Below are 56,091 nucleotides of genomic sequence, written 5' to 3'. Positions count from 1 at the left end.
GAGGATCCAGCCCAGCCAGGACAGGACGTACGTGGCGAGCGCGACCGGCACCGTCGACAGGAACGCCCAGCCCAGGTCGTGCTTCAGCACCGCCAGATGCGGCCGGTGGGCGCCCGCGACCCGGCGGGTGCCGACGTCCCACAGCACGGCCATCACACAGAAGGCCGCCATGATGTACAGGCCGTTCCACTTGGTGGCCGCGGCCAGGCCCAGCATGAGCCCCGCCGCCAGCCGCCAGGGGCGCCACCCGAGCCGGAACGTCTCGGCGATGTGCGCGTCCGGGCGGACCAGGCCGTCGTCGTCCACCGGCAGCGCGGCGGCCAGTTTCCCGCGGGACCGGTCGCGGTCGGCGACCAGGCAGCCGAAGGCCGCCAGCACGAAGAACATCAGCACGCTGTCCAGCAGCGCGGTGCGGCTCATCACGAAGTGCAGCCCGTCCACCGCCATCAGCGCGCCCGCCAGGCACCCCAGGAACGTGGAGCGGAACAGCCTGCGCCCGATCCGGCACAGCATCAGCACCGACAGCGTGCCGAGCAGCGCCGTCATGAACCGCCAGCCGAACGGGTCGAACCCGAACAGCAGTTCCCCAAGCCCGATGACGTACTTGCCGACCGGCGGATGCACGACGTACGCCGCGTCCGTCGGGATCGGGACGTCGCCGCCGGAGTTCAGGATCAGGTCATTGGCGTTCTTGTCCCAGTTGACCTCGAAACCGCGGTGGATCAGCGCCCAGGCGTCCTTGGCGTAGTACGTCTCGTCGAATATCACCGCCTTCGGGCTGCCCAGGTTCCAGAACCGCAGCACGCCCGCCAGCAACGCCACCAGCAGCGGCCCGCCCCACGCCGACCAGCGCACGATCCGGTCGGCCGGCGCCTTGGCCAGGCCCAGGAAGGCCCACAGGCGCGGACCGGGGCTCGTGTACGCCGGCACCAGCCGGTCGCGGACGTCGCCGGCCGCGGGCCCCGCCGTGTAGCCGAAGCGGCGCAGCCGCTGCTGCCAGGGGGGCCGCCGGTCGTGCGGGGCCTGGTCCTGCCGGGTGTCCGTGGAGGACGCGGTACTGGTCACCGCGCCATCGTAGGGAACCGTACTGTGCGCGTCCCGCGCATGGCCCTCACCGGTGGTCCGAACGCGTCCTCGCGGCAGGGCGCTCGCCCGTCCCTGGGAGGATGGGGGCGTGACTGGAACCCTTGTACTCGCGGGCACCCCCATCGGCGACGTCCGGGACGCCCCGCCGCGGCTCGCCGAGGAACTGGCCGGCGCGGACGTCGTCGCCGCCGAGGACACCCGGCGGCTGCGCCGGCTCACCCAGGCGCTCGGCGTCACGCCCAGGGGGCGTGTCGTGTCGTACTTCGAGGGCAACGAGTCGGCCCGCACGCCCGAGCTGGTCGAGGAGCTGGCGGGCGGCGCACGCGTGCTGCTCGTGACCGACGCCGGGATGCCGTCCGTGTCCGACCCCGGCTACCGGCTGGTCGCCGCCGCCGTCGAGCGGGACGTGCGGGTGACCGCCGTGCCCGGCCCGTCCGCCGTGCTCACCGCGCTCGCCCTGTCCGGGCTGCCGGTCGACCGGTTCTGCTTCGAGGGCTTCCTGCCGCGCAAGTCCGGCGAGCGGCTGACCCGGCTGCGTGAGGTGGCCGGGGAGCGCCGCACCCTCGTCTACTTCGAGTCCACGCACCGCGTCGACGACACCCTCGCCGCCATGGCCGAGGTCTTCGGCGCCGACCGGCGGGCCGCCGTCTGCCGGGAGCTGACCAAGACCTACGAGGAGGTCAGGCGCGGCGGGCTGGGCGAGCTGGCCGCGTGGGCCGCCGAGGGGGTGCGCGGTGAGATCACCGTCGTCGTCGAGGGCGCGCCGGAACAGGGGGCCGAGGAGTTCGGGGCTCAGGAGCTGGTGCGGCGGGTGCGGGTGCGCGAGGAGGCGGGGGAGCGGCGCAAGGAGGCGATCGCCGCGGTGGCCGCACAGGTGGGTGTGCCCAAGCGGGAAGTGTTCGACGCGGTGGTGGCGGCGAAGAACGCCGGGTCCTGACGGGTCCTGACGGGTCCTGACGGGTCCTGGCGGTCCTGGCGGTCCTGAGGGTCCTGATCCGGCCGCGCTTGACCCGCTCCTGACCAATCGGTCCTTGCGCCAAGGGCGGCCCAAATCGGCTCAAACACTCGGCAGATCCGGTGCTTTCCCGCTGGTGGAGGAGTCCACTGGAGGAAGGAGCGAAAAAGGATCGCCCAGCGAACCCAAGGAGCCGGGATGAACACGAGCGAGAGTGCGGCGCGGACCGGACTGCGCGCCGGGGCCACCTCCGTCGTCCACGAGTCGTACTCCTTCGCCTGCATGCGCTGCGGGCACGGCTGGGAGCAGTCGTTCGAGATCGAGCACCACAAGGACGTCGACGGCAACGACTTCGTGCTCTACGTCGCGGACGGCCGCGTCGTGCCCTCCCCGCTGACCCGGCCGACCTGCGACAACTGCGACAACCACCTCGTACGGATCATGCGGCCGGGGCGGGTCGCCTCGGTGCGCGGCGCCGCGCACGGCCTCCACCGGGTGCCGCCGGCCGGCCCCCTGGAGGTGCCGCAGGTGCCCGAGGCGCCGGGACCCGGGGCGCCGGGGCTCACCTCCGAGCGCCGGCACTGGCACCTGGCCGACCTCCTGAACGCCCTCCACCTCCACCGCGGGGCGAGCTGACGGCCGTTCCGGGCCCGGGGGGACCTTTCGTAGGATCTAAGGCATGCCTTCGAACGCCTCCGGCCGGTCCGACAAGAACGACGCGCCTCCGCTCCCCGAACCCCTCCGGGTACCGGTCGCCGACTCGCACACCCACCTCGACATGCAGTCGGGCACGGTGCAGGAGGCTCTCGCCGAGGCCGCGTCGGTCGGGGTCACCACGGTCGTCCAGGTCGGCTGCGACCTCGCCGGCTCCCGCTGGGCGGCCGAGACGGCGGCGGCGCACGACGCCGTCCACGCCACCGTCGCCCTGCACCCCAACGAGGCGCCGCGCATCGTGCACGGGGACCCCGAAGGCTGGTCGAGGCAGGGGGCGCGCGAGCCCGGCGGAGACGCGGCGCTCGACGACGCCCTCGCCGAGATCGACCGGCTGGCCGCGCTGCCCCAGGTGAAGGGCGTCGGTGAGACGGGACTGGACTACTTCCGCACCGGTCCCGAGGGCAAGGCGGCCCAGGAGCGGTCCTTCCGCGCCCACATCGAGATCGCCAAGCGGCACGGCAAGGCCCTGGTCATCCACGACCGCGACGCCCACGCCGACGTCCTGCGCGTCCTCAAGGAGGAGGGCGCCCCCGAGCGCACCGTCTTCCACTGCTACTCCGGCGACGCGGAGATGGCCGAGATCTGCGCGAGCGCCGGGTACTACATGTCCTTCGCCGGCAACGTCACCTTCAAGAACGCCCAGAACCTGCGCGACGCGCTCGCGGTCGCCCCGCCGGAACTGGTCCTGGTGGAGACCGACGCGCCGTTCCTGACACCGGTGCCCTACCGGGGCAGGCCCAACGCGCCCTACCTGGTACCGGTCACGGTGCGTGCCATGGCCGACGTGCGGGGCGTCGACGAGGACACGCTGGCGACGGCCCTCGCCGCGAACACGGCCCGCGCCTTCGGGTACTGACAGGGCACTGATCGGGCACGCCACGCTGCGTAGCCGCGTCGCTTTGGAGAGTGACGAACGCTCCGCTAGGTTCTGGGGGCCCGATCCGGACCCCTGGAGCTGTCGGCGTGAGCAGAACGCAGTTCGAGTTCGAAACCTTCGCGGCCTACGAGACGCACGCACCGTACGACGTGCACAGCGCACCCACCCTGGCGTACGGCGACACCTACCGGCCCGCCCACGAGGTGACCGGACCCGCGCTGCCCCGACAGGGCGCTCCGCGGACCGAGGCTCCCGCACCGGGCGACGGCCGGGCCGCGCGCCGGCGCCGGGAGCGGTGCGCCGGGCGCGCGGACGGCTCCCTGCGCCGGCTGCTGCCGCGTGCGCTGGTCGTGGCGTTCCTCGCGGGCGGCACCACCGCCTTCGTCGCCAAGGACAAGGCGGTCGAGCTGACCGTCGACGGCACCCCGCGCACGCTGCACACCTTCGCCGACGACGTGACCGAACTGCTCGCGCAGGAAGGCGTCGAGGTGGGCGCCCACGACGTGATCGTGCCCGCGCCCGGCACCCCTCTCACCAGCGGCGAGGAGGTCGCCGTCCGCTACGGACGGCCCGTGCTGCTCACCCTCGACGGCCACCGGCGCCAGGTGTGGACGACCGCGGAGACGGTGGAGGGGGCGCTGCGGCAGCTCGGCGTGCGGACGGAGGGCGCGTACCTGTCCACCGAGGGCTCCCGGCGCATCGGACGCGAGGGCCTCGCCCTGAACGTACGGACCGAGCGGGTGGTGACGGTCATGGCCGACGGCCGGGCCCGCACCGTCCGCACCAACGCCGCGACCGTGCGCGAGGCGGTCGAGGAGGCCGGGATCACCCTGCGCGGCCAGGACACCACCTCCGTCCCGGTGACCGGCTTCCCCCGCGACGGGCAGACCGTCACGGTGCTGCGGATCACCGGCTCCGAGGAGGTCCACGAGGACCCGATCCCGTTCGACGTGCGGCGGGCCGAGGACTCCGCCCTCTACCGGGGCACCGAGGTCGTCGAGCAGGCCGGCCGGCCCGGTCTGCGACGCACCACGTACGCGCTGCGCACCGTCAACGGCGTCCGCGAGAAGCCGCGCCGGCTGCACACCGAGGTGGTGCGCGAACCCAGCCCGCAGGTCGTGCGGGTCGGCACCCGCGCCCGGCCGACGTCCGTGCGGGGCGCCGACCACCTGAACTGGCAGGGCCTGGCCGCGTGCGAGTCGGGCGGCCGCCCGGACGCCGTCGACCCCTCGGGGACGTACGGGGGCCTCTACCAGTTCGACACCCGCACCTGGCAGAGCCTCGGCGGCGAGGGCCGCCCCCAGGACGCGCCGGCATCGGAGCAGACGTACCGCGCGAAGAAGCTGTACGTACGCAACGGCGCCGACGCCTGGCCGCACTGCGGCGCACGATTGCAGGGCTGACAAGGCGGGCCGCCGGGGGCGCAGTTTGGCATCCTGCGGTCCTGCGGTCCTGCGGTCCTGCGGTCCTGCGGTCCTGCGGTCCTGCGGTCCTGCGGCCCTGGCCGCCCCGGCCGCCCCGGCGGGCCTCCTGGGGCTCCCAGCCGCACGGGCGCGCTCTGTGTGCCCCGGATCCCCAGCGGCCCGGGGGCCGACAGCCCCCGACAGCACGCCCCGGTCCCAGCCGTCCGGGCACCGACTGTCCGCCCCGGCTTGGCAGCCGTCCGGGTGCCGACCGTCCGACCCGGCCTCCAGGCGCCGGGGTGTCCTGGCCGGAGCCCCGGGTGCTTGCGGCGCCCCCGCGTCCGGCGCCCCCGCGCCCCGGAACCCCCGCACACCGGCGCCCCCTGCGCGTCCTGCCGCACCCCACGCACGACCCCGCCGGCCCCGCTGCCGCCCCCGGCTACCCTTGCGGGGTGAGCAGCCCCACCCCCGACGCCCTCCTGGGTCCCGCCGACGTCCGTGAACTAGCGGCAGTCCTCGGCGTACGCCCCACCAAGCAGCGCGGCCAGAACTTCGTCATCGACGCGAACACGGTCCGCCGTATCGTCCGCACCGCCGAGGTACGCCCCGACGACGTGGTGGTCGAGGTGGGACCGGGTCTCGGCTCGCTCACCCTGGCCCTGCTGGAGGCCGCCGACCGGGTCACCGCCGTCGAGATCGACGACGTACTCGCCGGCGCCCTCCCCACCACCGTCGCCGCCCGCATGCCCGAGCGCGCCGACCGGTTCGCGCTCGTCCACTCCGACGCGATGCACGTCACCGACCTGCCGGGCCCCGCCCCGACCGCACTGGTCGCGAATCTCCCCTACAACGTGGCCGTACCCGTCCTCCTCCACATGCTCGACACCTTCCCGACCATCGAACGCACCCTCGTCATGGTGCAGGCCGAGGTCGCCGACCGGCTCGCCGCCGGACCCGGCAACAAGGTGTACGGCGTGCCGTCCGTGAAGGCGAACTGGTACGCCGAGGTCCGCAGGGCGGGTTCCATCGGCCGCAACGTCTTCTGGCCCGCGCCCAACGTCGACAGCGGGCTCGTGTCACTCGTCCGGCGGACCGAGCCGCTGAAGACCACCGCCGCCAAGCGCGAGGTCTTCGCCGTCGTCGATGCCGCCTTCGCCCAGCGCCGCAAGACCCTGCGGGCCGCCCTCGCGGGGTGGGCCGGTTCGGCGGCGGCCGCCGAGGCCGCCCTCGTCGCCGCGGGCGTGTCCCCGCAGGCGCGCGGAGAGGCGCTGACCGTGGAAGAGTTCGCGCGTATCGCTGAGCACAAGGCGCGCATCGCCGAACACAAGGAGTGACGAGCAAGTGAGCGTGACGGTCCGCGTCCCCGCCAAGGTCAACGTCCAGCTCGCGGTCGGCGCCGCCCGCCCCGACGGCTTCCACGACCTCGCCAACGTCTTCCTCGCCGTCTCCCTGTACGACGAGATCACCGCGACCCCGGCCGCCGACGGACTCCGCGTCACCTGCGAGGGCCCGGACGCCGACCAGGTCCCGCTGGACCGCACCAACCTCGCGGCACGGGCGGCCGAGGCGCTGGCCGCGCGGTACGGCCGCGAGCCCGACGTCCATCTCCACATCGCCAAGGACATCCCCGTCGCCGGCGGCATGGCGGGCGGCAGCGCGGACTGCGCCGGCGCGCTGGTCGCCTGCGACGCCCTGTGGGGCACCGGCGCCTCACGGGCGGAGCTGCTGGAGATCTGCGCCGAGCTGGGCAGCGACGTGCCGTTCAGCCTGGTCGGCGGGGCGGCGCTCGGCACCGGGCGCGGCGAGAAGCTGACGGAGCTGGAGGTCGGCGGCGACTTCCACTGGGTGTTCGCGCTGGCCGCGCGGGGGCTGTCCACGCCGGCCGTCTTCCGCGAGTTCGACCGGCTGGGGGAGGGCCTGGACATTCCGGAGCCGGTAGCCGACCAGGCGGTCCTCGACGCCCTCGCCAAGGGCGACCCGGCCGCGCTCGCCGTGGCCGTCTCCAACGGCCTCCAGCCCGCGGCGCTCTCCCTCTTCCCCGAGCTGTCCGACACCCTCGCGGCGGGGCGGGCGGCGGGTGCGCTGGCGGCCCTGGTCTCGGGCTCGGGTCCGACGACGGCCTTCCTCGCCATGGACGCCGGGTCCGCGTCGGACATCGCCGGGGTGCTGCGGGCCTCGGGGACGTGCCGGGACGTGCGTACGGCGGTGGGGGCGGTGGCGGGGGCGACGGTGGCTTGACGCGGTGCGCGTTACAGCTCGTTGATCGCGGTCAGGTCGACGTCGATGTCGTAGGGCACGTTGACCTTGACCCGGTCGTGGTAGATGCCGGTCAGGGCATAGGTGCCGGTGGCCTCGCCGCGTTCGTAGACCTGGACGACCGGGTGCTGGTCCTGGCCCGTCATGTCGACGAGCCAGAAATGGGGGATGCCCGCCGCCGCGTACTTGTGAGGCTTGTAGTCGCGGTCGCGCGCCTCGGAGTCCGGCGACACCACTTCGACGGCGAGCAGAACATCGGCCACTTTGTAGTACGTCTGTTCCCGATTCTTCACGGCTTCCGCGTGGACGACCGAAACGTCCGGCTCCGGGCCGTTGCGGCGGTCGATAACGACGGTCATCTCACGGCGGACCCGCAGTTCCCGGGGGGCGGTGCGGCGCAACTCGCTCACCAGCAGATCGATGACAACACTGTGGAAGTCCCGCTGGGCACTCACGAAAACCAGGCTCCCGTCGATCAACTCGGTGTGCGGCGGGAGATCCGGCAGGGTGAACAGGTCGTCCACGGTGTAACCGTCCATGGGCGGCACCGGCCAGTGATGACGGCGGTGCTCTGCGGACTCGGCGGTCATGGTTCCTCCCATGGGCGGGATCCTGCTGCCTGCTCCCCACCGTAGCCGGGTGGTCCGACATACGTCACCACAAAGAGTGACGACCCCCGTCCGCGTCACCCCACCCCCCGGAGGGCCTACGCTTGAAGGCTGATCGTCCCCCAGTCAGGAGAGAAATGGCCGTCAACCTGGTCAATGTCGAGAACGTCAGCAAGGTGTACGGCACCCGTGCACTTCTCGACGGCGTGTCCCTCGGCGTCTCCGAGGGGGACCGCATCGGTGTCGTCGGCCGTAACGGCGACGGCAAGACGACCATGATCCGGATGCTCGCCAAGCTGGAGGAGCCCGACACCGGCCGCGTCACCCAATCCGGTGGGCTGCGGCTGGGCGTGCTCACGCAGCACGACTCCCTCGACCCCGCCGCCACCGTCCGCCACGAAGTCATCGGCGACATGGCCGACCACGAGTGGGCCGGCAACGCCAAGGTCCGGGACGTGCTGACCGGGCTGTTCGGCGGGCTGGACATGCCGGGCTTCCCGCAGGGTCTTGACACCGTCATCGGGCCGCTCTCCGGTGGTGAGCGGCGCCGTATCGCGCTCGCCAAGCTGCTCATCGACGAACAGGACCTCGTCGTCCTCGACGAGCCCACCAACCACCTCGACGTCGAGGGCATCGCCTGGCTCGCGGGGCACCTGCGCGAGCGGCGCTCCGCGCTCGTCTGCGTCACCCACGACCGCTGGTTCCTCGACCAGGTCTGCACCCGCATGTGGGACGTGCAGCGCGGCGACGTCTTCGAGTACGAGGGCGGCTACTCCGACTACGTCTTCGCCCGCGCCGAGCGCGAACGCATCGCCGCCACCGAGGAGACCAAGCGGCAGAACCTCGTCCGCAAGGAGCTGGCCTGGCTGCGGCGCGGCGCCCCCGCGCGGACGTCCAAGCCGCGCTTCCGCGTCGAGGCCGCCAACGAGCTGATCGCGGACGTGCCGCCGCCCCGGGACAGCAGCGAGCTGATGAAGTTCGCGTCGTCCCGGCTCGGCAAGACCGTGTTCGACCTGGAGGACGTGACCGTCCAGGCCGGTCCCAAGGTGCTGCTCAAGCACGTCACCTGGCAGCTCGGCCCCGGCGACCGCATCGGCCTGGTCGGCGTCAACGGCGCCGGCAAGACCTCCCTGCTGCGGGACCTCGCGAACGCCGCGTACAGCGACGGGGAGCAGCAGCCCGCCGGTGGGCACGTCAAGGTCGGCAGGACCGTCAAGCTGGCGTACCTGTCCCAGGAGGTCGCCGAACTCGACCCCACCTGGCGGGTGCTGGAGGCCGTGCAGCACGTCCGCGAGCGCGTCGACCTCGGCAAGGGCCGGGAGATGACCGCCGGGCAGCTGTGCGAGACGTTCGGCTTCGGCAAGGAGAAGCAGTGGACGCCGGTCGGCGACCTGTCCGGCGGTGAGCGGCGCCGCCTCCAGCTGCTCCGGCTCCTCATGGACGAGCCCAACGTCCTCTTCCTCGACGAGCCCACCAACGACCTCGACATCGAGACCCTGACCCAGCTGGAGGACGTCCTCGACGGCTGGCCCGGCTCGATGATCGTCATCTCCCACGACCGGTTCTTCGTGGAGCGCACCACCGACCGGGTCTTCGCCCTGCTCGGCGACGGTGCGTTGAGGATGCTGCCGCGCGGCATCGACGAGTACCTGGAGCGGCGCCGGCGCATGGAGGAGGCGGCCGCGGCCACCGTACTCGCGGCAGCCGCGAAGCCGTCCGCGGACGTGCCCGAGAAGAGCGCCGCCGACGTGCGCGCCGCCAAGAAGGAGCTCCAGAAGATCGAACGGCAGCTGGACAAGGTCTCCGAGAAGGAGACCAAGCTGCACGCGCGGATCGCCGAGAACGCCACGGACTTCGCGAAGGTGGCCGAGCTGGACGCCGAGCTGCGCGAACTGGCCGGTCAGCGCGAGGAGCTGGAAATGCGCTGGCTGGAACTGGCCGAGGACGCCTGAGCCTGCCCTGCGCGCGGGGGGCGCGTACGGCGTGAAGAGGACGTGCTGTGCTCTCTGGGGGGATACCCCCCAGACCCCCCGCCCGTAACAGAGGCATCACGGGCGGGTCCTCCCTTGGGAACAGGGGCGGACGCGGCCCGGTGTGCCGTCCTGCCCGGGTGATAGAAAGGCCGTCCGAGAACTGTCTGAATGACTGCCGTCAAACGACTCCGAGGCCAGCGCGTACCTCGGGACGTGGCTAGAAATCAGTGAGTAATAAGGGGGAACGCGCTGATGAGCCAGCCGCCCAATCAGCCGCCGCAGGGTGGCTTCGGAGCACCGCAGGATCCACCACCGGGAGGCTTCGGGGCACCGACCCCGCCGCCCCCGCAGGGCCCGCCGCCCGGTCCGCCGCAGCAGCCGCAGCCGGGGTACGGCTACCCGCAGCAGCAGCCGGGACAGCCGGGGCAGCCGGGTCCCTACGGACAGCCGGGGCCGTACAACTCCGGCCCGTACGCCCAGCCCCAGCAGCCGGGTCCGTACGGCCAGCAGCCCGGCTACGGCTATCCGCAGCCGCAGTTCCCGGGCGCGCCCGGCACCCCGCCGCCCGGCGGCTCCGGGTCCCGCAACCCCTTCAAGGGCAAGCCCGCCCTGGTGATCGGCGCCGCTGTCGCGGCCCTGCTCGTCATCGGCGGCAGCGTGTGGGCGGTCACCGCGAGCGGCGGTGACGAGGAGAAGGACAAGAAGCCCGTCGCCGGCAAGAGCGACGACCCCAAGCCCTCCGGTTCCGGTGGCGCCCCGGTCAACCCCGGCGACGGCAGCGGAGACGGCGGCGAGGATCCCGAGGACCTCAACGAGGGCCGCCAGGCCGGTGAGTCCAAGGTGCTCTGGTACAAGGAGGCGCCCGACGCCCCCGGTTCCGGCGCCGACGCCCCGGGCATGTGGATCACCGGCGAGACCGCGGTGAAGGCGGCGTACAAGCAGGTCTTCGCCTACAACGTCGGCGACGGCAAGCCCAGCTGGGACCCGATCGCCTTCCCGGAGAAGATCTGCGCGGTCACCCCGGAGAAGACGGCCGGCGACAAGATCGTCGTCGCGTACATGAGCGGCTCCAGCGACCGCGCCAAGTGCAACCAGATGCAGGAGATCGACCTCGCCACCGGTGAGAAGGGCTGGAAGGAGGAGGTCGAGGACGGCGAGCTCTTCGACACCACCCTCTCCGTCGAGCTGAACGTCAGCGGCGACATCCTGATGGTCGGCCGCTCCCAGTCCGGCACCGCCTACGACGTCCGCAGCGGCAAGAAGCTGTACGACAAGAAGCGGTACGGCGACGCCTGCTTCCCCGCCGGCTTCGCCAGTGGACCGAAGACGATCGTCCAGGTCGCCTCCTGCGGTGCCGGCGGCAACAACGAGCACGACGAGGTCCAGGGTCTCGACCCGAAGACCGGCAAGGTCCTGTGGACCTACAAGTACGAGAAGGGCTGGCGGGTCGAGCGCGCCTACTCCGTCGACCCGCTCGTCGTCTACGCCACCAACGAGGACAAGAAGGTCTGGAACATCTCCACCTTCACCTCCAAGGGCAAGGTCCTCGAACAGGTCGGCGTCGACGAGGACTTCGCCCCCGAATGCGGCTGGGCCATCCTCGACCGCGACCTCCAGGGCTGTGCGGGTGTCGCCGTCGCCGACAACACGCTCTACCTGCCGACCGAGGCGACCAGCGGCGCCAACGAGGTCGTCGCGATCAACCTCACCACCGGCAAGGAGAAGTGGCGCGCGAAGTCCCCCGCGGACGAGTCGATGATGCCGCTGCGGGTCGAGGGCGACCAGCTCATCGCCTACGTGCAGCCGTCCTACGACGCCGGCGGCCAGGTCGTGTCGATCGCGACCGGCGGCAGCAGCCACAAGCCGGTCAAGCTGCTGCAGAACCCGCAGGGTGTCGCGGACATCGAGAACAGCTTCTACTCCAAGGACATCGACTGGGTCGACGGGCGGTTCTACATCTCCACCACCCGCCTGACCGGCAACGACGAGTCGAAGGAGAAGTTGATGCTCGCCTTCGGCAAGTGACCTTCTTCGCCCGTCCCGTGCGATCAGCCCGATCCGTGCGGTCAGCCCGGCCCGTGCGGTCAGCCCGGCCCGTGCGGTCCGTCCGGTCCGTCCGGTCCGTGCGGTCCGGCCGCCCAGGCCGGTTCGCCCGGCCGTCCCGGCAGCCTCTGCCGTCCCTGTCGTCTCCGCTCCCCGAGGTACTCACGTCATGACCCAGCCGCCGCCCCCGCCGCCCAACCAGCCCCCGCAGGGGGGAGGCTTCGGCCCGCCGCAGGGCCAGCCGCCCACCCCGCCGTCGGGCGGTGGGCCGAACCTCGGCAAGGCCCCCGAGCCGGGTTACGGCTACCCGCAGACGCCGCCGCAGGCGCCCGCGGCTCCGCCCACCCCGCCGACGGGTTCGCCGCAGCCGGGGTACGGGTACCCGCAGACTCCGCCGCAGCCCCAGCCCGGTTACGGCTACCCCGGTCAGCAGCCGGGCCAGCAGCCCGGTCAGCAGCCCGGCCCGTACGGGCAGCCGACGCCGCCGTACGGCCAGCCCGGTCAGCCCGGTTACCCCGGCTACGGCTATCCGCAGGCGACCGTGCCGATGCAGCCCCAGGCCGGCGGGCCGGGTGGCGGCAGACGCAAGATCAACGCGCAGATGGCGATCATCGTGGCGGCCGTCGTCGCCATCGCCCTGATCATCGGCGGCGGTGTCTGGTACGCCGGCTCCGACGACGACGGCGGCAAGGACGACACCGCGAGCTCCAGCGGGGGCACCGGTGGCAAGGGAGGCACGGACGAGAAGGGCGGTGAGGGCGGCAAGTCCTCCGGCGGCGAGGAGAAGGTGCCGTCCGACCCCGCATCCAAGGTGCTCTTCCAGGTTCCCGCGCCCGCGGTGAGCAAGGAGGACAACAGCGTCGTCGTCTCCGGCTCGTGGCTCACCGACAAGGTGTACGCCAAGAGCGGCATCGCCGAGATCGTCGGCTACGACCCCGCCAAGGGCAGCGAGAAGTGGACGATCAAGCTGGACGGCCCCGTATGCACGGCCAGCAAGCACGTCACCGACGACAACAAGACGGTCATCGTCCACCAGCCCGACATGCCCACCAAGGCGGAGCCCTCGCACGGCTGCACCCAGGTCGCGGTCATCGACCTGGACGCGGGCAAGAAGCTGTGGACGAAGACCGCCGGTGACCAGCCGATGTCCTTCGACAACGTCACGATCAGCGGCGACACCGTCGCGGCCGGCAGCACCGACGGCGGTGTGGCCTTCGACATCGCCAAGGGCGACATCCTCTGGTCCCCGAAGACCACCGACACCTGCTACGACGCCGGCTACGGCGGCGGCGAGAAGCTGGTCGCGGTGCGCAAGTGCGGTTCGTACGACGCGCGGCAGCTGAACATCCAGACCATCGACCCGAAGAGCGGGAAGGTGATCTCCGAGTACAAGATGGCCAAGGGCATCGAGTACGCGGGCATCGTGTCGACGAACCCGCTGGTCGTGGCCGCCGACGTCGGCGACTCCGCCGGTGACGGCAGCGGCATCTCGGACTTCTTCTCCATCGACAACAAGACCGGCAAGCTGCTCACCCGTATCTCCGCGCCGGGCGAGCAGTTCGCGGCCCGCTGCGACACCATCACCAAGATCGAGCACTGCTCGGGGCTCGCGGTCGGCGACGACCGGCTCTACATCCCGACCGAGGAGCACGAGGGCAGCGGCGAGTCGTACAGCCGGACCAACGAGGTCGTCGCCTTCGACCTGGCCACCGGGAAGCAGACCGGTCAGCGCGCCGACGCCGGTGACGGCTACACGATCACCCCGCTGCGCATGGACGGCGGCAACGTGATCGCCTACAAGCGCCCGCCGTACGACAAGGGCGGCCAGATCGTGAGCATCGACGGCGGGTCGTTCAAGCAGACCACGCTGCTGGAGAACCCGGCGACGGAGGCGGTGCGGGACGTCGAGTCGAGCATGCTGCCGGAGTACTCCGAGATCCTCTACTCGCAGGGGCACCTGTACATGTCGCAGGTGTACGCCAGCGAGCCGTCCAGCGCGGACGAGAAGGAGTACCTGGCGATCGGATTCGGTACCAGCGGCTGACGCCGCTCGGCGTACCGCCGGCGACCCCACGGTCCTTCTCGCGGCCCCGTCCCTGTTCCTTCAGGGGCGGGGCCGTATTGCGGGGGATTTCGGCGAGCCGGGGCGGTTCTCGCCGGTAGGGGCAGCGCGACGTCGAGCCAGCGTGTAGCTTCCGGGGCATGAAGGGCGGGGTGGGGGCCGGGGCCGTGGGCGGGGGAGTCCGGGGGCCTTGCCGTCCGTGCCGGGGGACCGGGTGACTGGGGGGTTGCTCCATGGGAGTACGGCTCATGGTGGTCGACGACCACCGATTGCTCGCCGAGGCGCTGGCTTCGGCGCTGAAGCTGCGCGGGCACCGGGTGCTCGCCGCGGCGGCGCCGGCCGCGGGTGCGGCGGAGCTGGTGATCAGCCGGGCGCCGGAGGTGTGCCTGCTGGGGACGGCGACGCCGGCCGAGCCGGGCATCTTCGATCCGGTGCTGCGGATCAAGCGGGAGCGTCCGCAGGTGGCGGTGCTGGTGCTGGGGCCGGTGCCGAGTCCTCGCGGGATCGCGGCGGCGTTCGCGGCGGGGGCGTCGGGGTACGTGCGGCACGACGAGCGGATAGAGGGCGTCGAGCGGGCGATCATGAAGGCGCGGGCCGGGGAGGCGGCGGTGGCGCCGTCGCTGTTGCAGGGGGCGTTCGGTGAGCTGCTGAATCCGGCGGCCCAGCCCGACGACGAGGGGCAGCGGCTGTTGCAGATGCTCACGCCGAGGGAGGTGGAGGTCCTGGTCCGCGTCGCCGACGGCGAGGACACCAGGCTGATCGCGGCGGGCATGGGCATCGCCCCGTCCACGGCGCGTACGCACGTCCAGCGGGTCCTGATGAAGCTGGGCGTGGGATCGAGACTGGAGGCAGCGGCCCTGGCCGCCCGCACGGGCCTACTGGACCGGGCGGGCGCAGCAGGCGCGTAGCTGCGGGCAGTCGTGCCTCCCCCAGTGCCTGAACGGCCTGGGAGGTACCCCCAGGGCGGCACGGGTGGGCGATGGGGGTCCCCCCGCTCGAGCGAAGCCGAGAGTGGGGGAGGCACCCCGCAGCGCCGGGCCGCGTCACCCACCCCCGGCCCGCACCGGCGCCGGATGCCCCCCCAAGCGCAGGGCACCCGCACCGGCGCCGGATGCCCCCCAAGCGCAGGGCACCCGCACCGCGTCACTCCCGCGGAGCCCCCTCCTCAGAGACCGGCGGCGGTGGAGCCGTCGGCCTCAGCTTCAGCCAGGCCAGGAAGAACAACCCCAGCAGCAGCATCCCCAGCCCGGTCCACAGGTTGATGTTCACCCCCTGCGCCTTGTCGATCTCGTCGTCGGACGCCACGAAGCCCGCGATCGTCACGATGACGCCGTAGACGACGAACAGCCCGCCGATGATCCGCCGGATGTCGAACAGCCGCGCGGCCGTGACGGACTTGGTCTCCAGCTCGGAGACCTCGTCCTGGACGTTCTTGTCGGAGTAGGAGTTGGAATCAGACATGCTCTCTCTATCCTCCCGCGATCAGAACGAGAACGGGATGTAGCAGGCGGCGGCCAGTACGACCGCGCCCCAGCCCAGGAGAGCCGGCTTGCGGTACCACGCGTCGTCGCCCTTGGCGGGCGCCTCGGACATGCCGGGGGAGGTGGTGCCGTAGACCAGGCCCTGGAGCTCGGCGGCGGGCTTCGGCGCGGTGAACAGGGACACGGCGACCATGACGACCGCACCGGCCACGAAGCCCGCGATCGCGGAGACGAAGTTGGCGCCCTGGTCGGAGGGGATGTCGATGATGCCCTGCTTGTAGATGACGAAGTAGTTCACCATCGCCGCGGTCGTGCCCGCGATCAGGCCCCAGAAGCCGGACTTCATGGACGCCCGCTTCCAGAACATGCCGATGATGAAGACCACGAACATCGGCACGTTGAAGAAGGAGAACAGCGTCTGGAGGTAGCTCATGATGTTCGAGAAGGACGACGCCAGGAAGGCCGTGCCGATCGAGGCCAGGACGCCGATCACGGTGATCAGGCGGCCGAAGCGCACGTAGTAGCCGTCCTCGCGGCCCTTCACGACGTACTTCGCCCAGACATCGTTGGTGAAGACCGTGTTGAAGGAGGAGATGTTCGCCGCCATGCCCGCCATGAAGGCGGCCAGCAGGCCGGTGACCGCGATGCCGAGGACGCCGTTGGGCAGCAACTGCTGCATCAGGTACGGGATCGCGTCGTTGTACTGGAGGTCCGAGCCGGGCGTGCCGATCTTCGGGACGAGGACCGCGGCGACCAGGCCCGGGATCATCACCACGAAGACGATGAAGATCTTCGGGAACGCGGCGATGAGGGGGGTGCGCTGGGCCGCCGAGAGGTTCTTCGCGGACAGGGCGCGCTGCACCTCGGCGAAGTTCGTCGTCCAGTAGCCGAAGGAGAGCACGAAGCCGAGGCCGAGGACGATGGTCAGCCAGTTGGCGCCCAGTGGGTTGTCGCTGCCGATGCCCGTGCCGCCCCATGCGGTCATGAAGTCGCCGCCGCGTGACTGCGTGAGGGAGTCGGACAGGCCGTCCCAGCCGCCGACCTTCTTCAGGCCCAGGATGGTGATCGGGATGAGGCCGGCCAGGATCACGAAGAACTGGAGGACCTCGTTGTAGATCGCCGAGGACAGGCCGCCCAGGGTGATGTACGCCAGGACGAAGAAGCCGGCGACCACGATGGCCACCCACTGGGGCCAGCCCAGCAGGGCCTCGACGACGATCGCGAGGGCGTAGAGGTTGACGCCCGCGATGAGGATGGCGGCTACGGCGAACAGGATCGAACTCAGCAGGTGCGATGCCTTGTCGAAGCGCAGCAGCAGGAACTCGGGGACCGAGCGGACCTTCGAGCCGTAGTAGAACGGCATCATCACCAGGCCGAGGAAGACCATCGCCGGGATGGCGCCGATCCAGTACCAGTGGGTCGTGTAGACGCCGTACTGGGCACTGTTGGCGGCCATGCCGAGGATCTCGGTGGCGCCCAGGTTGGCCGCGACGAAGGCGAGGCCGGTGACCCAGGCGGGCAGCGAGCGGCCGGACAGGAAGAAGTCCAGGCTGGTCTTGACCGAACGGCGGGCGGCGAAGCCGATGCCGAGCACGACGACGAAGTAGATCCCGAGGATCGAGTAGTCGAGCCAGTTGGTGGGGAGTCGAAGCTCCGCGGCTAGATGTGTGGGGGTATGCATACGAACTCGCTTCGTTGCGCGAACTGATCCGAGCGGAACTTACGCCTCCGCGTTCAGTATTTGAACACTTTTGGTGACTTTCTTTGTTTGATTGTGATGATCGATGGGCTGGCGGGTCGCTGATTGGTCGCTGGTCGGTTGTGACATGTTATGTTTGATTGTGTTGAATGATTGGGTGCGGATGCAGGTGTAGAGGAGTCCGGCAGTGAAGAAGACCTCGACCCGGCTGGCCGACGGTCGCGAGCTCGTCTACTACGACCTGCGCGACGACACCGTGCGGGACGCCGTCGACCGCCGTCCGCTGGACCGGACCGTCACCACCTCCGAGGTCCGCCGCGACCCGCTGCTCGGCGACTCGGTCGCCGTCGCCTCGCACCGCCAGGGCCGCATCTACCACCCGCCGGCCGACGAGTGCCCCCTGTGCCCCTCGCAGGGCGAGCGGCTGAGCGAGATCCCGGACTCGTCGTACGACGTGGTGGTCTTCGAGAACCGCTTCCCCTCGCTGGCCGGCGACTCCGGCCGCTGCGAGGTCGTCTGCTTCACCTCCGACCACAACGCCTCCTTCGCCGATCTGAGCGAGGAGCAGGCCCGGCTCGTGCTCGACGCCTGGACCGACCGCACCTCCGAGCTGTCCCATCTGCCCTCCGTCGAACAGGTCTTCTGCTTCGAGAACCGGGGCGCCGAGATCGGAGTGACGCTCGGTCACCCGCACGGGCAGATCTACGCCTACCCCTTCACCACCCCCCGCACCGCCCTGATGCTGCGCCAGGTGGCCGCCCACAAGGAGGCGACGGGCGGGGAGAACCTGTTCGACGCCGTCCTGGCGGAGGAACTGGCCGGTGAGCGGGTCGTCCTGGAGGGTGAACACTGGGTGGCCTTCGTGCCGTACGCCGCGCACTGGCCGTACGAGGTGCACCTCTACCCCAAGCGGCGGGTGCCCGACCTGCTCGGCCTCGACGAGGCGGCGCGCACAGAATTCCCCCAGGTGTATCTGGAACTCCTGAGGCGCTTCGACCGGATCTTCGGGATCGGTGAGCCTCCGACGCCGTACATCGCGGCCTGGCACCAGGCCCCCTTCGGGCAGCTGGAGGACTTCGAGGGCGTGGCGCGGGACGACTTCGCGCTGCACCTCGAGCTTTTCACCATCCGCCGGACGTCCGGCAAGCTGAAGTTCCTCGCGGGCTCCGAGTCCGGCATGAACGTGTTCATCAACGACGTGCCCCCGGAGCGCGCGGCCGAGCGACTGCGAGAGGTAACGAGTTGATGAGCGGGAAGTACCTGGTCACGGGCGGGGCCGGTTATGTCGGCAGTGTGGTCGCCCAGCACCTGCTGGAGGCCGGCCACGAGGTCGTCGTCCTCGACAACCTCTCGACGGGCTTTCGCGAGGGCGTGCCGAGCGGTGCCTCCTTCATCGAGGGCGACATCCGCGACGCCGCCAAGTGGCTGGACGCGTCGTACGACGGCGTGCTGCACTTCGCCGCCTTCTCCCAGGTCGGCGAGTCGGTCGTGAAGCCCGAGAAGTACTGGGACAACAACGTCGGCGGCACCATGGCCCTGCTGGAGGCCATGCGGGGCGCGGGCGTGCGCCGTCTCGTCTTCTCCTCCACCGCCGCCACCTACGGCGAGCCGGACGAGGTCCCGATCGTCGAGTCCGCGCCGACGAAGCCCACGAACCCCTACGGCGCGTCGAAGCTGGCCGTGGACCACATGATCACCGGCGAGGCGGCGGCCCACGGCCTGGGCGCGGTCTCGCTGCGCTACTTCAACGTCGCGGGCGCGTACGGGGAGTACGGCGAGCGCCACGATCCCGAGTCGCACCTCATCCCGCTGGTCCTCCAGGTGGCACAGGGCAGGCGCGACGCCATCTCCGTCTTCGGCGACGACTACCCGACGCCGGACGGCACCTGCGTCCGCGACTACATCCACGTCGCCGACCTGGCCGAGGCCCATCTGCTGGCCCTGGACGCGGCCGCCTCCGGCGAGCACCTCATCTGCAACCTGGGCAACGGCAACGGCTTCTCCGTCCGCGAGGTCGTCGAGACCGTCCGCCAGGTCACCGGCCACCCGATCCCCGAGGTCCTGGCCCCCCGACGGGGCGGCGACCCGGCGGTCCTGGTGGCCTCGGCCGGCACGGCCCGCGAGAAACTGGGCTGGAACCCGTCGCGCGCGGACCTCGCGGGGATCGTGGCGGACGCGTGGGAGTTCGCGCAGCGGCGCGCGGGCTAGAGCGCGCGGGCCAGTACGCGCGGGCCAGTACATACGGACTTACCGGAAGGGCGAGGGGTCAGGGCATGGGCGAGGCTGTCGCAGGGGATGTCGCGGGTGCCGTCGGCGAGCGGTTCCGGGAGCTGTACGGGGCGGACCCCGAGGGAGTGTGGGCGGCGCCGGGCCGGGTCAACCTCATCGGCGAACACACCGACTACAACGACGGCTTCGTCATGCCGTTCGCCCTGCCGCACACCGCGGTCGCGGCGGTCTCCCGGCGCGACGACGGCATCCTGCGCCTGCACTCGGCGGACATCGGGGCCGACCCCGTCGAACTGCGCGTCGCGGACCTGACCCCCGAGTCGGACAGGTCCTGGACCGCGTACCCCTCGGGCGTCGTCTGGGCGCTGCGCGAGGCCGGCCACGAGCTGACCGGCGCCGACATCCACCTGGCCTCGACGGTCCCCGCCGGCGCGGGCCTCTCCTCCTCGGCGGCCCTGGAGGTCGTGGTCGCCCTCGCCCTGAACGACCTCTACGCCCTCGGCCTGCGCGGCTGGCAACTGGCCCGCCTGTGCCAGCGCGCCGAGAACGTCTACGTGGGCGCACCCGTCGGCATCATGGACCAGACCGCCTCCGCCTGCTGCGAAGCGGGCCACGCCCTCTTCCTCGACACCCGCGACCTCTCCCAGCGCCAGATCCCCTTCGACCTCGCCGCCGAGGGCATGCGCCTGCTCGTCGTCGACACGCAGGTCAAGCACTCCCACAGCGAGGGCGAGTACGGCAAACGCCGCGCGGGCTGCGAGAAGGGCGCCGCACTGCTGGGCGTGGACGCGCTGCGGGACGTGCCGTACGCGGAGCTCGACTCCGCCCTGGAGCGCCTGGCCGACGACGAGGAGGTACGCCGCCTGGTCCGGCACGTCGTCACGGAGGACGAGCGCGTCGAACGCGTCGTGTCCCTCCTGGAATCCGGCGACACCCGCGCCATCGGCCCCGTCCTGATCGAGGGCCACACCTCCCTGCGCGACGACTTCCGCATCTCCTGCCCGGAACTCGACCTGGTCGTCGACACGGCCCTCGCCTCCGGCGCCCTCGGCGCCCGCATGACCGGCGGCGGCTTCGGCGGCTCGGCGATCGTCCTGGCGGAGGAGTCCGACGTCGACGCCATCACCAAGGCGGTGGAGGAGTCCTTCGCGGCGGCGGGCTACACGGCCCCGCGGGTGTTCGAGGCGGTGCCTGGGGCGGGGGCTCGGCGGGTGGGGTGAGGCGGGGGGCCACTGTGCTCGGATCCACCCTGCAGGGCCTGGAATTCGCGCGTCTTCCCGGGCTGTCGAGGCACCCGGAAGGCGTGGAGGCACTCACGCTGTTCACAGCTTGCGTAACGGAACAGCGCACCTGAAGCCCTGCCGTCACGGCGGCTTCTGCCAGGGCCTACCTGCTCAGGCAGTCGGGGTTGACGTAAAGGCGGCTGTTGTCACCCAAGTCCCGACCGATAGCGTTGGCACACTCGTGAGAACCCTCGCCCCACCGGGAGCCATCCGTGAACCGCCGCCCCACCCCGCTCACAGCCATCGCGCTGGCTGCTGCTGCGGCCCTGTCACTGTCCGCCTGCGGGAGCGGTGAGGACAGCTCCAAGGACAACGACAAGATCGCGGGCGCCGACACGGAAGCCGACTCGTCGACCTCGGCTTCGCCGAGTGCGTCGGACTCCGCTGAGCGCCCGACGATCAAGTTGCCGTCGGACGTCAAGGACGTCTTCACGCCGGAAGAGACCGGAAAGCCCGTTGAGGACGCGATTCTGCGGGACAACGCGGAACTCGTCCGCGCGCTCGACGCGGCGATCGTCGCCCAAAATCCACGCCTTCCAGCCCTGGAGTTCTATACGGAAGGCGCAGGTGCTGCTGCCGCTGAGAAGTGGGTCCAGGGATTCAAGGATGCGGGCTGGACGGTAACGGGCACCACTCGGTACTTCGACCGTGCAGTGAAGGTGAAGTCCGAAACCAGTGCAGCGATCGGCTACTGCGCTGACGAGAGCAAGGCCTACAGCAAGATCATCAAGACCGGTAAGCTCACGGGTACGAAGGTCACCAAAGACAGCTACGTGGCCTACAACGTTGAGGTCTCCAAGAACGAGTATGGAATCTGGGAGCTCGTGAAGATCACGTCGACTCGCGGTGCCGCTGGGTGCCAGCCGTGACCCGGCTGTTTCGCCTTGCCGCTGTCACTGCCGCCGCAGGGTCGATGTGGCTGTGCTCGATTCCCAGTGCTTTCGCAGACAAGACCAATCCTGGAGAAGGTTCCTTCGGTGGGTCCGGTTCTGAGGCGGACACCAACGCCTCGGGTGGGCGTGCCGGTGACACCCTCAAGTCAGGGGTCAGCGGTGTGATCGTCTTCGAGCGCTCGAAGAACGGCAGCGGAGAGTCAGCCGGTGCCGTCACGTCGACCACGTCCTGGACGCCTCCGGCCTGCTATTACGCGCCGAAGTACACGCCCAAGCAGCTTGATTCGCAGATGCGTCAGGTGTGGATGAGTAGCGCCCCCAGCCCCGAGTGGGCCCTGAAGACGCAGAATCACTTCGTCAACGGCAAGCCCTACAAGGACTTCAACAAGGACAAGGAGGGCGAGGGATACTGGTGGGACGCGTATGTCACAGAGGGGCGGGAGTCGGATCCGGCGGCCCAGGACTGTGACGAGCTGCCCTTCTGGGTTGACGAGGGCGACGCTCCGCCGGCCGATGTCCCGCAGGCCATCACATCCGACATGCTCGCCCAGCTCGCGTACGCCGAGATCCACGTGCCCTCCACTGAGGTCGAACTCGCCCCGGCGAACGCCACGAAGGTGAACCTTCCGACGTGGGCCTGGCTGGACACCGCCGAGTTCAAGCCGGTCTCCGTCACCGCGTCCGTCCCACTGCTCGGTCTGAGCGCCACGACCACGGCCGAGCCCGTCTCCCTGAAGATCACCCCGGGTACGGAAGACGCGGTCACGTACCCCGCCTCCGGTCAGTGCGAGATCCATGACGGGCGGATCGGTGAGCCCTACGCCGAGGGCAAGGCCGACGAGACCCCGCCGTGCGGGGTGAAGTACCTGCGCTCCTCCGGCGACGGCTCGTACAAGCTCCAAGCCACCGTCACCTGGAAGATCAGCTGGACGAGCACGACTGGTGCGGGTGGCGACCTTCCCAACGGCGAGTTCGGAGCTGACCAGAATGTCGTGGTCCAGGAGATCCAGGCCGTGAACCGCTAGATCACGAAAACGGGGCAACGATGAGCGACATATACATCGACTTCGGTGTGCTGAACCGTGTGCGGAGCAACATCGAGCACATTGGCGAGATCATGGAGCACGAAGGCCAGTGGCCGGCAGCGGGCGTCGGAGGCGAGGTGGATCTTCGTGGTCAGTCCGCCGTGGGACCGGCCGATGGCGTGGTCTGCGGGTTCGCCTGCTGGGGCCCCTTTTCGCGGGCTCCGGCCCGCGTGCTGGTGTGCGCGCACGATGGTCGAGCCGACCGAGACGGCCCAGTTGAGGCCGTCGGCATCGGCCTGTGCGACCAGCGCGGTGAACACCCGCTCCCAGGTGCCGTCGATGGCCCAGTTTCGCAGCCGGTTGTAGACGCCTCGCCAGTTGCCGTACTTCTCAGGGAGGTGGACCCACTGCGATCCCGACTGAAACTTCCAGGCGATCGCGTCGATCACCTCACGGTGGTCCCGCCACCGACCACCCCGCTGCGGCGTCCGATCTGGGAGTAACGGCTCGATTCGCGCCCACTGCGCGTCAGCCAACTGGCACACACGAACAACGACCGGCGGGGCTGGTTGGAACGGCGCCGCTGTCAGGCGGTCGGCCCAGTGCGGAGCCGCCGCGCGTCCCGCACGAGCGTGTACGAAGCGCTGAGGAAGATCACGGCTCCAGCCACGAGCCAGAGGACCGATGCCCCAGAGCGGTACTCACGAACGGCAAGAACGAGCAGCATCGCGCTGGCAAGGACGCCGAAGGCCGAGATCAGAGCGCTGATGCGGTGAGTCACACGGACATCATCAACGACAACCTCGGCCAGCGGAAGTGATCCAAACGAACCGGCCTAGTCGCGCGGCGGACGCTGCAGCGAACTTCGGGCTGGTGGACACCGTTGCAGCCTTCATCGCCGACCCCACCGCGCTCGGCTACTTCATGCCCAAGGACGACCGGCAGGCCCTGCAGTCGGCGCTTCCCGGCGGCAATCTGCTCGTGGCCTTCGAGAATGCATGGAAGGCCGGCAGTGAGAAGGACAAGGCCGCGAGAGAGGGGAAGTGAGCGACACAATGAATGACGCGGAGATTTTGGCCTCCTTCGACGGACGCGGGCGCGCCGAGTTCCTGCTCGGAGGCTTCGGGGGGAGGCACTCCGACAAAGTCACGGCGATCGGCCACGAACTTGGTTATGCCCTCCGCGCCACCGAGATGCCCAGCAAGAGCACCCTCCGTCTGGTCTTCATACGAGACGACTCCCCGATCGCCCGCCAACGCGCCCTCCAGACTCAAGAGCGTTTGCGCTCGGGAGGTCCGCTCCTGCAGACGTGGGTGGTGCCTGGCGTGCATGCTGGTGCGGGCAGCCCCGTGTCAGACATCGAGATGGCCTCGACACGGCGGAAGCTGACCGCCTACGAGGAGAACGCCAACGGAGGACGAAGGCTCGCCGTCGTCCTCGCCCTGCTCAGTCTCGGATGCTTCGCTCTGGCCTGGGTGCTGCACGATCGACCCGGTGCTGCCGTGGCGCTGGCCTCCCTTGGCGCCCCGTTGGCCGTGGTGGCGGCTTTGACACCGCGGTGGATGCGGCGCTGGTACGAGAAGAACCGGCGGCTCATGGATCTGCACGACCAGCAGCGGGCGGGCCGTGGGGGCCCGGTCCCGCCTCCTCCGGCACCCGGGCCCCCGACCGACCGGCGCCCCGGTGATGAGGGCGGACAGTGATGCGTGTCGACTTCTCAGTCCCTGCCGAGTTCTGGCAGGCAGTCGCGCCCTTCATCACCGGGCCGACGGCACGGGGCACTTCGCCCCGCAGAACGATCGCCGGAAGGTTCAGCTCGCTATGCCTGGGGGAGGCGGTTTCCTCCTTCGTGTGGCTTGAGAACGTCTGGAAGGCTGGGAGAGAGGGACCGTGCCGCGCAACAGGAAAAGTGAAGGCCCTCACGTAGTGAGTCCGGGCCCCTTGTGCGGTCTCGGCGACGGTCTGCCGCTGACCATCGGTCACGGGACCGTCGTCCGGGCCGCCTGAATCTCTGCGACGGCTGCGGCGACAGCGGTGTCGAAGGCGGTGTCCTGGCGGGTGATGACTCGACCGCGGAACTCCTCGACGAGGCGGACGACACCAGAGAGGTCGGCGGGATCGGCACGGTTGATCTCCCGGGCCAGCTCGGCCTCGAAATCGTCGGCATCGCCGGGGAAGCCGTACCGCATGGTGAGGGCGGCACGCAGCTCGCCGATGGTACGCATAGGGGGACTGGGGCCGTCCGGAGAGAACCGTTCCATGTCTGATGCCGACGTCTATGGCCGGACGTTGTCGTGCTGAGTCTTCGGCAGGCCCTCGACGAACGCGGCGAAGGCGCGGGTGGAAACGGTCACGGTTTCATGAGGCGTCTTCGAGTCCCGCACGGTCACCCATGGGCCGCGGCCGGCGACTTCGACGCACTCGTTGCCCTCGCCACCGCTGTAGCTGCTCTTGAACCAGTTCACAGTCGTGTGCTCGTCGGGGAAGGCGCTATGCCGGTCATGAGAACAGCTCCTGTCGTGCTCTGCCCCGGGGCGGTGGTCCGCCGTTCTCGGTTCGGGCAGCGGGCTCCACTGTCTCCCCTCTGGGAACGGTCCGGGCTACGGCAGCAGAAGACTGCGCTGTCCCTGGGCGACGCCGCCCACGAAGGCCCGGTAGTCGTCCTCGGAGATTATGAGGACCGGGGCGTCGGGGTCGCCGGTGTCGTTGGAGTCGCGCATGGCGACCACACCCTCGACGAACGCAACCTCCAAGCAGTTGTCGCCTCCGTCACTCAGGTCGCTCTTGACCCAGGCGGCGTTGGTGAGGTCGACCTTCTTGTTCATGTGTAGCGGTCCTTGATCAGCTCGTGGATGTGGTGTCGGGACGCCTCCACGTCGAGGGCTTCGGCGCGGAGGTGATTGAACGCGGTTTCGTAGCGCCCGATGTCGCTATCTTCCTCCAGGTACAGGGATGTTGTCATCGGCTGCACCACTGCCACGGGGGGACCGGCAGGGAAGTGCAGCAGGTGAAACGGCCCGTCGATGCCTGCATGGGCGCCATGGGTGAAAGGGAGCACCTGGACAGTCACGTCCTTGTAGCGTTCGGTCACGTCGAGCAGGTGCTCCAGCTGGGCCTTCATCACCTGCCTTCCGCCCACTTCCCGCTGTAGTGCTGATTCGTCCAGCACACACCAAAGGTGCAAGGGGGACGTGCGTGACAGTGTCTCCTGCCGGGCCATGCGCAGCTCGACGAAGTTGTCGATCTCGCGGTCGGTCTGCCACTTGCGGCTGCGCTCCACGATGGAGCGGGCGTATTCCACCGTCTGAAGCAGTCCAGGGATCAGCCATGTGAAGGTCTCGCTCTTCGTCGCCAGTTCTTCGAGGTGCAGGTACTCGGCGAAGGGGTCCCGGATGGAGTGGCGGTACTGATCCAGAAGATTGCTCCGCCTTCCCGAGTTGGCAAGGGACGCCAGTCTGCGGAGCCTGTCGGTCCGCTCCGTGTTCTGGAGTCCGTACACCTCGAAGAAGCCGGCGAGCGCTACGGGCGGCACCCGTTGTTTGCCGTTCTCGATCTTGCTGAGCGCCGGGGCTCCGGAAAGTGCCAGCCGATGGGCGGCCTCGGCAAGGCTCATTCCTGCCGCCTTGCGTAGCGCCCGGAGCTCCAGGCCCAGGCGTCTCCGGTGCAGGTTGGGCTGAGCGTCAGTCATCTTCTACCTCCCTGGTGCGCACGGTAGCGCCGACGTGATCGGTATTCGCCGACTTCCCCGCCAGTGACACTTTCGAGTGAGAACTATTGCGAGAAATATTGCTCGCAGGCAACCATGCTCTTCGAGTCGCCTGCAATTTGCTTGGCACCAGGGGACATTGGCGGCCGATGCGGCTGCGCAGCCGAGTCATCGACCGGAAGGCGAAGCCGTCTTGGCCAGTTCGGCCCCTGTCTCCGCACCCGATCGAACCGAAGGGGTATCCATGCGGCGCCTATACAGGAATCTCGCCCGCTGGTCACGGCTGTTCCTCGAACCGACCGGACGTCAGCGAGCGGAGAGGTCGTCGCCGTCAGCGCACAGGACACGGGCAGTTTTGAGGGCAACGTCGCGGACGCGGTCCGTCCGTTCCGCCCTCGCTCCTACCGTCCGCCACTGGCACGCCCCCATCGACGGCACCTCCACCCCTCTCGTCCGCCCCTACCTCACCGCCTACGAGCGTGAGGAGAAGGCCCGGGTGCAGCGCCTGCGCCGCGATGTCCTCTGGTGCGCCACCTACGGCGTCGATCTCGACGTCCGCGACACCCACGCCTGGTTGGGAGCGGCGTCATGAACGGCGACAAGAACCACGTACGGCTCCTGCCCCGGACCGGCACCCACGGCCGGCCCGGCCTGCTCATCACGGACGGCGACGGCACCGTCTCCCGGCTGGCCGACCGGATCGAAGAGGTGCAGCTCGGTCTGGGCGAACGACTGCTCGGCCGAACGCGGGGACGGATGGCGACGCACCGCCCGGGGAACGCGGAAATCCGCCTTCTGACAGGCCAGTTGGCGGACGCGCTCGCAGACGCCCTGCTCATCGCCCGGTCCCGGGGCGCTCGCCTCGGCGGAACCGGGAGGGACCCGGCGGACCAGACTCCTCCGGCGCCCCGCGCGTACGGCCTGCTCACCCTCCCCGGCAGGGACCTCGCCTCCGCCGGTACCGCCCGGCGCTACGTCCGGGCCACGGCCGGGTCATGGGGACTGCTGCCCGGCGCGACGGACGACCTGGAGGCCATCACCGGGGAACTGGCCGCCAACGCCCTGGAGCACAGTGGCAGCCCCACCGTCACGGTCACCTGCGCTCTCACCGCCGACACGGTCACGATCGGCGTGACCGACGACGGCAGGAGCGGGCGTACGCCGGTGCTCCCCGCGCCGACCGGACCAGCCGATTCGGACTGTGAGCGTGGACGCGGTCTGCTGATCACCGACGCGCTGGCCACCCGGTGGGGGACGCGGCGGACGAGCGGCGGCCTGACGGTCTGGGCCGAGGTCTCCGTCGGGGCTGCGCCGGGAGCGCCGGCCGGTCCCGGGTGAACGGGGGGCTTTCACGCCCGCCCCGGTGTGTCATCGCCCTCATACTGGAGGCCGGGAGGACCCATGACTCAGGAGACCCTGTACCGGCGACTGCGTCACCGCCGTGATCGTATGACTCCACCGCCGGGCTTTGCCTGGCCCGAGATCAGTGACGGGCAGCTCGTGATGATGATGAGCCCGCGGCCCCGCCACCAGCTCACCGCGAAGCTGGTGTCCCGGCAGCTCGATGCTCAGGTTCCGGAGGGCTTGTTCGCGTTCGAGGCGACCGACACCGACGACGCGTCCCTCGGCACGCTGAGGATCCCGGACATCCTGGTCTGTTCCGGCGACGCCATGCAGACCGATGACCCCCTCGACCCCCACGAGATCGTCCTGGCGATCGAGATCATCTCCCCGTCCAACCCGGACAACGACTACCGCGCCAAGACCCGCGACTATCCGGCCATGGGCATCCCGCACTACCTGATCCTCGACCCGCGGGACGGAACCTGGACCTACCAGTGGGGGATCGGCCGGTCCGACGGCCGTCCTGCGTACGAGAACCGGCTGCATGGTCCGTACGGGGAACCGGTCGCCGTCGCCACCGACCTCGGCACTTGGACGATCGGCACCACCGAACTGCCCCGCTACAGCGCGAAGGACATGGGGCTGGAGCCCGAGTGACGACCGGCCCGGTCGTCTTGGCCGGGCTCACCCCAGCCGCTTCACCAGCGTGTACTCCGTGATCCCCGGCGGATAGTCGGGGATCACGCACATCACGTCGTAGCCGTGCCGCGTGTAGAAGTCCGGGGCCTGGAAGTCCCAGGTCTCCACGCGGGACGCCGCGCAGCCGCGTTCGTCGTGGGCCGTTCGCTCCGCCTCCGTCAGGAGGGCCGAGCCCAGCCCCGCGCCCCGGTGCCGGTCGTCCACCCACAGGTACGTCACATGGAGCCAGGTCGCCCAGGTGTGGCCGACGAGGCCGCCCGCCAGGCCGCCCGTCTCGTCCAGCACCCAGACGTGCAGCGGGAATTCGCGTTCGTGAGGGGTTCCGCGCAGGGAGCGCAGGACCGAGGAGGCCGCCGTGTTTGTCTCCCGCAGGCGGGTGCGCAGCAGATCGCGTCGTTCCCTGTCCACTTCTGTCACTAGACGGAACATGCGGCTCACCATAAACGTGCCGGGCTGTCAGTTCTGCAAATAACCTTCCGCTCCCGGCGCCCGCCCGTACTCTGATGAGCAGCACCGGTGGGGGCCGGTGCCGTTCAGGGGGCGAGACAGCCGGGTACGGCGCCCGGGGCGGGGGTAGCGGTTACTGCATGGCGGCGGCCGTGTGGCTGCGGCGACCCGTCCCGGAGTACCGAGCGCACAGTTGGATACGAAGCTTCGGGCGTCGTACCCGTGCCGGTGTCGTCTTCCGGGTTCCGTGTTCCGGGTTCCGTGTTCCGTGGATGGACAGACGATGGGTATCCCCTGCTCCTCCCGGAGCTTGGGGGAGGGGGTTTCGTGGTTCGTATCCGAGTCCTGGTCGTCGACGACCATCGCATCTTCGCCGAGTCGCTCGCCGCCGCCCTGGCCGCCGAGCCGGACGTCGACGTCTCCGCGGCCGGCAGCGGCCCGGCCGCGCTGCGCTGCCTGGAGCGGGCCGCGTCCGAGGGGCGGCGGTTCGACGTGCTGCTCGTCGACGCCGACCTGGGGGGTCATGTGCCCGGCGCGCGCCCGGCCGTGCCCGTGCGGGACGGCAACGAGGACGGGCTGGTGGACGGGATCTCGCTGGTCGCCGGGGTGCGGTCGGGGCAGCCGGGCGTACGGATCGTGGTCCTCGCCGAGAAGGACGACCCCCGTCGGGCGGCCCTCGCGCTGGGGGCCGGGGCCTCCGGGTGGGTGGCGAAGGACTGCTCGCTGTCGCGGCTGCTCAGCGTCATACGGGGCGTCCTGCGCGACGAGACGCATCTGCCGCCCGCGCTGCTCACCGGCGTCCTGCGCGAGCTGACCGCCGCCCGCAAGCACCGCACCGAGAGCGAACGGCTGGTGGAGTCGCTGACCCCGCGGGAGCGGGAGGTGCTGCGCTGCATGGTGGCCGGGCTGGGGCGCAAGGCGGTCGCCGAGCGGCTGTATCTCTCCCCGCACACCGTGCGGACGCACATGCAGAACGTGCTGGGCAAGCTGGGCGTCCACTCCACCCTCGCCGCCGTGGCACTGGCCAGGCGGGCCGGGGTGGGGCCGGCGGACTTGGGGCCTCCCGGGCAGATCGGGTCGCAGGAGAGCAACAGCGCCTGACTACGCCGGTGAGCGGGGGCTGGTGCGTGCAGCTGCAAGGCGGAGGAGGGCGACAGGGCGGAGCCCTGGCAACCGACGACAACGCGGCAGATGCGCGTGCCGGCCCCCGCGTCTGCGGCACGATCTGCCCAGAGGCCCTCAACCGGGGATGTTGTCGAACGGGGCGGTCAGCTGGCGTAGCAGCGCCGCCAGTTCGCTGCGTTGGGCCCGGGAGAGTTCGGCCAGGATGGCGCGCTCCTGTGCCAGGAGGCCGGCGAGTGACTGGTCGGCGCGGTCGCGGCCCTCGTCCGTGAGCCGGACCAGTACGCCGCGTCGGTCGCTGGGGTCGGGCAGGCGCTCCACCAGGCCCTTCTTGGCCAGGCGGTCGATACGGTTGGTCATCGTGCCCGAGGTGACCAGGGTCTGGGTGAGGAGCTGCCCCGGCGAGAGCTGGTACGGGGTACCCGCGCGGCGCAGTGCCGTGAGGACGTCGAACTCCCAGGGCTCCAGTTCGTGTTCGGAGAAGGCCAGGCGGCGTGCGCGGTCCAGGTGCCGGGCGAGTCTGCTGACCCGGCTCAGTACCTCGAGCGGTTCCACGTCGAGGTCCGGGCGCTCCCGGCGCCATGCTGCGACCAGCCGATCGACCTCGTCCTCCATGACGATCAGTGTAGTGGTTGTGTCGACGTGAAGTCTCTTGATGTTGACTGTCTTGACGTCGAGATAGTTTGCGTGACGCTGGGTACCCGTCTCGGACAGCCCCGCCCCGGACAGCCCCGGCCCGGTCCAGCCTCTGGAGGTTCCATGCCCGCCACCGCCCCCGCCTGGGACCCCGCCCAGTACCTGCGGCACGCCGGGCCCCGGGCCCGCCCGTTCACCGACCTCCTCGCCCGCGTCCCGGACCTGGCCGGCACCCCGCCCCGCATCGCCGACCTCGGCTGCGGCCCCGGCAACGTCACCGTCCTGCTCGCCGACCGCTGGCCCACCGCCCGCATCACCGGCTACGACAACTCACCCCGGATGCTCGAACGGGCCCGGGAACACGCCGGGCCCACACCGCAGGGCGGCCGCATCGACTTCGCCCCCGCCGACGCCCGCACCTGGACGCCCGCCGAGCCGTACGACCTCCTCATCAGCAACGCCACCCTCCAGTGGGTCCCCGGTCACGTCGAGCGCTTCGCCGACTGGATCGGCGCTCTCGTCCCCGGCGGCGTCCTCGCCTTCCAGGTACCCGGCAACTTCGACGCCCCCAGCCACCGCCTGATGCGCGAACTCGCCCACTCCCGGCGCTGGCGGGACCGCCTCGCCGGCACCCTGCGCCACGACGGCGCCGTCCTCACCCCCGAGGCCTACCTCGCCCACCTGACCGCCGCCGGCTGCACCGCCGACGTCTGGGAGACGACGTACGTCCATCTGCTGCCCGGCCAGGACGCCGTACTGGACTGGGTGAAGGGGACGGGGCTGCGGCCCGTCCTCACCGCGCTCGACGACGACCCGGAGGCCCGCGACGCGTTCGTCGAGGAGTACCGGACCGTCCTGCGCGCCGCCTATCCCGCCGGGGCGCACGGCACCCCGTTCCCCTTCCGCCGCGTCTTCGCCGTCGCCCGGAAGGAGGGCACTCGCTGATCGGCGCGGTCGGTCAGGGCTCCACTCACGCCACCCCGTCCGCGACGAGCGCGTCCACGGCCTCCTCGGACAGGCCCAGCTCGCCGAGGACGGCGCGGGTGTGCTCGCCCGGCGCCGGCACCGCGTCCATGCGGGGCGTGTCCCCGGTCGGGCCCGGTGGGGCGAGCGCCGGTACGGGGCCGGCCGGTGTGGGCACCTGGTGCCAGCGGCCGCGCGCCGCCAGCTGGGGGTGGTCCCACACCTCGGCGAGTGTGTTCACCCGGGCGCCCGCGACCGGCACCGCACTGAGCCGTTCGAGCGCCTCGGTGCTGGTCAGCTCCGCGAAACGGGCCGCGATCAGCGCGCCCAGCGCCTCCCGGTGCGCGTTGCGGTCCGCGTTGGTGGCGTAGTCGGGGTGCGCGGCCAGCTCCGGACGGTCCAGGAAGCCCGCGCAGAAACCGCGCCACTCGCGGTCGTTCTGGACCGCCATCATGACGACCTTGCCGTCGCCCGCAGTGAAGGGGCCGTACGGGTAGATCGTCGCGTGCGCGGCGCCCGCCCGCGGGGGCGGCTCGGCTCCGTCGAAGGCGTAGTAGAGGGGGAAGCCCATCCACTCCACGGTGGCCTCCAGCATCGACACGTCCAGATGCGTGCCCCGCCCCGTCCGCCCGCGCTCCAGCAGCGCGCCCAGGATCGAGCTGTACGCGTACATCCCGGCGGCGATGTCCGACACGGAGATGCCCACCTTGGCCATGTCGTCCGGCGAGCCGGTGACGGACAGCAGCCCCGACTCGGACTGCACCATCAGGTCGTACGCCTTGCGGTCCTCGTACGGGCCGGGGGCCCCGTAGCCGGAGATGTCGCAGACGATCAGGCGCGGATGCCGTGCCAGGAGTTCCTCCGCACCGAGCCCGGCCCGGGCCGCCGCCCCCGGCGCCAGGTTCTGCAGGAAGACATCCGCCTTCGCGATCAGGCGGTGCAGTACGTCCATGCCGCGCGGGTCCTTGAAGTCCAGGGTGAGGGACTCCTTGTTGCGGTTGACCCACACGAAGTGCGAGCTCAGGCCGCGTACGCGGGTGTCGTAGGCGCGGGCGAAGTCCCCCGCCCCGGGGCGCTCCACCTTGATCACCCGCGCGCCGAGGTCGGCGAGCTGGCGGCTGGCGTAAGGAGCGGCGACCGCCTGTTCCAGCGAGACGACGGTGACTCCGCGCAGCGGCTGCATGTGTTTCCGTTCCGCCCTTCGCCCGCTAGTTCTTGCGGTGCCCTATCAGCCGCGGCTTCGGCTCCAGGCCGTCCAGCCCGTGCCACGCCAGGTTCACCAGATGCGCCGCCACCTCCGCCTTCTTCGGCTTGCGCACGTCCAGCCACCACTGCCCGGTCAGCGCGACCATGCCGACCAGCGCCTGCGCGTACAGCGGGGCCAGCTTGGCGTCGAAGCCGCGGTTCTTGAACTCGCGGCCCAGGATGTCCTCCACCTGGGTGGCGATGTCCGAGATGAGGGAGGCGAAGGAACCCGTGGACTGCGGGATGGGCGAGTCCCGGACCAGGATGCGGAAGCCGTCCGTGTACTCCTCGATGTAGTCCAGGAGCGCGAAGGCCGCCTGCTCGCACAGTTCGCGGGGGTGGCCGGCGGTCAGGGAGCCGGTCACCATGTCCAGCAGCCGCCGCATCTCACGGTCCACCACCACCGCGTACAGCCCCTCCTTGCCGCCGAAGTGCTCGTACACCACCGGCTTGGACACCCCGGCCTTCGCCGCGATCTCCTCCACCGACGTGCCCTCGAAACCCTTCGCCGCGAAGAGGGTGCGACCGATCTCCAGCAACTGCTGGCGGCGCTCGGCACCGGTCATCCGGGTGCGACGTGCGCGCCGGGGCTTCTCATTGCTCGGGGTGCTGCTGGAGTCGGTCGCCACGGCGACCATCATGCCGCTTCGACGGTTTCCTTCCGGCGGCGGGAGGAACCTTGGTCCGTGTTCCGCCGGGAATCGATACGCGAGCGTGACGGCCACCGCACGTCGTACGCCCACCCGAACTGCTCGAACCAGCGGATCAGCCGGGCGGAGGAGTCCAGCTGCCCGCGCATCACCCCATGCCGCGCCGAGGTCGGGTCGGCGTGGTGCAGGTTGTGCCAGGACTCACCGCAGGACAGGATCGCCAGCCACCACACGTTGCCCGAACGGTCCCGCGACTTGAACGGGCGCTTGCCGACCGCGTGGCAGATCGAGTTGATCGACCACGTCACGTGGTGCAGCAACGCCACCCGGACGAGTGAACCCCAGAAGAACCCGGTGAACGCGCCCCACCAGGACATCGTGGCCAGCCCGCCGATCAGCGCCGGAAGGGCCAGGGACACCATCGTCCACAGGATGAACTGGCGGGAGATCGCGCGGAGCGCCGGGTCCTTGATCAGGTCCGGGGCGTACTTCTCCTGCGAGGTCTGCTCCTCGTCGAACATCCATGCGATGTGGGCCCACCACAGGCCCTTCATCAGGGCCGGCACCGTCTCTCCGTAGCGCCACGGCGAATGCGGGTCGCCCTCGTCGTCGGAGAACTTGTGGTGCTTGCGGTGGTCGGCCACCCAGCGGACCAGCGGCCCCTCGACCGCCATCGAGCCGGCGATGGCCAGCGCGATCTTCAGCGGCCGCTTCGCCTTGAAGGAACCATGGGTGAAGTGGCGGTGGAAGCCGATGGTGATGCCGTGGCAGCCCAGGAAGTAGAAGAAGACCAGCAGGCCCAGGTCCAGCCAGCTCACGCCCCACCCCCACGCCAGCGGCACCGCCGCCACCAGCGCGAGGAACGGGACGGTGATGAACAGCAGCAGCGTGATCTGTTCGAGGGACCGCTTCTGCTCACCGCCCAGCGTCGCGGAGGGCGCGGCGGTGCCGTCGGAGGGCTGCGGAGCGTCTGCGATCACATCGGAACTCGTGGTCATGCGCGTCCCCTGTGGGGTCGAGGGTGGGGTCCGGTGCCGGGCTTCGGGAACCACGCACGTTTCCTACGGTTCCGTAACCTACGGCGACGTAAGTATGGCAGCGCGTCGTCCCGCGGCAAGAGCCCGAGGACCTGCGCGTCCTGGCCGACACCTATCCTGGGAATCGGTCGGACAGCGCGGTCCGCTCTGATTACTTCCCGGACGTCCGGCCCGGTAAGCGGCGCCCGCCGCGCGAGACGGCCGTCCGGGTTCCCTCCCAGACGAGCTTCAACACTGCAAGGAGCCGCACCTGTGAGCAGTGCCGACGACCAGACCACCACGACGACCAGCAGCGAGCTGCGCGCCGACATCCGCCGGCTGGGTGATCTCCTCGGAGAGACCCTCGTCCGGCAGGAAGGCCCCGAGCTGCTGGAACTCGTCGAGAAGGTACGCCGACTCACCCGAGAGGACGGCGAGGCCGCCGCCGAGCTGCTGCGCGGCACCGAACTGGAGACCGCCGCCAAGCTGGTCCGCGCCTTCTCCACCTACTTCCACCTCGCCAACGTCACCGAGCAGGTGCACCGCGGCCGCGAGCTGGGCGCCAAGCGCGCCGCCGAGGGCGGACTGCTCGCCCGTACGGCCGACCGCCTGAAGGACGCCGACCCCGAGCACCTGCGCGACACCGTCCGCAACCTCAACGTCCGGCCGGTCTTCACCGCGCACCCCACGGAGGCCGCCCGCCGCTCCGTCCTCAACAAGCTGCGCCGCATCGCCGCCCTCCTGGACACCCCGGTCATCGAGTCCGACCGGCGCCGCCTCGACATCCGCCTCGCCGAGAACATCGACCTGGTGTGGCAGACCGACGAGCTGCGCGTGGTCCGCCCGGAGCCCGCCGACGAGGCCCGCAACGCCATCTACTACCTCGACGAGCTGCACGCGGGCGCCGTCGGCGACGTCCTGGAGGACCTGACGGCGGAGCTGGAGCGCGCCGGCGTCAAGCTGCCCGACGACACCCGCCCGCTCACCTTCGGCACCTGGATCGGCGGCGACCGCGACGGCAACCCCAATGTCACCCCCCAGGTCACCTGGGACGTCCTCATCCTCCAGCACGAACACGGCATCAACGACGCCCTGGAGATGATCGACGAGCTGCGCGGCTTCCTCTCCAACTCCATCCGCTACGCCGGCGCCACCGAGGAGCTCCTGGAGTCCCTCCGGGCCGACCTGGAGCGGCTGCCCGAGATCAGCCCCCGCTACAAGCGCCTCAACGCCGAGGAGCCCTACCGGCTCAAGGCCACCTGCATCCGGCAGAAGCTGGAGAACACCAAGCAGCGTCTCGCCAAGGGCACGCCCCACGAGGCCGGCCGCGACTACCTCGGCACCGCCCAGCTCCTTGACGACCTGCGGCTCGTCCAGACGTCCCTGCGCGAGCACCGCGGCAGCCTCTTTGCCGACGGCCGCCTCGCCCGCACCATCCGCACGCTGGCCGCCTTCGGCCTCCAGCTCGCCACCATGGACGTCCGCGAGCACGCCGACGCCCACCACCACGCCCTCGGCCAGCTCTTCGACCGGCTCGGCGAGGAGTCCTGGCGCTACGCCGACATGCCCCGCGAGTACCGCGCCAAGCTCCTCGCCAAGGAGCTGCGGTCCCGGCGTCCGCTGGCGCCCAGCCCGGCACCCGTCGACGCCGCCGGCGAGAAGACCCTCGGCGTCTTCCAGACCGTCAAGCGCGCCCTGTCGGTCTTCGGCCCCGAGGTCATCGAGTCCTACATCATCTCCATGTGCCAGGGCGCCGACGACGTCTTCGCCGCGGCGGTGCTGGCGCGGGAGGCGGGTCTCATCGACCTGCACGCCGGCTGGGCCAAGATCGGCATCGTGCCGCTCCTGGAGACCACGGACGAGCTCAAGGCCGCCGACACCATCCTGGAGGACCTGCTCGCCGACCCCTCCTACCGGCGCCTGGTCGCCCTGCGCGGCGACGTCCAGGAGGTCATGCTCGGCTACTCCGACTCCTCCAAGTTCGGCGGCATCACCACCTCGCAGTGGGAGATCCACCGCGCCCAGCGCCGCCTGCGCGACGTCGCCCACCGGTACGGCGTCCGCCTGCGTCTCTTCCACGGCCGCGGCGGCACCGTCGGCCGCGGCGGCGGCCCCACCCACGACGCCATCCTCGCCCAGCCCTGGGGCACCCTGGAGGGCGAGATCAAGGTGACCGAGCAGGGTGAGGTCATCTCCGACAAGTACCTCATCCCGGCCCTGGCCAGGGAGAACCTGGAGCTGACCGTCGCGGCCACCCTCCAGGCCTCCGCGCTGCACACCGCCCCGCGCCAGTCCGACGAGGCCCTCGCCCGCTGGGACGCCGCCATGGACGTCGTCTCCGACGCGGCCCACACCTCGTACCGCAAGCTGGTCGAGGACCCCGACCTGCCCACGTACTTCCTGGCCTCCACGCCGGTCGACCAGCTCGCCGACCTGCACCTGGGCTCGCGGCCCTCCCGCCGCCCCGGCTCGGGCGTCTCGCTCGACGGACTGCGCGCCATCCCGTGGGTCTTCGGCTGGACCCAGTCCCGGCAGATCGTCCCCGGCTGGTACGGCGTCGGCTCGGGCCTGAAGGCGCTGCGCGAGACCGGTCTGGACACCGTCCTCGACGAGATGCACCAGCAGTGGCACTTCTTCCGCAACTTCATCTCCAACGTCGAGATGACGCTGGCCAAGACCGACCTGCGCATCGCCCAGCACTACGTCGACACCCTGGTCCCGGACGAGCTCAAGCACGTCTTCGACCGGATCAAGGCCGAGCACGAGCTCACCGTCGCCGAAGTCCTCCGCGTCACCGGCGAGGACGAACTGCTGGACGCCGACCCGGTCCTCAAGCAGACGTTCACCATCCGCGACGCCTACCTCGACCCCATCTCCTACCTCCAGGTCGCCCTCCTCGGCCGTCAGCGCGAAGCCGCCGCCGCGGGCGAGGAAGCCGATCCCCTCCTCGCCCGGGCCCTGCTCCTCACGGTCAACGGCGTCGCCGCGGGCCTGCGCAACACCGGCTGACCCGCACCCCGCACGCACGACGGTGCCCCCGCGCTCATCCCGAGCACGGGGGCACCGTCACGTACGTACCTACAGACGCTTCACACCGCCACGAACGCCGCCGTCAGCAGCGCCACACCGGCCCCGGCCATCACCCACCCCGCCCGGGCCCGCCGCAGACCGCCCGCCACCACCACCGACGCCAGCAGCAGCGCACCGCCCAACGGCACCCACGCGTACAGCACCCCCGCCGGACCCGAACGCACCACGTCGTCACTGCCGGGCTTCATCACCACGGAGTACGTCCGCCCCTTCGCCACGGCGACCGAATCCTCGATGACGACCCGCTCCCGCGCCTGCGACCCCGCCGACACCGGCGCGTACGGCCCACTGCACGTCCCCCCGCCGCACCGCGTCACCTCGACCGTGCCCTGCTCCCGCCCCTTGGTCAGCAGCACGTGCTGAGCCGTACCCCAGGACGCCCACACACCCGCGATCAGGATCAACGCCGTGACCGTGCCCATCGCGGCGAACCGGCCGAACCGCAGCACGGCGCGTGAGGCCTGACGGGGACGGGCAGCGGTGGCGGCTGAGGCAGGCATGGCCGGGATCATTGGCCATATCTGTGCGCTCGGTCAACTCGCCCGCGAACCATTGACGGACAAGTCCGGAGTTGTACGCGGGCCCGAGGTGCACGTCAGGACCCGAGGTGCCCGTCAGGAGTTGTACGCGCTCTGCGCCCGCTCCAGCCCCTCGATCACCAGAGCCTCGACCGCGTCCGTCGCCCGGTCCACGAAGTAGTCCAGCTCCTTGCGCTCCGTCGACGAGAAGTCCCGCAGCACGAAGTCCGCCACCTGCATCCGCCCCGGCGGCCGCCCGATCCCGAACCGCACCCGGTGGTACTCCGGACCCAGCGCCTTGGTGATCGACTTCAGCCCGTTGTGGCCGTTGTCGCCGCCGCCCAGCTTCAGCCGCAGTACGCCGTAGTCGATGTCCAACTCGTCGTGGATCGCCACGATGTTGCCGACCGGCACCTTGTAGAAGTCCCGCAGCGCCGTCACCGGCCCGCCCGACACGTTCATGAACGACATCGGCTTCGCCAGGATCACCCGCCGGCCCGCCGGCCCCGGCGGCCCGATCCGCCCCTCGACCACCTGCGCCTGCGCCTTGCCGTGCCGCTTGAACCGTGCCCCGATCCGCTCCGCCAGCAGATCCGCCACCATGAAACCGACGTTGTGCCGGTTCGAGGCGTACTCGGGGCCCGGATTGCCGAGACCGGCCACCAGCCAGGGCGCACCCGCGTCCGTCGTCACGTCGGTGTCTCCTTCGTATCCTTCGTGTCCTGCATACCCGTCCACACATGCGCGTCGGCCGCTGCCCCGCACGGGAACAGCGGCCGACGAAAGAAGACCGTAGCGAGGATCAGGCCTCGGCGGCCTCTTCGCCCTCACCCTCGGCGGGGGCTTCCTCGGCCTGCGCCGACAGCACCTGCACGACGACGGCGTCGCCGTCGACGTCGAGCTTCACACCGGACGGCAGCTTGACGTCCTTGGCGTGGATGGAGGCACCGGCCTCCAGGCCCTCGACGGAGACGGTGACCGACTCGGGGATGTGCGTGGCCTCGGCCTCGACCGGCAGCGCGTCCAGGACGTACTCCAGCAGGAAGCCACCGGGGGCCAGCTCGCCCTCGGCCTGCACCGGGATCTCGACCGACACGGTCTCGCCGCGCTTCACCAGCTGCAGGTCGACGTGCTCCAGGAAGCCCTTGATCGGGTCACGCTGAACCGACTTCGGGATCGCCAGCTCGTTGGTCTTGCCGTCGATGTCCAGCGCGATCAGCACGTTCGACGTACGCAGCGCCATCAGCAGCTCGTGGCCCGGAAGGGTCAGGTGCAGCGGGTCCGAACCGTGACCGTACAGAACACCCGGAACCTTGCTGTCACGACGGATACGACGCGCGGCACCCTTGCCGAACTCGGAACGCGTCTCGGCGGTGAGCTTGACCTCAGACATGATCACTCCTCGTAGAAAGTAGAACGGACGTGGTCACCCGGCCACGAACGGCCTGCTACGAAGAGCGCGTCGATTACGGACCGCCGTACCCACGTCTTCGAAAAGACGAGTACGGCCTCCCTCGCCGAGCAACTTCAGCAGTCTACTCGGAGAGGAAGGCCGTACCCAAAACGATCAGGAGCGATGCCCTGCAGAACGGTTACTGCTCGACGCTCACTGCTCGTCGAACAGGCTCGTCACCGAACCGTCCTCGAACACCTCACGCACCGCACGCGCGATCGTCGGCGCGATCGACAGCACCGTGATCTTGTCCAGCTCCAGCTCGTTCGGCGTCGGCAGCGTGTCCGTGAACACGAACTCGCTCACCTTCGAGTTCTTCAGCCGGTCCGCCGCCGGACCCGACAGCACACCGTGCGTCGCCGTCACGATGACGTCCTCCGCACCGTGCGCGAACAGCGCGTCCGCCGCCGCGCAGATCGTGCCACCGGTGTCGATCATGTCGTCGACCAGGACACAGATCCGGCCCTTCACGTCACCGACGACCTCGTGCACCGTGACCTGGTTCGCCACGTCCTTGTCGCGACGCTTGTGCACGATCGCCAGCGGCGCGCCCAGCCGGTCGCACCAACGGTCCGCCACCCGCACCCGGCCCGCGTCCGGGGAGACCACCGTCAGCTTCGAGCGGTCCACCTTCGCACCCACGTAGTCCGCGAGCAGCGGCAGCGCGAACAGGTGGTCCACCGGGCCGTCGAAGAAGCCCTGGATCTGGTCCGTGTGCAGATCCACGGCCAGGATCCGGTCCGCACCCGCCGTCTTCATCAGGTCCGCGATCAGACGCGCCGAAATCGGTTCACGTCCCCGGTGCTTCTTGTCCTGTCGCGCGTAACCGTAGAACGGCACGATGACGGTGATGGAGCGGGCCGACGCGCGCTTCAGCGCGTCGATCATGATCAGCTGCTCCATGACCCACTTGTTGATCGGGGCCGTGTGGCTCTGGATCAGGAAACAGTCCGCACCACGCGCCGACTCCTGATAACGCACATAGATCTCGCCGTTGGCGAAGTCGAAGGCCTTCGTCGGGACGACCCCGATACCCAGCTGGTGGGCGATCTCCTCGGCAAGCTCGGGGTGGGCGCGGCCGGAGAAGAACATCAGCTTCTTCTCGCCGGTCGTCTTGATCCCGGTCACAGCACTGTCTCCTCAGAGGTTTCGCAGCTGAGCGTCACGGGCGCTCTCCCGACTGGTCGCGGGGGCGTCTCAGCTGGTGGGGTGCGGATGTGCACTTATCACGGTACGCCGTGTCCGGCGCGCCGGTTTCCGGTCAGCCTTCGCCGCCGGCCTCCCGGGACACCGCCTCGGCCGCCTTCGCCGCCGCGCTCCCCGGACGCTTACGAGCCACCCAACCCTCGATATTCCGCTGCTGGCCACGGGCCACGGCCAGCGAACCGGGCGGCACATCCTTCGTGATCACCGAGCCGGCGGCGGTGTAGGCACCGTCCCCGACCGTGACAGGAGCCACAAACATGTTGTCCGAACCCGTCTTGCAGTGCGAGCCGACGGTCGTGTGGTGCTTGCTCTCCCCGTCGTAGTTCACGAACACGCTCGCCGCGCCGATGTTCGTGTACTCGCCGATCGTCGCGTCACCCACGTAGGAGAGGTGCGGGACCTTGGTGCCCTCGCCGATCGAGGAGTTCTTCGCCTCGACGTACGTACCGATCTTGGCCTTCGACCCGAGCCGGGTGCCGGGCCGCAGGTACGCGTACGGACCCACCGTCGCCTCCGGACCGACCACGGCGCCGAGGGAGACCGTGTTGTCCACCCGCGCGCCCGCACCGACGCGGGTGTCCGCGAGGCGGGAGTTCGGCCCGACCTCGCAGCCCTCCGCGAGGTGCGTCGAGCCCTCCAGCTGCGTACCCGGGTGAACGACGACGTCCTGCTCGAAGGTCACCGTCACGTCGACCCACGTCGTCGCCGGGTCGACGACGGTCACGCCGGCCAGCATGGCCCGCGTCAGCAGCCGGTCGTTCAGGGCCCGGCGGGCTTCGGCGAGCTGCACGCGGTTGTTGATCCCCGCGATCTCCCGGTGGTCACCGGCCACGGAAGCGCCGACCCGGTGACCGGCCTCGCGCAGGATGCCGAGGACGTCGGTGAGGTACTCCTCGCCCTGGCTGTTGTCCGTCCGCACCTTGCCGAGCGCGTCGGCGAGCAGCTGACCGTCGAAGGCGAAGACACCCGAGTTGATCTCACGGATCGCCCGCTGCGACTCGGAGGCGTCCTTGTGCTCCACGATCCCCGTGACGGCACCGGAGGCCCCGTCCCGCACGATCCGGCCGTACCCCGTCGCGTCCGGCACCTCGGCCGTCAGCACGGTCACGGCGTTCCCATCGGCGGTGTGGGTGGCGGCGAGGGCCCGCAGCGTCTCGCCGGTGAGGAGAGGAGTGTCGCCGCAGACCACCACCACCGTCCCGTCGACGGCACCGCCCAGCGCCTCCAGGCCCATCCGCACCGCGTGCCCGGTGCCGTTCTGCTGCTCCTGCACGGCGGTGCGTACGTCGGGGGCGACCTCGGCGAGGTGCGCGGTGACCTTCTCGCGGGCGTGCCCGACGACGGCGACCAGGTTCTCGGGGTCCAGCTCACCGGCGGCGGCGAGCACGTGTCCGACGAGGGACCGGCCGCACAGCTCGTGCAGGACCTTGGGTGTGGCCGACTTCATACGGGTGCCCTCACCCGCTGCGAGAACGACGACGGCTGCCGGGCGAATGGCGCTCACGGGATGCCCTTCGGCTTTGAGGGGGTGGGGGTGGACGTCCGCAGGATACCGGGGTGGTTTTTGGGGGGCATGAGTGCGGGCCCTGGCAGACGTGCCAGGGCCCGGAAGAGGCAGCTCCCCCATCAGGATTTGAACCTGAACTTAAGGGACCAAAACCCTCAGTGCTGCCTGATTACACCATGGGGGATGGAACTCGACCGATCCGGACATTCCGTCAGGTCGCCGAGTCGGCACCCAACACTATGCCGTACCGGGTGCCTTCCGTGCGACGGTACAACTCGCCGCCGAATCCCCGCTCCCGAGGGTGATGGGTGGGCCGTTCAGGTATTCGAGGGATATCGCGTCCTATCGCTTGTCGAAAGTCACCGGAAATGTGCCGCCCCCCGCCCGTAGGCTGGAGGGCATGACCACGACGGGGGAAGACCACGTACCGGCCCGGGGTGGGCCTTGGTGGTGGGACAGGCGGCGCGGTGCGGTGCTCGATGTGAGCCTCGGTGCCGTGTCCGCGTTGGAGTGCGCGGTGGAGGGGGTTCCGTTCGCGCGGGACGCCGGGATTCCGTTGGCGGCGGGGGTCGTCTTCGGGTTGCTGGCCGGTTCGGTGCTGGTGGTGCGGCGGAAGTGGCCGCTCGCTGTCGTGCTGGTGGGGATCGCCATCACGCCGGCCGAGATGGGCTTCCTGCTGGGGGTCGTCGGCCTGTACACGCTGGCGGCGTCGGAGTTGCCGCGGCGGATCATCGGGTCGCTGGCCGGGATGTCGTTCCTTGGGACGTTGATCGTGACGTTCGTGCGGTTGCGGCAGGACATGGCGCGGGACGGCATCGATTTCGGGGACTGGTTCCTTCCGTTCGCGTCGATCGGGACGTCCCTGGGGATGACCGCGCCGCCGCTGCTGCTGGGCATGTACGTGGGGGCGCGGCGGCGGTTGATGGAGAGCCTGCGGGAGCGGGCGGACAGTCTGGAGCGGGAGTTGCAGTTGCTCGCCGAGCGCGCGGAGGAGCGCGCGCAGTGGGCGCGTAACGAGGAGCGGACGCGGATCGCGCGGGAGATGCACGACGTGGTCGCGCACCGGGTGAGTCTGATGGTGGTGCACGCGGCGGCGCTTCAGGCCGTGGCGCGCAAGGACCCCGAGAAGGCGGTGAAGAACGCCGCGCTGGTGGGGGACATGGGGCGGCAGGCGCTGACGGAGCTGCGGGAGATGCTCGGGGTGTTGCGCAGCGGCGGGGACGGCGGGCGGGCCGAGCGGGCGTCGGTGCCGTTGGCCGCGGTGGGGGTGGCCGCGGCGGCGGCTGCCTCGCGGGCCGCGGACGGCGGTGAGGGGTCCGTCGACGGACCGACTCTGTCCGAGCTGGACGAGTTGATCGGGCAGTCGGAGGCGGCCGGGATGGTCGTGGACCTGTCCGTGGAGGGGGAGGGGCGGTCGTATGCGGCGGAGGTGGAGTCGACGGCGTTCCGGGTGGTGCAGGAGGCGTTGACGAACGTCCACAAGCACGCGGCGGGTGCGAAGACGTACGTACGGCTGGCGCATCGGGTGTCGGAGATCGCGATGCAGGTGGAGAACGAGCCGCCGCCGGACGAGTCGTCGTCGGCGCGGTTGCCGTCGGGGGGCAACGGGCTGGTCGGGATGAAGGAGCGGGTGACCGCTCTGGGCGGCGTGTTCGTGTCGGGACCGACCGACGCGGGGGGTTTCCGGGTGTCGGCGGTGATTCCGGCGTCGTAGCGGCGGGGCCGGCCGCGTCGCCTGTCGGCCCGTGGTGGTCTGTCGGCCGTGGTGATCAGTCGGCCTGTGTGGTCTGTCGGCCTGTGTGGTCTGTCAGCCCGTGGTGAGGCGGGTCGGCTGGGTGCCGGCGACGAGGGTGGCGAGGGCCTGGTCGATGTCGGGGCCGAGGTACCAGTCGCCGGTGTGGTCGAGGGCGTAGACGCGGCCGTCGGTGTCGACGGCGATGAGGGCCTGGCTGTCGGTCTCGGTGCCGAGGGGGCATGTCTGGGTGTCGAGGGCGCGGCCGAGGTCGCCGAGGGTGCGGGCCATGTGGAGGCCGTGCAGGGGGTCCAGGTGCAGGGTGGCGGGGGCGATCTGGCGGCCGGGGCCGGTGGGGGCGATGTGCAGGCCGCCGAATTCTGCCCAGGCCTCGACCGCGGCGGGGAAGACGGTGTGCCGGTGTCCCGCGGGTGAGGTGTGCTCGCGCAGGGCGTCGGCCCAGATCTCGGCCTGCTTGATGTCCCAGCGTCCGGGTTGCCAGCCGGCGTCGCGCAGGGCGGCGTCGACGGGGACGGGGAAGCGGGTGGTGGAGGTGCGGTCGGCTTGCATCTGCCCTTGGTTCGTTTAGGTCTAGGTCTAGGTCTAGGTCTAGGTCTAGGTCTAGGTCTGCGTCTGGGTCGTCCGGTGCCGCGCGGGTCGGTCGTCGGCGTCGGTCGCCGGTGGGTCAGTCGTCCCTACGTTGTTGGTCGGGCTGAGCGAGCCATTCGTAGGGTTGGCTCACCCAGGGGTGCCGGGTGTGGCTTTCAGTCGTGTGCCGCGCGTATGGCTTCGGACGATTCGCCGCCCGGCGCCCCACGACGACTCGGCTGCTCATTAGGAATTGCGGCACTGATCGCTCAGTAGGGACTCGACAGCGAGGTCGTCCGTGGTGCCCGTGTACAAGCGACCTGCGGAGAAGCACGTGACAGCGATCTGGGCCGGTCTCGACGCCGGTAAGACCCATCACCACTGCGTGGTGATCGACGAATCCGGCAAGCGGCTGTTGTCGCGGCGCGTGGCGAACGAGGAGACCGAGCTGCTGAAGCTCCTGACCGATGTCCTCGGCCTCGGCGACGAAGCAACTTGGGGCATCGACCTGGCGGACGGCGGGGCTGCCTTGGTGATCGCTGTCCTGCTCAACCACGGCCAGCCGCTGCTCTACATACCCGGCCGGACCGTCAACCGCGCCTCGGAGGGCTACCGGGGCGACGGGAAGACCGACGCCAAGGATGCGGCCATCATCGCCGACCAGGCTCGCATCCGCCGCGACCTGGCACCGCTGCGGCCCACCGACGAGCTGGTGGCCGAGCTGAAGGTCCTCACGCGCCGCCGCCGCGACCTCAGCGATGACCGCACTCGCACCATCAACCGGCTCCGCGGCCACCTCACTGAGATCTTCCCCGGTCTGGAGCGCGAGCTCGACCTGACCAATGTTGGCCCGCTGGTGCTGCTGAGCGGCTACCAGACCCCAGCCGCCATCCGCCGTGCCGGCACCCGACGGCTGACGACCTGGCTGCGCAACCGCAAGGTCGTACGCCCCGAGCTGCTCGCCGCCAAGGCCGTCCAGGCCGCCGAGGGCCAGCACACCGCTCTGCCCGGCGAGCAGATGACCGCCCAGGTCGTCCACTCCATCGCGAAGGAGGTGACGGCCCTCAACGAGAAGATCGCCGAGACGGACAAGCTCATCGAGGGCCGGTTTCGCCAGCACCGCCATGCCGAAGTGATCGCCAGCATGCCGGGCATCGGCCCGCTGTTGGGAGCCGAGTTCCTCGCCGCCACCGGCGGTGACCTGAGCACCTTCGACAGCGCCGACCGGCTCGCCGGATTCGCCCCCGCCGCACGCGACTCGGGAAAGGTCAGCGGCAACTTGCACCGGCCCACCCGCTACAACCGCCGCGTCCAACGCGTCTTCTATACCTCCGCGTTGATCAGCATCCGCTGCTGCGACGAGTCCCGTCGCTTCTACGACCGCAAACGCGCTGAAGGCAAACGACACAGCCAAGCTGTCATGGCCCTCGCACGCCGACGTGTCAACGTCTTGTGGGCTCTCCTGCGTGACGGACGGTGCTACCAACCCACACCGCCCGTCACCCACGCGGCTTGACATCCTCATTAGGAATCGTTCGCGGTGGGGTCGACGACGCGGACGCCGAAGTGGGCGCTGAGGGCTGTGCAGGCGCGGCACGGTGCGGCGAAGCTGCCGTGCAGGGGGTCGCCGTCCTCGCGGATGCGGCGGGTGGTGAGTTTGGCGTGCTTGAGCGCCTTGCGGGCCTCGCCGTTGGTCATGGGTTTTCGTGCGGCGCGTTTGCTGCGGGTGGCGTCCGCGGCGGCCAGGTGCCGTGAGATGAGGATGGTCTCGGCGCAGCGGCCGGTGTAACGGTCGCGTTGGCCACTGGTGAGGGTGTCGAGGAAGTCCTGTACGAGGTGGTGCAGGGCGGGCGGCGTGTCGGCGCGGGTGGCGGTGCCCGTGAGGGTGGTGCCGCGCACGGAGAGTGCGGCGGCGACGGTGGGGAGTATGCCGTCGCGGCGGTGCTGGAGGGTGGGGGCGTGGAGGGCTTCGGTGGCGCTCCAGCCGATGCGGGGATCGCCGCCCCGGGGGTCGTCGGACCGCCCGGTGTGCGGTCCCGTCTGTGTCGCACTCATGATCATCTTCCCCTCCTGAGCATCCCCCCGAAGGTCACAGACTGCCAAATCCCGTGGCTGCTGCGGAAGCTGGGGCGTGGCGACACGCCCGGGTACGGGCGTTCCGTCACGGAGGGGTGACGGCAGGTCACGGAAGCGGAGGGGCGGGTGTCGGGTACGGGGTCCGGCGCCGGTGACCGGTCTCGTCGTACCGCATAGGCTGTCGGCACCGCGATCGCGTGCGGTGACCGGACAGTACAGACAGATCAGACAGACACAGATCAGACAGACGCCGCAGGGGGCAACCGCCATGACGACAGGTCGGCTCGGGCTGGGGGCACCTCCCGGCCGCCAGGACGGGGGACACGCCGCGCCGCCGAACGCGGCCTATGCCGGGCAGGTCGTACATTTCCCGGATCCGGTGCGGGCGGCACGTCACCCGAGAGGGGTACGGGTGGACGAGGGCGGTTACCCCGTCTTCTCGCCGTACGCCCGCGCGGTGGCGGAGATCGCGGACCCGCCGGAGGGTTTCGGGGTCGACGAGCTGCGGCTGACGGACTACGTGTCGGCGAACGCCGCGCTGTCGGCGTCGGGGCACGAGCTGTGGGACACGGTGCCGGCGGTGGCGACGCCGCACGGCTGGACGTGGCACCACGTGGCCGGGTCGCGGCGGATGGAGCTGGTCCCGGTCGAGGTGAAGGCGCTGCTGCGCCACCACGGCGGGATCGCGACGGCGGCGGTGGACCAGGGCAAGCGCGGGACGCGGCCCCTGCAGGAGACGCGTCCGGCGCATTTCGGTCTGCCGAAGTCGGGTGTCGCGGTGTCGGAGCAGCAGGTGCAGGAAGTCGAGGAGGAGCTCGGGTACCGGTTGCCGGGCGCCTACCGCTCGTTCCTGAAGGCGGCGGGTGGCTGCGCGCCGGTGGGTACGGCGCTCGACGCCGAGTTGGGGCTGCTGGTCGACCAGCCGTTCTTCACGGTGCGTGAGGAGGCGGCGGTCAATGACCTCGTCTATGTCAACAAGTGTCTGCGGGACCACCTGACCAAGGACTATCTGGGCGTCGCGTTCGTCCAGGGCGGTCTGCTCGCCGTGAAGGTGAAGGGCGAGCGGCTCGGTTCGGTGTGGTTCTGCGCCTACGACGATGTGCGGGACGTGGACCCCTCGGTGCCGCCGGCGGATCGCGTGGCGCGGCTGCTGCTGCCGTGCGGTGAGGACTTCGACGCGTTCCTGTCGCGGCTGGCGGGGTCCCCGCCGGAGCTGGAGACGGTGGCGAACCTGATGGTGGACGGCGGTTTCGCGCGTGCGGTGCCCGCGCCGTCGGCGTCTGTAGGGGAGTGAGCTGACGATGGTGACGTTCGCGCAGGCGCAGGAGCGCGCGGAGGAGTGGGTCAACGGCGAGCTGCCGGCGTACCAGCACCGTGAGGTGCGGGTGCGGGAGTTCGACCTCGGGTTCGTGGTGTGGGCCGAGGACCGTGCGGACGGGCCGCGTTCGGACGGCGGCGCGCAGCGGCTGGTGATCGCCCGGGACAGCGGTGAGGCGACGTTGTGGCCCGCGCTGCCGGTGGGTGAGGTGATCCGCCGGTACGAGGAGGAGTACGGCCGTCCCGACGAGGCCGCGGAGCCGGCGCAGGCGCCCGCGGCGCGGGTGGACCTGAACCAGACGTCGTTCCTGCTGAGTCCACCGGAGTGGTTGCAGGAGGCGGCGGACAAGCTGGGTATCCCGGACCGTCGGCGTGGGGACCACGACAGCGGCGGCGGCACCAGCGGCACCAGCGGGACCGGTGCCGGTGCCGGTGCCGGTAGCGGGGCTGGGGCTCCGGCCGGGGCTGGAGCCGGGGTGCTTCCCGAGACGCAGGCCGGGGTGCCGTCGGGGCCTGCGGCTCCTGCGGCCCCCGCCGCTCCTTCGGCCGCACAGGGGAGCGGTGCGGCGTGGCCGGCCGCCGGGGCGAGTGGTGCCGGTGGCTCCGGGACGGGCGCGGGCGCGTCCGGTGCGCCGGGTGCGCCTGCCGGGGCGACGCCCTGGGCGGGGACGGACACCAACGCGGACGCCGGTGACGACCGTTCCGTACCGCTGCCCGAGACCGTGTTCGCGCCGCCGCTGAGCGGTGTCGACGACGACACGCCGCCGCCCGCGGCGACGCCGGACGCCAAGACGGCGTTGATGTCGGGCGGCAGCGGGCTTCCGCCTACGGCGCTCTCGCCGGCGATCGACGACCCGAACGCGCCGGCCGCGTCCGCGGGGGCGGGCACACCGCCGCCCGCGCCGTCGGCCGCACCGCAGCACCTCGCCGGTCCCGGTGGGCCGGCCGGTCCCGGTGGGCCCGCCACGCCGGCCCGGCCGCTCGCGCCGAACGCCGGGGAGATCGCCGACGCCGCGACCAGCAAGGCGGCGCCGCCGCGCCGTGGCGGTGGTTCGACCACGCCGCCTCCGCCGGGTGCCCCGGGTGCGCCGGGCGCGCGGCCGGGGAGTACGCCTCCGCCCCACACACCGGGTGCGCCGGGTGCGCCGGCGGGCGGTTACGTGCCGACGCAGATGGTGTCGTCGCTCGGTCCCGAGGGTCCGGGTGGTCCGGGTGGTCCGGGTGGTCCGGGTGGTCCGGGTGGTCCGGGTGGCCCGGGTGGTCCGGGTGGTCCCGGTACGCCGCCTCCGCCGAACGCGCCGCAGCCTCCGGCCGGTCAGGGCGCCCCCGGCGCGCCGGGTACGCCGCCTCCGCCGAGCGCCCCCGGTGGGACACCCCCGGGCGGGATGCACCATGCCGCCACGATGCTGGCCGACCCGGGCCGGACGGGCGGCGGTGCGCCACAGCCGCCCGGTCCGCCCGGTCCTCCTGGTGCTCCCACGCCTCCCGGTGCTCCCGGCGTCCCGGGCGCGCCCGGCGGTCCCGGTACGCCGCCGCCCCCTGCCGCTCCTGGTGCGCCCGGTGTTCCGGGTGGGCACGGCCCGCAGGGTTCCTCGGGTGGCGCGGGTGGTGCCGTGCACCACGCGCAGACCGTGCTGGCCGCGCCCCCGGTGAGTGGCCCCGGCGCGCCTCCGCCGCCTCCGGGTGCTCCGGGCGTGCCCGGTGCGGCCGGTGGACCTGGCGTCCCCGGCGGACCCGGCGTCCCCGGTGGCCCGGGTGCCGCGCAGCCCATGCCGCCCGGTGCGCCCGGTGCGCCCGGTGCCATGCCGCCACCCGGCGGGCCCGTCCCCGGTCAGCCGCCGGCGTACGGCTATCCGCAGCAGCCCGCCGGTCTGCCGACCGTCGGTCCCGGCTACCAGGCCGTGCTGCGTTATCGCGCGCAGGACGGTTCCGAGCAGCAGCTGATCCGGCGTTCGGCGCCGGGTACGCCGCACCCGGAGTGGCAGATCTTCCACGAGTTGCGTGCCATGAACGTGCCGCCGGACCAGGTGCTGGAGCTGCACACGGAGCTGGAGTCGTGCGTGCTGCCGGGCGCGTACTGCGCGCGGATGATCCGGGAGCAGTGGCCGCAGGCGCGGATCACCTCCATCGCGCCGTACGGCACGGACCACGCGAGCCGGCAGCAGGGCATGCAGCAACTGCTGGAGCACCAGGGCGAGCTGCACCAGGTGGCGGACGGGCCGGCCCGTCCGGCGCCGGTGCGCGCGCCGCTGCCGCACGTGCAGCCGGTGCCGCCGGTTCCGCCGGAGGCAATCGGGCAGGAGCTGGGCGGCGCGTTCGGGCCGGGTGTCTTCCGGTTCGAGCAGGCCGCGGTGTCCCGGCAGGGTGTGCCGCCGGTCGTGGCGCACACGCTGGTGGCGGCGGGTCTGCCGATGGACATGGGCCCGTTCTTCTGGGCGCAGGCCCAGCCGGGGCGCCCGGTGCCGACGCTGGCGGAGCTGGCGGCCGAGCGCGGGGTGCAGCCGGCCTCGGACGCCGGTTCGTACCTCGTCGTCGGCAGTGACTTCGGCCGGGCGATCTGCGTGCAGTACGGTACGGCGGCCATCGTGGCGGTGCCGGTGGAGGCGGGGCCGGGCGGTGCGCCCGTGCCGCCGCAGTTCGTGAACTCGGGGCTGCCGGAGTTCGCGCGCTGCCTGGCGCTGCTGGGCCGGATGTGGCGGCTCAGGTTCGGTCTGAACCAGGAGCAGGCGGGCCGCTGGACGGTGGACTTCCAGGCGCAGCTGGCCGCGCTGGACCCGGCGGCGCTCGGCTCCCCGGAGAGCTGGTGGTCGGTGCTGCTGGAGCAGATGTGGGACGGGTTGCTGTGAGGCGCCCGCGCCGCTGACGTACGTATCCCTGACGTACCCCTGACGTACCCCTGACGTACCCGACGGGCGGGGCCCGGTCGACCTGTGAGGCGACCGGGCCCCGCCCGTTCGCGTGCGGTGTGTCGCATTATGAGGGCTTACGAACGATCCATAAAGTCGGTTAAGTCCATTTAGTGCGGCAAGTTCACCACAGGGGTGATGAGCATGAGCAGCGCATCGGCGCCTCCCCACGGCTTCGTGACCGTACGCGGGCGCGAGCGCGGCTACCGTCCCGAACAGGTGGAGGCGTGTGCCGAGGCTCTTTCCCAGGAGCGCGACGCGGCCTGGGAACGGGCCGCCCGGCTCACCGTGCTCGCCCGGGAGATGGAGGAGGAGCTGGAGGACCTGCGGGAGGTGGTCGCACAGCTCACCTCGCAGGACTACGAGGCGCTCGGTGAGAGCGCGCGCCGCCTGTTCCAGCTCGGTCAGGAGGAGGCCGAGGCCGTACGGCAGGGGGCGCGCGGTGCGGCGGAGGGGCTGATGGCGGACGCGCGGGCGCACGCGTCCGGCGTGCGTGAGGCGGCGCAGGCGCACGCCGACGCCGTACGCGCCGAGGCTGACGAACGGGCCCGGCATCGACTGTTGGCGGCGCGCGCGGAGGCCGACGAGACGCGGATCGAGGCCCGGCACGAGGTGAAGGCCGGGCGCGGAGAGGCGCTGTCCGCGCTGCGCGAGATGCGGAAGCGAACCACCGGGATGCTCGCCGAGCAGGCCAGGGAGCTCGCCGAACGGCACGCCGCGGAGGAGCGGGCGGAGGACGAGCGGGCGGGCGCCCTGGACGCGCACCACGCGGAGTTGGTGGCCCGCGCCGAGCGTCAGGCGGATGAGGCGGGGGAGGCTCTGGCCGACGCCGAAGAAGCGGCCGGGCGGCTACAGGAGGAGGCCCGGGACCGGGCGGCCGAGGTGGTCGCCGAGGCCCGGGCGCGCCAGGAGCGGATCGCCCGCGACACCGAGCGGGTGCTGCGCGAGCACGGGGAGCGGTGGGACGAACTCCAGGCCCACATGGCCTCCGTACGCAGCAACCTCAGTTCGCTGACGGGGCGGGCCGTGGAGTGACACCGGGGCACCGGCCCGCGCCTCGTGCCTCCGTCCCGCGTCTCCGTCCCGCGCCCCCGCTCCCCGCCCCGCGGTTCCGGTCGCCGTCAGCCGCCCCTGCGCACCGCCCCCGCCAGGATCGAGCCCTCCACGGCCTCGTAGTGGCGGCGTTGCTCCTCCGCCTGGTGCCGGCCGGAGAGCATGGTGCCCAGCCAGCCGCAGGCGAAGCCCAGGGGAATGGAGACCAGGCCCGTCGTGGTGAACGGGAACCAGTTGAAGTCGGCGTCGGGGAACGCGGAGACGGGCGAGCCGGAGACCAGGTTGGTGCCCGGCATCAGCAGCAGTACGGCCAGCGAGCCGCCGATGAGGGTGCTGAGCAGCCCGGCGCGGGTGTAGCGGCGCCAGAAGAGGCCGTAGACCAGGGCGGGTGCGATGGCTGACGCGCCCAGGCAGAAGGACAGGGTGACCAGGGGTTGGAGGCTGCGGTGCTGGACGAGGGTCGCGAGGAGGATCGCGGGGATGCCGACGGCCAGGGCGCAGACGCGGGCGAGGGTCATCTCGCGGCGCGGTGACATCTCCTGCACGCGGGTGGCGAACACGTCGTGGGCGAGGGAGTTGGCGCAGGCGAGGATCATGCCGCCGACGGAGGCGAGCAGGGTGAGGAAGACGGCTGTGGTGACGGTCGTGAACAGGAAGGTCTCCGCGGTGGACACCTCCGCGCCGAACGCGGCCTGGGAGCCGACCAGGAAGGCGGTGTTGCCCTGCGGGTCGATCCCCGCGATCACCGCCCGCCCCACCAGTGCCGTGGCGCCGAAGCCGACGACCGTGATGACCAGTACGAACAGCGCCACGCTGGAGACCGCCCAGGACATCGAGCGGCGCACCTGACGGGCGGAGGACGCGGTGTACATGCGCATGGTGACGTGGGGGAGGCAGGCGCCGCCGAGGACGACCGTCAGCTGCGAGGTGATCATGTCCGCCTCGGAGTGGGGCCCGCCCGCGAACTGGAGTCCCGAGTTCAGGAAGGCCGAACCCACGCCGCTGCGGTCGGCGGCCGAGTCGAACAGCGCGCCCGGGTCCCAGTCGAAGCGGTGCAGGATCAGTACGGCGACCACGGCGCCCGAGCCGAGCAGCATCACGATCTTGAGGATCTGGATGAGGGCGGTGCCCTTCATGCCGCCGATCGCCGCGTAGCTGATCATCAGCACGCCCAGGCCGATGATGCAGCCGGTCTCCAGCGACTCGCCGGAGAAGCCGAGGACGAAGGCGAGCAGCTGCCCGGTGCCCGCGAGCTGCACCAGCATCAGCGGCAGCAGCGCGGCGATGGTCACCACGCAGGTGACGACGCGGACACTGCGTCCGGGCATCCGGCGGGCGAGTGCGTCGCCCATGGTGAACCGGCCCGCGTTGCGCAGGGGTTCGGCCAGCAGGAACATCAGCAGCATCAGCGACAGGGCGGTGCTGAGCGCCAGCACGATGCCGTCGTAGCCGAAGAGCGCGATGACACCGCACGTGCCGAGCACGGTCGCCGCCGATATGTAGTCGCCGGCGATCGCGAGGCCGTTGCGCATGGGGGACAGGGAGCTGTACCCGGTGTAGAACTCGTCGAGGTCGTCCCGGTCGGGGCCGGTCATCACACACAGCAGCAGCGTGACGGTGGCGACGGCGGTGAAGCCGACCAGGGACATGGTCTGGGCGTTGCCGCTGAACTCGGTCATCGCGAACTCGGTCATGGGGGACTCGCTCATCGCGAACTCGGTCATCGGGGACTCCGTCACCGTCCCGCCTCCCGCCGGGCGTCCAGTTCGGCCTCCTTGCGGATGCGGTCCGCGAGCGGGTCGACGTGGCGGCGCGCGGTGTGCTCGTACAGCGCGATCGCCAGCCAGGTGACGGGGAGTTGGAGCAGGGCGAGCGCCAGTCCGGTGGGCAGGCCGTCGGCGAGGGTGCCGGTCATGAACCCGGGGGCGTACGCGGACAGGATCAGGAACAGGGTGAAGTAGCCGAGCGCGGTGAGCGTGGCGGTGCGCCGCTGCCAGCGATAGGCGCTGCGCAGGACCCGCAGGTCGCTGTGGTGCCCGAGCGCGTCCCGGCGCGGTGCCCGGTGGGTGGTGGGCCCGGGGGCGGCCGGGTCGCTCCGGGGGTGGGGAGGCTGTGCCGGGGGCAGGTCGGCGTAGTGGGGAGGCTGCGCCGGTTGCCAGGGGTGGGCGTCGTAGGGGGACGGTGCGGGGTGGTGCGGCGGGCGCGGGTAGGGGGGAGGCGGGGGCCGGTGCGGGTACGACGGGGACGGGTCGTAGGACATCCCGGTGCTCCTTGCGCGGCTCGGGTCCGGTGTGGCGGACCGCAGGGAGGTGGGGGGCGGCGGGCCACGCACGCTACTCGCCGGTTCGGCCATGCGCTGCGTTTTGGCCAAACTGATCGGTCGGTATGCACGCGCGGCTCCTACGGTGGGTGTTACCCGCGTTAACCAGGCGTTTCGGGGGCGCGCCCGCCCGCGTGTTCAGTCCGGGAGGACCGGAAACCGGCGCGGCGCCACCACCAGCAGCACCAGGAACGCCAGCGCCGCCGCACCCGCCGCGCCCAGGTAGACGGCGTGCACGGCGTCGGCGATCGCCCGCCGCACGGACTCGTCCGCGGTGCCCGAATCCAGCGCCCCGGTCACGGAGTCGAGGCCGCCGGCGCCGAGGTCGCCCGTCCCGCCGAGACGCGCGGCCAGCACCCCGTTGGCGATCGCGCCGAAGACCGCCGCGCCGATCGTCTGCCCGGTCTGGCGGCAGAAGAGGACGGACGCGGTCGCCGTGCCCCGCTCCGACCAGCCGACCGTGGACTGGACGCCGACGATGAGCGGGAGCTGGAACAGGCCCAGCGCGGCGCCGAGCAGCAGCATCAGCAGCGTCGGCTGCCAGGCCTCGCCGGGATAGGGCAGGAGCGGGAAGGCGAACAGGATCAGGGACGCGGTGCCGATGCCGAGCATGGCCGTGTTCCGGAAACCGATCCTGCGGTACACGTGCTGGCTCAGGGCCGCGGACACCGGCCAGCTCAGCGTCCACACGGACAGCACGAAACCGGCGGCCACCGGCGCCAGGCCCAGCACCGACTGGGCGTAGGTGGGCAGGAACACGGTCGGCGCCACCATCAGCAGCCCCAGCGCGCCGAGCGCGAGATTCACCGCCGCGATCGTGCGGCGGCGCCACACCCAGCCGGGGATGATCGGCTCCGCCGCCCGGCGCTCGATCACCACCACGGCCACCACCAGGGCGAGGCCCGACCCGAACAGCGCGAGCGAGGGCGCCGACAGCCACGGCCACGCCACCCCGCCCTGCACCAGTGCGGTGAGCAGGGCGCCGCCGCAGGCGAACACGGCCAGCGCGCCCGCCCAGTCCACACGCGCGCGCGTGCCGGACGCCTCCCGTGCGGGCTCGTGCAGGTGACGGACGATCAGCCACAGGGCGAGGGCGCCGACCGGCAGGTTGATGAGGAAGATCCAGCGCCAGCCGGCGTACGCGGCCAGCACCCCGCCCAGGCCGGGGCCGGCGATCGCGGACACCGCCCACACCGTGGACAGCCTGGCCTGGATCCTGGGCCGGTCCTTGAGCGGGTACAGGTCGGCGGCGAGCGTCTGCACGGTGCCCTGGAGTGCGCCGCCGCCCAGGCCCTGAAGGACGCGGAAGGCGATCAGGGCGCCCATGTTCCAGGCGAGCGCGCAGAGCAGGGAGCCGAGGAGGAACAGCGCCGCCCCCGCCACCAGCACCGGTTTGCGGCCGAAGGTGTCGGAGAGCTTGCCGTAGACGGGGAGCGTGACGGTGACGGCCAGCAGATAGCCGGAGAAGAGCCAGGAGAAGAGGGAGAAGCCGCCGAGGTCGCCGACGATCTGCGGGACGGCGGTGGAGACGATCGTGGCGTCGAGGGCCGACAGCGCCATCGCGAGCATCAGGGCGGCCACGACGGCGCCGCGCCGGTCCGGGCCCGCGCCCGCTCCGGCCTCGTGCACCGCGGGTCGGGTGCTGTCCACGCCGTCCACCCGGCGCCTCCGTCCTTGCGTTCCCCCTGCATCCATCTGCCGTGGCCAGCTTCGCACTTGACCCTGACGCCGCGGGAGGGTGGAGCCTCGACGCGTCCCGGGGCCCTGGGGTGGAGGACAACCCCGAGATCTCCTCCGCCGAAGGGTGGACAGCCCCTAGGGGCAATGCCGTTCGGTTAGTCGTCTGGCGGGCTTGGCGATGCGTTGATCTCGATGTGGACGGCGGTTCTGTGGGTTCGATGGTCGGTGTT

Annotated in this window: 53 protein-coding genes (1 of these 53 only partly in view); 28 read left to right on the top strand and 25 right to left on the bottom strand. The window is 71.0% G+C overall.

All coding sequences use genetic code 11. The features are described from left to right. Positions 1–1,065, bottom strand: partial view of a dolichyl-phosphate-mannose--protein mannosyltransferase gene (locus ACFCZF_RS08590; protein ID WP_376671024.1) — the 5' portion only. Its footprint begins 681 nt before the window's first position; only the first 1,065 of its 1,746 coding nucleotides appear in the window; its start codon is at positions 1,063–1,065; its stop codon lies off the left edge, out of view. A 109-nt stretch (positions 1,066–1,174) separates the two neighbouring features. On the opposite strand from ACFCZF_RS08590, the gene rsmI reads away from it, so the two are divergent. From rsmI to ACFCZF_RS08560, 6 genes are all read left to right on the top strand, one after another. Continuing rightward, a complete protein-coding gene (gene rsmI / locus ACFCZF_RS08585; protein WP_376671023.1) occupies positions 1,175–2,023 on the top strand; it encodes a 16S rRNA (cytidine(1402)-2'-O)-methyltransferase in 849 nt (282 codons plus the stop codon). Positions 2,024–2,239: 216 nt separating this feature from the next. Next, on the top strand, positions 2,240–2,677 hold the full coding sequence (locus tag ACFCZF_RS08580; protein WP_376671022.1) for a hypothetical protein: 438 nt from the start codon (positions 2,240–2,242) through the stop codon (positions 2,675–2,677). 43 nt (positions 2,678–2,720) lie between these two features. Beyond that, on the top strand, positions 2,721–3,611 hold the full coding sequence (locus ACFCZF_RS08575) for a TatD family hydrolase (RefSeq protein WP_376671021.1): 891 nt from the start codon (positions 2,721–2,723) through the stop codon (positions 3,609–3,611). Positions 3,612–3,718: 107 nt separating this feature from the next. Continuing rightward, on the top strand, positions 3,719–5,035 hold the full coding sequence (locus tag ACFCZF_RS08570) for a ubiquitin-like domain-containing protein (RefSeq protein ID WP_376671020.1): 1,317 nt from the start codon (positions 3,719–3,721) through the stop codon (positions 5,033–5,035). Between the two features lie 452 nt (positions 5,036–5,487). Then, on the top strand, positions 5,488–6,369 hold the full coding sequence (gene rsmA, locus ACFCZF_RS08565; RefSeq protein WP_376671019.1) for a 16S rRNA (adenine(1518)-N(6)/adenine(1519)-N(6))-dimethyltransferase RsmA: 882 nt from the start codon (positions 5,488–5,490) through the stop codon (positions 6,367–6,369). A 7-nt stretch (positions 6,370–6,376) separates the two neighbouring features. Continuing rightward, positions 6,377–7,273: a 4-(cytidine 5'-diphospho)-2-C-methyl-D-erythritol kinase gene (locus tag ACFCZF_RS08560; RefSeq protein WP_376671018.1), complete on the top strand. Its 897-nt coding sequence runs from the start codon at positions 6,377–6,379 to the stop codon at positions 7,271–7,273. 11 nt (positions 7,274–7,284) lie between these two features. On the opposite strand, the gene ACFCZF_RS08555 is transcribed toward ACFCZF_RS08560, so the two are convergent. Continuing rightward, positions 7,285–7,881 carry a Uma2 family endonuclease gene (locus tag ACFCZF_RS08555; RefSeq protein ID WP_376671122.1) on the bottom strand — a complete coding sequence of 199 codons (597 nt, stop codon included), beginning with the start codon at positions 7,879–7,881 and terminating at the stop codon, positions 7,285–7,287. A 155-nt stretch (positions 7,882–8,036) separates the two neighbouring features. On the opposite strand from ACFCZF_RS08555, the gene ACFCZF_RS08550 reads away from it, so the two are divergent. The 4 genes from ACFCZF_RS08550 (at position 8,037) to ACFCZF_RS08535 (ending at position 14,885) form a co-directional block, all read left to right on the top strand. Next, positions 8,037–9,851, top strand: a complete 1,815-nt coding sequence (locus ACFCZF_RS08550; protein WP_376671017.1) for an ABC-F family ATP-binding cassette domain-containing protein — start codon at positions 8,037–8,039, stop codon at positions 9,849–9,851. Positions 9,852–10,124: 273 nt separating this feature from the next. Next, positions 10,125–11,897 (top strand): PQQ-binding-like beta-propeller repeat protein, encoded by a 1,773-nt coding sequence (locus tag ACFCZF_RS08545; RefSeq protein WP_376671016.1) that lies wholly within the window; start codon positions 10,125–10,127, stop codon positions 11,895–11,897. Positions 11,898–12,084: 187 nt separating this feature from the next. Next, a complete protein-coding gene (locus ACFCZF_RS08540; protein ID WP_376671015.1) occupies positions 12,085–13,959 on the top strand; it encodes a PQQ-binding-like beta-propeller repeat protein in 1,875 nt (624 codons plus the stop codon). Between the two features lie 251 nt (positions 13,960–14,210). Beyond that, on the top strand, positions 14,211–14,885 hold the full coding sequence (locus ACFCZF_RS08535; protein WP_376671014.1) for a LuxR C-terminal-related transcriptional regulator: 675 nt from the start codon (positions 14,211–14,213) through the stop codon (positions 14,883–14,885). Between the two features lie 235 nt (positions 14,886–15,120). Here ACFCZF_RS08535 and ACFCZF_RS08530 read toward each other — a convergent pair whose 3' ends face one another. Both ACFCZF_RS08530 and ACFCZF_RS08525 read right to left on the bottom strand, forming a co-directional pair. Next, positions 15,121–15,438: a hypothetical protein gene (locus tag ACFCZF_RS08530; RefSeq protein WP_375909684.1), complete on the bottom strand. Its 318-nt coding sequence runs from the start codon at positions 15,436–15,438 to the stop codon at positions 15,121–15,123. 21 nt (positions 15,439–15,459) lie between these two features. Continuing rightward, positions 15,460–17,139: a sodium:solute symporter family protein gene (locus tag ACFCZF_RS08525; RefSeq protein ID WP_375909683.1), complete on the bottom strand. Its 1,680-nt coding sequence runs from the start codon at positions 17,137–17,139 to the stop codon at positions 15,460–15,462. Positions 17,140–17,344: 205 nt separating this feature from the next. Here ACFCZF_RS08525 and galT point away from each other — a divergent pair, with 205 nt between their 5' ends. The 5 genes from galT to ACFCZF_RS08500 all read left to right on the top strand — a co-directional run bounded on the left by galT (position 17,345) and on the right by ACFCZF_RS08500 (position 22,587). Continuing rightward, positions 17,345–18,403: a galactose-1-phosphate uridylyltransferase gene (gene galT / locus ACFCZF_RS08520; RefSeq protein WP_376671013.1), complete on the top strand. Its 1,059-nt coding sequence runs from the start codon at positions 17,345–17,347 to the stop codon at positions 18,401–18,403. Then, positions 18,403–19,365: a UDP-glucose 4-epimerase GalE gene (gene galE, locus ACFCZF_RS08515; RefSeq protein ID WP_376671012.1), complete on the top strand. Its 963-nt coding sequence runs from the start codon at positions 18,403–18,405 to the stop codon at positions 19,363–19,365. The genes galT and galE overlap by 1 nt, the downstream gene beginning before the upstream one ends. 65 nt (positions 19,366–19,430) lie before the next feature. Continuing rightward, positions 19,431–20,606, top strand: coding sequence for a galactokinase (gene galK, locus ACFCZF_RS08510; protein ID WP_376671011.1), 1,176 nt, complete (start codon positions 19,431–19,433; stop codon positions 20,604–20,606). A 275-nt stretch (positions 20,607–20,881) separates the two neighbouring features. Then, positions 20,882–21,538 carry a hypothetical protein gene (locus tag ACFCZF_RS08505; protein WP_376671010.1) on the top strand — a complete coding sequence of 219 codons (657 nt, stop codon included), beginning with the start codon at positions 20,882–20,884 and terminating at the stop codon, positions 21,536–21,538. Further along, positions 21,526–22,587, top strand: coding sequence for a hypothetical protein (locus ACFCZF_RS08500; protein WP_376671009.1), 1,062 nt, complete (start codon positions 21,526–21,528; stop codon positions 22,585–22,587). The genes ACFCZF_RS08505 and ACFCZF_RS08500 overlap by 13 nt, the downstream gene beginning before the upstream one ends. Here the strand turns inward: ACFCZF_RS08500 and ACFCZF_RS08495 are convergent. Both ACFCZF_RS08495 and ACFCZF_RS08490 read right to left on the bottom strand, forming a co-directional pair. Then, positions 22,584–23,132 (bottom strand): IS5 family transposase, encoded by a 549-nt coding sequence (locus ACFCZF_RS08495; protein ID WP_376671008.1) that lies wholly within the window; start codon positions 23,130–23,132, stop codon positions 22,584–22,586. The genes ACFCZF_RS08500 and ACFCZF_RS08495 overlap by 4 nt on opposite strands. 41 nt (positions 23,133–23,173) lie before the next feature. After that, a complete protein-coding gene (locus ACFCZF_RS08490; protein WP_376671007.1) occupies positions 23,174–23,368 on the bottom strand; it encodes a hypothetical protein in 195 nt (64 codons plus the stop codon). 92 nt (positions 23,369–23,460) lie between these two features. Here ACFCZF_RS08490 and ACFCZF_RS08485 point away from each other — a divergent pair, with 92 nt between their 5' ends. Next, positions 23,461–23,634: a hypothetical protein gene (locus ACFCZF_RS08485; RefSeq protein ID WP_376671006.1), complete on the top strand. Its 174-nt coding sequence runs from the start codon at positions 23,461–23,463 to the stop codon at positions 23,632–23,634. 302 nt (positions 23,635–23,936) lie between these two features. Next, a complete protein-coding gene (locus ACFCZF_RS08480) occupies positions 23,937–24,290 on the top strand; it encodes a hypothetical protein (RefSeq protein WP_376671005.1) in 354 nt (117 codons plus the stop codon). 276 nt (positions 24,291–24,566) lie between these two features. On the opposite strand, the gene ACFCZF_RS08475 is transcribed toward ACFCZF_RS08480, so the two are convergent. From ACFCZF_RS08475 to ACFCZF_RS08460, 4 genes are all read right to left on the bottom strand, one after another. Next, positions 24,567–24,812: a hypothetical protein gene (locus tag ACFCZF_RS08475; RefSeq protein ID WP_376671004.1), complete on the bottom strand. Its 246-nt coding sequence runs from the start codon at positions 24,810–24,812 to the stop codon at positions 24,567–24,569. 51 nt (positions 24,813–24,863) lie between these two features. Continuing rightward, positions 24,864–25,052 (bottom strand): DUF397 domain-containing protein, encoded by a 189-nt coding sequence (locus tag ACFCZF_RS08470; RefSeq protein ID WP_376671003.1) that lies wholly within the window; start codon positions 25,050–25,052, stop codon positions 24,864–24,866. Between the two features lie 135 nt (positions 25,053–25,187). Further along, complete coding sequence (locus ACFCZF_RS08465; RefSeq protein ID WP_337307382.1) at positions 25,188–25,412, bottom strand: DUF397 domain-containing protein; 225 nt, start codon at positions 25,410–25,412, stop codon at positions 25,188–25,190. After that, a complete protein-coding gene (locus tag ACFCZF_RS08460; protein ID WP_376671002.1) occupies positions 25,409–26,275 on the bottom strand; it encodes a helix-turn-helix domain-containing protein in 867 nt (288 codons plus the stop codon). The genes ACFCZF_RS08465 and ACFCZF_RS08460 overlap by 4 nt, the downstream gene beginning before the upstream one ends. Positions 26,276–26,648: 373 nt before the next feature. Between ACFCZF_RS08460 and ACFCZF_RS08455 the strand changes: the two genes are divergently transcribed. The 3 genes from ACFCZF_RS08455 (at position 26,649) to ACFCZF_RS08445 (ending at position 28,294) form a co-directional block, all read left to right on the top strand. Further along, on the top strand, positions 26,649–26,885 hold the full coding sequence (locus tag ACFCZF_RS08455) for a hypothetical protein (RefSeq protein ID WP_376671001.1): 237 nt from the start codon (positions 26,649–26,651) through the stop codon (positions 26,883–26,885). Further along, complete coding sequence (locus tag ACFCZF_RS08450; RefSeq protein ID WP_376671000.1) at positions 26,882–27,631, top strand: ATP-binding protein; 750 nt, start codon at positions 26,882–26,884, stop codon at positions 27,629–27,631. Before ACFCZF_RS08455 ends, ACFCZF_RS08450 begins: the two co-directional genes overlap by 4 nt. Before the next feature lie 63 nt (positions 27,632–27,694). Next, positions 27,695–28,294 (top strand): Uma2 family endonuclease, encoded by a 600-nt coding sequence (locus ACFCZF_RS08445; RefSeq protein ID WP_376670999.1) that lies wholly within the window; start codon positions 27,695–27,697, stop codon positions 28,292–28,294. 27 nt (positions 28,295–28,321) lie between these two features. Here the strand turns inward: ACFCZF_RS08445 and ACFCZF_RS08440 are convergent, their stop codons facing one another. After that, positions 28,322–28,777: a GNAT family N-acetyltransferase gene (locus ACFCZF_RS08440; RefSeq protein WP_376670998.1), complete on the bottom strand. Its 456-nt coding sequence runs from the start codon at positions 28,775–28,777 to the stop codon at positions 28,322–28,324. A gap of 333 nt (positions 28,778–29,110) precedes the next feature. On the opposite strand from ACFCZF_RS08440, the gene ACFCZF_RS08435 reads away from it, so the two are divergent. Next, the gene (locus ACFCZF_RS08435; RefSeq protein WP_376670997.1) at positions 29,111–29,884 is read left to right on the top strand and encodes a LuxR C-terminal-related transcriptional regulator; all 774 of its coding nucleotides are present in this window, start codon (positions 29,111–29,113) and stop codon (positions 29,882–29,884) included. A gap of 138 nt (positions 29,885–30,022) precedes the next feature. Here the strand turns inward: ACFCZF_RS08435 and tamR are convergent, their stop codons facing one another. Continuing rightward, positions 30,023–30,520, bottom strand: a complete 498-nt coding sequence (tamR, locus tag ACFCZF_RS08430) for a MarR family transcriptional regulator TamR (protein ID WP_210963411.1) — start codon at positions 30,518–30,520, stop codon at positions 30,023–30,025. Between the two features lie 144 nt (positions 30,521–30,664). On the opposite strand from tamR, the gene ACFCZF_RS08425 reads away from it, so the two are divergent. Continuing rightward, a complete protein-coding gene (locus ACFCZF_RS08425; protein WP_376670996.1) occupies positions 30,665–31,486 on the top strand; it encodes a trans-aconitate 2-methyltransferase in 822 nt (273 codons plus the stop codon). Between the two features lie 25 nt (positions 31,487–31,511). On the opposite strand, the gene ACFCZF_RS08420 is transcribed toward ACFCZF_RS08425, so the two are convergent. From ACFCZF_RS08420 to ACFCZF_RS08410, 3 genes are read right to left on the bottom strand one after another with little or no spacing between them, the layout of a single operon-like run. After that, positions 31,512–32,687 carry a CaiB/BaiF CoA transferase family protein gene (locus ACFCZF_RS08420; RefSeq protein ID WP_376670995.1) on the bottom strand — a complete coding sequence of 392 codons (1,176 nt, stop codon included), beginning with the start codon at positions 32,685–32,687 and terminating at the stop codon, positions 31,512–31,514. Between the two features lie 25 nt (positions 32,688–32,712). Then, positions 32,713–33,390 carry a TetR family transcriptional regulator gene (locus ACFCZF_RS08415; protein WP_375909668.1) on the bottom strand — a complete coding sequence of 226 codons (678 nt, stop codon included), beginning with the start codon at positions 33,388–33,390 and terminating at the stop codon, positions 32,713–32,715. Beyond that, positions 33,387–34,397: an acyl-CoA desaturase gene (locus ACFCZF_RS08410; protein ID WP_376670994.1), complete on the bottom strand. Its 1,011-nt coding sequence runs from the start codon at positions 34,395–34,397 to the stop codon at positions 33,387–33,389. Before ACFCZF_RS08410 ends, ACFCZF_RS08415 begins: the two co-directional genes overlap by 4 nt. Positions 34,398–34,688: 291 nt before the next feature. Between ACFCZF_RS08410 and ppc the strand changes: the two genes are divergently transcribed. Continuing rightward, a complete protein-coding gene (gene ppc / locus ACFCZF_RS08405) occupies positions 34,689–37,424 on the top strand; it encodes a phosphoenolpyruvate carboxylase (protein WP_376670993.1) in 2,736 nt (911 codons plus the stop codon). A gap of 80 nt (positions 37,425–37,504) precedes the next feature. Here ppc and ACFCZF_RS08400 read toward each other — a convergent pair whose 3' ends face one another. From ACFCZF_RS08400 to glmU, 5 genes are all read right to left on the bottom strand, one after another. Further along, entirely contained in the window at positions 37,505–38,017 is a 513-nt protein-coding gene (locus ACFCZF_RS08400; protein WP_376670992.1) for a hypothetical protein, read from the bottom strand. 102 nt (positions 38,018–38,119) lie between these two features. Beyond that, entirely contained in the window at positions 38,120–38,716 is a 597-nt protein-coding gene (gene pth / locus ACFCZF_RS08395; RefSeq protein WP_376670991.1) for an aminoacyl-tRNA hydrolase, read from the bottom strand. A gap of 109 nt (positions 38,717–38,825) precedes the next feature. Beyond that, positions 38,826–39,416: a 50S ribosomal protein L25/general stress protein Ctc gene (locus tag ACFCZF_RS08390; RefSeq protein WP_376670990.1), complete on the bottom strand. Its 591-nt coding sequence runs from the start codon at positions 39,414–39,416 to the stop codon at positions 38,826–38,828. A gap of 213 nt (positions 39,417–39,629) precedes the next feature. Further along, entirely contained in the window at positions 39,630–40,604 is a 975-nt protein-coding gene (locus ACFCZF_RS08385; protein ID WP_125494724.1) for a ribose-phosphate diphosphokinase, read from the bottom strand. Between the two features lie 133 nt (positions 40,605–40,737). Then, positions 40,738–42,186 carry a bifunctional UDP-N-acetylglucosamine diphosphorylase/glucosamine-1-phosphate N-acetyltransferase GlmU gene (gene glmU, locus ACFCZF_RS08380; RefSeq protein ID WP_376670989.1) on the bottom strand — a complete coding sequence of 483 codons (1,449 nt, stop codon included), beginning with the start codon at positions 42,184–42,186 and terminating at the stop codon, positions 40,738–40,740. 403 nt (positions 42,187–42,589) lie between these two features. On the opposite strand from glmU, the gene ACFCZF_RS08375 reads away from it, so the two are divergent. Further along, positions 42,590–43,903 carry a sensor histidine kinase gene (locus ACFCZF_RS08375; RefSeq protein WP_376670988.1) on the top strand — a complete coding sequence of 438 codons (1,314 nt, stop codon included), beginning with the start codon at positions 42,590–42,592 and terminating at the stop codon, positions 43,901–43,903. A 93-nt stretch (positions 43,904–43,996) separates the two neighbouring features. Here ACFCZF_RS08375 and ACFCZF_RS08370 read toward each other — a convergent pair whose 3' ends face one another. Further along, positions 43,997–44,491: an SUKH-3 domain-containing protein gene (locus tag ACFCZF_RS08370; protein WP_376670987.1), complete on the bottom strand. Its 495-nt coding sequence runs from the start codon at positions 44,489–44,491 to the stop codon at positions 43,997–43,999. Positions 44,492–44,843: 352 nt separating this feature from the next. Here ACFCZF_RS08370 and ACFCZF_RS08365 point away from each other — a divergent pair, with 352 nt between their 5' ends. After that, positions 44,844–46,025 carry an IS110 family transposase gene (locus ACFCZF_RS08365; protein WP_376670986.1) on the top strand — a complete coding sequence of 394 codons (1,182 nt, stop codon included), beginning with the start codon at positions 44,844–44,846 and terminating at the stop codon, positions 46,023–46,025. Positions 46,026–46,033: 8 nt separating this feature from the next. Here ACFCZF_RS08365 and ACFCZF_RS08360 read toward each other — a convergent pair whose 3' ends face one another. Beyond that, positions 46,034–46,564, bottom strand: coding sequence for a YwqJ-related putative deaminase (locus ACFCZF_RS08360; protein ID WP_376670985.1), 531 nt, complete (start codon positions 46,562–46,564; stop codon positions 46,034–46,036). A 289-nt stretch (positions 46,565–46,853) separates the two neighbouring features. On the opposite strand from ACFCZF_RS08360, the gene ACFCZF_RS08355 reads away from it, so the two are divergent. The 3 genes from ACFCZF_RS08355 to ACFCZF_RS08345 all read left to right on the top strand — a co-directional run bounded on the left by ACFCZF_RS08355 (position 46,854) and on the right by ACFCZF_RS08345 (position 51,843). Next, complete coding sequence (locus tag ACFCZF_RS08355) at positions 46,854–47,879, top strand: HNH endonuclease (protein ID WP_375909646.1); 1,026 nt, start codon at positions 46,854–46,856, stop codon at positions 47,877–47,879. Positions 47,880–47,886: 7 nt separating this feature from the next. Continuing rightward, positions 47,887–50,748, top strand: a complete 2,862-nt coding sequence (locus ACFCZF_RS08350; RefSeq protein ID WP_376670984.1) for an SUKH-4 family immunity protein — start codon at positions 47,887–47,889, stop codon at positions 50,746–50,748. A gap of 204 nt (positions 50,749–50,952) precedes the next feature. Further along, on the top strand, positions 50,953–51,843 hold the full coding sequence (locus ACFCZF_RS08345; protein ID WP_376670983.1) for a cellulose-binding protein: 891 nt from the start codon (positions 50,953–50,955) through the stop codon (positions 51,841–51,843). An 86-nt stretch (positions 51,844–51,929) separates the two neighbouring features. On the opposite strand, the gene ACFCZF_RS08340 is transcribed toward ACFCZF_RS08345, so the two are convergent. The 3 genes from ACFCZF_RS08340 to ACFCZF_RS08330 all read right to left on the bottom strand — a co-directional run bounded on the left by ACFCZF_RS08340 (position 51,930) and on the right by ACFCZF_RS08330 (position 55,831). Further along, positions 51,930–53,540 carry a cation acetate symporter gene (locus tag ACFCZF_RS08340; protein ID WP_376671121.1) on the bottom strand — a complete coding sequence of 537 codons (1,611 nt, stop codon included), beginning with the start codon at positions 53,538–53,540 and terminating at the stop codon, positions 51,930–51,932. A 56-nt stretch (positions 53,541–53,596) separates the two neighbouring features. Further along, the gene (locus tag ACFCZF_RS08335; protein ID WP_376670982.1) at positions 53,597–54,121 is read right to left on the bottom strand and encodes a DUF485 domain-containing protein; all 525 of its coding nucleotides are present in this window, start codon (positions 54,119–54,121) and stop codon (positions 53,597–53,599) included. 198 nt (positions 54,122–54,319) lie between these two features. Next, positions 54,320–55,831 (bottom strand): MFS transporter, encoded by a 1,512-nt coding sequence (locus ACFCZF_RS08330; protein WP_376670981.1) that lies wholly within the window; start codon positions 55,829–55,831, stop codon positions 54,320–54,322. Positions 55,832–56,091: the final 260 nt, after the last annotated feature.

Origin of the sequence: Streptomyces sp. NPDC056296, from assembly GCF_042268605.1 — a bacterium.
In the GTDB taxonomy this organism is placed as follows: Bacteria; Actinomycetota; Actinomycetes; order Streptomycetales; family Streptomycetaceae; genus Streptomyces.
The sequence above is the reverse complement of the archived record's forward strand: the minus strand, read 5'-3'. Positions and strand labels throughout refer to the sequence as shown.

What these genes read in the sequence shown, in the direction of transcription:
- ACFCZF_RS08460 (WP_376671002.1), bottom strand. Translation starts at nt 26,275, where the DNA reads ATGACTGACGCTCAGCCCAACCTGCACCGGAGACGCCTGGGCCTGGAG.
- ACFCZF_RS08415 (WP_375909668.1), bottom strand. Translation starts at nt 33,390, where the DNA reads ATGATGGTCGCCGTGGCGACCGACTCCAGCAGCACCCCGAGCAATGAG.
- ACFCZF_RS08575 (WP_376671021.1), top strand. Translation starts at nt 2,721, where the DNA reads ATGCCTTCGAACGCCTCCGGCCGGTCCGACAAGAACGACGCGCCTCCG.
- ACFCZF_RS08555 (WP_376671122.1), bottom strand. Translation starts at nt 7,881, where the DNA reads ATGACCGCCGAGTCCGCAGAGCACCGCCGTCATCACTGGCCGGTGCCG.
- ACFCZF_RS08465 (WP_337307382.1), bottom strand. Translation starts at nt 25,412, where the DNA reads ATGAACAAGAAGGTCGACCTCACCAACGCCGCCTGGGTCAAGAGCGAC.
- ACFCZF_RS08580 (WP_376671022.1), top strand. Translation starts at nt 2,240, where the DNA reads ATGAACACGAGCGAGAGTGCGGCGCGGACCGGACTGCGCGCCGGGGCC.
- tamR (WP_210963411.1), bottom strand. Translation starts at nt 30,520, where the DNA reads ATGGAGGACGAGGTCGATCGGCTGGTCGCAGCATGGCGCCGGGAGCGC.
- ACFCZF_RS08535 (WP_376671014.1), top strand. Translation starts at nt 14,211, where the DNA reads ATGGGAGTACGGCTCATGGTGGTCGACGACCACCGATTGCTCGCCGAG.
- ACFCZF_RS08370 (WP_376670987.1), bottom strand. Translation starts at nt 44,491, where the DNA reads ATGCAAGCCGACCGCACCTCCACCACCCGCTTCCCCGTCCCCGTCGAC.
- ACFCZF_RS08340 (WP_376671121.1), bottom strand. Translation starts at nt 53,540, where the DNA reads ATGACCGAGTTCAGCGGCAACGCCCAGACCATGTCCCTGGTCGGCTTC.
- ACFCZF_RS08540 (WP_376671015.1), top strand. Translation starts at nt 12,085, where the DNA reads ATGACCCAGCCGCCGCCCCCGCCGCCCAACCAGCCCCCGCAGGGGGGA.
- ACFCZF_RS08360 (WP_376670985.1), bottom strand. Translation starts at nt 46,564, where the DNA reads ATGAGTGCGACACAGACGGGACCGCACACCGGGCGGTCCGACGACCCC.
- ACFCZF_RS08445 (WP_376670999.1), top strand. Translation starts at nt 27,695, where the DNA reads ATGACTCAGGAGACCCTGTACCGGCGACTGCGTCACCGCCGTGATCGT.
- ACFCZF_RS08410 (WP_376670994.1), bottom strand. Translation starts at nt 34,397, where the DNA reads ATGACCACGAGTTCCGATGTGATCGCAGACGCTCCGCAGCCCTCCGAC.
- galK (WP_376671011.1), top strand. Translation starts at nt 19,431, where the DNA reads ATGGGCGAGGCTGTCGCAGGGGATGTCGCGGGTGCCGTCGGCGAGCGG.
- ACFCZF_RS08355 (WP_375909646.1), top strand. Translation starts at nt 46,854, where the DNA reads ATGACGACAGGTCGGCTCGGGCTGGGGGCACCTCCCGGCCGCCAGGAC.
- ACFCZF_RS08400 (WP_376670992.1), bottom strand. Translation starts at nt 38,017, where the DNA reads ATGATCCCGGCCATGCCTGCCTCAGCCGCCACCGCTGCCCGTCCCCGT.
- ACFCZF_RS08530 (WP_375909684.1), bottom strand. Translation starts at nt 15,438, where the DNA reads ATGTCTGATTCCAACTCCTACTCCGACAAGAACGTCCAGGACGAGGTC.
- ACFCZF_RS08475 (WP_376671004.1), bottom strand. Translation starts at nt 24,812, where the DNA reads ATGCGTACCATCGGCGAGCTGCGTGCCGCCCTCACCATGCGGTACGGC.
- ACFCZF_RS08525 (WP_375909683.1), bottom strand. Translation starts at nt 17,139, where the DNA reads ATGCATACCCCCACACATCTAGCCGCGGAGCTTCGACTCCCCACCAAC.
- ACFCZF_RS08420 (WP_376670995.1), bottom strand. Translation starts at nt 32,687, where the DNA reads ATGCAGCCGCTGCGCGGAGTCACCGTCGTCTCGCTGGAACAGGCGGTC.
- ACFCZF_RS08345 (WP_376670983.1), top strand. Translation starts at nt 50,953, where the DNA reads ATGAGCAGCGCATCGGCGCCTCCCCACGGCTTCGTGACCGTACGCGGG.
- ACFCZF_RS08390 (WP_376670990.1), bottom strand. Translation starts at nt 39,416, where the DNA reads ATGTCTGAGGTCAAGCTCACCGCCGAGACGCGTTCCGAGTTCGGCAAG.
- ACFCZF_RS08425 (WP_376670996.1), top strand. Translation starts at nt 30,665, where the DNA reads ATGCCCGCCACCGCCCCCGCCTGGGACCCCGCCCAGTACCTGCGGCAC.
- ACFCZF_RS08335 (WP_376670982.1), bottom strand. Translation starts at nt 54,121, where the DNA reads ATGTCCTACGACCCGTCCCCGTCGTACCCGCACCGGCCCCCGCCTCCC.
- ACFCZF_RS08375 (WP_376670988.1), top strand. Translation starts at nt 42,590, where the DNA reads ATGACCACGACGGGGGAAGACCACGTACCGGCCCGGGGTGGGCCTTGG.
- ACFCZF_RS08550 (WP_376671017.1), top strand. Translation starts at nt 8,037, where the DNA reads ATGGCCGTCAACCTGGTCAATGTCGAGAACGTCAGCAAGGTGTACGGC.
- galE (WP_376671012.1), top strand. Translation starts at nt 18,403, where the DNA reads ATGAGCGGGAAGTACCTGGTCACGGGCGGGGCCGGTTATGTCGGCAGT.
- ACFCZF_RS08545 (WP_376671016.1), top strand. Translation starts at nt 10,125, where the DNA reads ATGAGCCAGCCGCCCAATCAGCCGCCGCAGGGTGGCTTCGGAGCACCG.
- ACFCZF_RS08450 (WP_376671000.1), top strand. Translation starts at nt 26,882, where the DNA reads ATGAACGGCGACAAGAACCACGTACGGCTCCTGCCCCGGACCGGCACC.
- ACFCZF_RS08440 (WP_376670998.1), bottom strand. Translation starts at nt 28,777, where the DNA reads ATGGTGAGCCGCATGTTCCGTCTAGTGACAGAAGTGGACAGGGAACGA.
- ACFCZF_RS08350 (WP_376670984.1), top strand. Translation starts at nt 47,887, where the DNA reads ATGGTGACGTTCGCGCAGGCGCAGGAGCGCGCGGAGGAGTGGGTCAAC.